We start from the raw sequence: 55172 nt of genomic DNA, 5'->3' as shown, positions 1-55172 counted from the left end.
GGGCAAGGTCGTCCTGGACGAGCAGGACCTGTACGCGACCGGGATCGACCCGGTGGCGGTCCGCCGGGTGGTCGGCATGGTGTTCCAGCGGCCGAACCCGTTCCCGACCATGTCGATCTTCGACAACGTCGCGTCCGGGCTGAAGCTGAACGGGGTCAAGGACCGCAAGAAGCTCACCGAGGTGGTCGAGCGGTCGCTGAAGGGCGCCAACCTCTGGAACGAGGTGAAGGACCGCCTCGACAAGCCCGGCGCGGGCCTGTCCGGCGGTCAGCAGCAGCGGCTGTGCATCGCCCGGGCGATCGCGGTCGAGCCCGAGGTGATCCTGATGGACGAGCCGTGCTCGGCCCTGGACCCGATCTCCACGCTGGCGATCGAGGACCTGATCGAGAAGCTGAAGGACCAGTACACCGTGGTGATCGTCACCCACAACATGCAGCAGGCGGCCCGGGTGTCGGACCAGACCGCGTTCTTCAACCTGGCCGCGACCGGCAAGCCCGGCCGGCTGATCGAGATGGGCCCGACCAAGCAGATCTTCTCGAACCCGAACGAGAAGGCGACCGAGGACTACATCACCGGCCGCTTCGGCTGATCCTCGCCGTACCTCTGCACAGATCGGCCCCCGCGGGATCCCGCGGGGGCCGATCTGCCTTTACACGCAGAGCGTCCGGGCAAAGTTGACCCGGGCAAGCGTGTCGGCGACCTCGCGGGGTGAGCTCACGCCGACGTGAGTGTTGTGGGTGCGGTTGCCGTTCTGCACCGTGACCTGGACGAAGCCTGTGGTCTTGCGCTCCTTGCAGAGCAGGAACAGCAGGCCGAGCAGGCAGGCGAGCGCGAACACGATGGCCAGGATGATCGCCCAGGCCGGGATCTTCTCCTCGGTCCGGGACATGTCCATCGCGGACCAGTTCGTGCCCTGGGTGGGCAGCACGCCCGCCGGGGTGACGATCCGGAACTGCTCGACCGAGATGTCGCCGACCGTCACCAGCACCGGCCCGGTCGGGAACCCCTGCAGAGGCTGGGATTGCGCGGGCTGGTACGGGCCGCCGACCGGTGCCTGGTACGGCCCGGGCGGTGGCCCGGGCTGCGCGGGCGGCGCCGCCTCGAACGTCGGCGTCGGCGGCTCGTACTGAACCGGGAGGTTGCGGGTCGGGTCCGGCGCGGGATCCCCGGGACGGCCGTCGGACGCCGGGGGCTGAGGGGGTTGAGTCACCCGGCCAACTTTAAGTGTTGAAGGGATCCGGAGTGGGCACGTGACCACCGCCCTGTGGAAAAGATAACCTGCGAGGATCCTCGACGTTCTCAGAAGGGACCGCGGTGAGCACTCCGACGCCTCCGGGCGACGACCCGAACGACCCGAACCGGCCGCAGGACACCCCTGGTGAGACCCCTGGAGAGCAGCCCGGCCAGTACGGCGAGCAGGACAGGCCCAGCCAGTACGGCGAAGCACCCGGCCAGCCGGACGACGACCAGCCGGGCCAGTACGGCCAGCAGCCTGGTCAGTACGGTCAACCGGGCGGGTACGGGCAGCAGCAGTCCCCGTATGGACAGCAGCCTGAGTACGGACAGCAGCAGCCTGAGTATGGACAGCAGCAGCCTGGTTACGGGCAGCAGTCCCCCTATGGCCAGCAGCCCGGGCAGCAGCCTGGCTATGGCCAGCAGCAGGGTGGCCAGTACGGCCAGTATGGGCAGTCCCAGCCGGGCCAGTACCCAGGCCAGCCGGGGCAGTACGGTCAGCAGCCGGGCTACGGCCAGCAGCAGCCGGGTCAGTACCCGGGTTCCTACGCCCAGCAGCAGCCCGGCGGCTACGGCCAGTACCCGGGCGGCCAGGGCGGTTACGGCTACGGCAGCGGCGTTCCGCAGAACAACACGCCGCAGACCCTGTCGATCATCGGCATCGTCTGCTGGTTCTGCTGCGGCCCGGCCTCGATCGTCCTCGGACTGATTGCCCAGAGCAAGTTCCGGGAGCAGGGCCGGCCGGACACGCTGGCCAAGGTGGCCTGGATCGGCGGCATCGTCTCGATCGCGGTGTCGATCGTGTCCTACGCCACCGGCCTGGTCAACTACTGAGCGCGACGCTGAACCGCCGCCCGGTCGTGGCGGCGGTTCAGTTCAGGTTGCGCGCGACGCCGTACACGACGAACAGGGCGATCAGGCCCTTGACCACCCAGTCCACGGTGCGTGGGCTCATGGTCAGCCGGGGCAGCCGGACCAGCCGGAGCGACTCCAGCGACCAGGCGAGCAACTGGTAGCCGACGGCAACACCGATCACCGGGCCGAGCACCAGCACCACCGGGTTGAAGTACCAGGCGGCGACCAGATCGCCGCGCAGCAAGGCGGCAGCCATCCTGGTGGCGCCGCAGAACGGGCAGTTCAGGCCCGTGGTTGCGTGCAGAAGGCAAGGAATTCCGATCCGCCCGCCGGACAGCTGGTAGACGGCTGCGAGGCCGAGGCCGCCCACTCCTGTCGCGGCCAGCCCCAGCACCCGCCTGTCCACAGGCTGGACCGGTCCGGTCGGCCGCAGTACGACGTTCAGCGAAAGGCTCACCGGACAACGGTAACTCTCATCTCGTGGGATCCGTCAGGGTGTGTGAGCCGTCGGACCACTAGCCTGCAACTCACTCCTCAACAGCAATTCACCAGAAGGGATCGTCGTGAGCTCTCCGACGCCACCGCCGGGTTACGGCCCGCAGGACGCGCAGCAGCCGGCTCAGTACGGCCAGCCAGGCCAGTACGGGCAGCCTGGGCAGCAGCCGGGCCAGTACGGGCAGCAGCCCGGCTACGGCGCTCAGCAGCCGGGCTACGGCCAGCAGCAGCCTGCTGAGTACGGTCAGCAGGCTGGCCAGTATGGGCAGCAGCAGACGCAGTACGGCCAGCAGCAGCCGGGCCAGTACGGGCAGCAGCCGGGTTATCCGCAGCAGCCGGGCCAGTATGGCCAGCAGCCGGGCTACCCGCAGCAGTACGGCCAGCCGGGCTTCGGCGGCATCCCCGGTAACCTCGCCGCCTGGCCGAACCGGGTCGGCGGCGCGCTGATCGACGGCCTGATCGTCGGTGTGCCCTACGGCATCGGCAGCGCGTTCTCGGCCAACGAGAACCTGGCCGTCGTCGCGATCATCTTCTACCTGATCGGCATCGGCCTGGCGATCTGGAACGTCGTGATCCGCCAGGGCAGCACCGGCCAGACCGTCGGCAAGCAGGTCCTGGGCCTGAAACTGGTCGGCGCGGACACCGGCCAGCCGGTCGGCGCGGGCAAGGCGTTCATTCGCCAACTGACCCACATCCTGGACAGCGCCGCCTGCTACATCGGCTACCTGTGGCCGCTGTGGGACGAGAAGAGGCAGACCTTCGCGGACAAGATCAACAACACCTACGTCATCAAGCTCTGATGTAGTACTCCGCAACGCCGGACGCCGTGGCCGCTTGTGGCCGCGGCGTCCGTCGTTCCGGGCCGATCCGCGATACTCGTCCCTGCGGATCCGGACGCGCCCCAGAAAGGACCCCCAGGTGAGCACCCCTCCGTACCAGCCTCCGCAGGGCTACAACCCCTACGGACCAGGCGCGGCCTACGGCTACGGCTATGCACCACCCGGGCAGCTCGCCGGCTGGCCGATCCGGGTCGGCGCGTCGCTGATCGACTCGCTGATCCAGTTCATCCCCACGATCACCGGGGTCATCGCGGCGCTGGTCATCGACGGTGACCAGGAGGAACTGGGCGCCGGCGGCGGGATCGCGATGCTGAGCGGGTTCTTCGTCGCATTCCTGGTCTGGGTCGCGAACCGGGTCGTCCAGCAGGGCCGCACCGGCCAGTCGTTGGGCAAGAAGGTCACCGGGCTGAAGGTCGTGCACGCCCAGACCGGCCAACTGATCGGTATCGGCTCGACTTTCGGCCGCGAGTTCTGCGCGGTGCTGTTCAACAACATCTGTACTCTCAACGTGCTCTGGCCGCTGTGGGACGAGAAGCAGCAGACCTGGCACGACAAGGTCGTCAACGACGTGGTCATCCGCCGCTGACGCTGGAAGAGATGGACTCGATGAGTACACCGCAGGACCGCACGCCGTACGGACAGCAGCCGCAGTACGGCCAGCCCCAATACGGCCAGCCCCAATACGGCCAGCCCCAGTACGGGCAGCAGTACGGGCACCCGCAGCAGCCGGGTTACAACCCCTACGTCCAGCAGCCGCAGTACGGCTACGGGTACGGCGTACCGCAGGCACCACTTGCCGACTGGGCCCCACGCGCCGGCGCCTACCTCATCGACGGCATGATCAGCGGCGTCCCGATCGCGATCGGGTACGGCGTCTTCATCGCCGACATCGCGATGCGCTCCGACGACCTGTCGTCGTCCAATGACGCACCGGGCGCGTTCGCGATCATCCTCTTCCTGCTCGGCATCGCCGCCAGCATCGGCCTCGGGCTGTGGAATCGGGTCTTCCGCCAGGGCAAGACCGGGCAGAGCGTCGGCAAGAGCGCGCTGCACCTGCGCCTGGTCGACGCCCAGTCGTTCCAGCCGGTCGGCGCCGGCAAGGCGTTCCTGCGCGAGTTCCTGAGCGGGCTCTTCAACAACGCCTGCTTCCTGAATCTGCTCTGGCCGCTGTGGGACGACCAGAAGCAGACCTGGCACGACAAGGTGATGTCCACCTACGTGATCAGGTCGGACTAGCGCGACAGCAGGAAGGCGGCGCAGGTGACCGACCACAGGACGCTGGTGAAGGTGCCGATGATGAAGCGCTCGGCCACTGCCTGCGGTGTGACCGAGGCGGGCTGATCGGGGCTGCGGAGCTCGGGGTAGCGGGCCAGCCCCTTGATGGCCAGCACGATCGCGAGTCCCTCCGGCCAGCCTGCCACCAGGGCTGCGTAGATGGCGCCGCGCTCGAGTGAACCGATCAGCGCGCCGCCACGCAGTACCTCACCGGCCTTCTGCGTCGACTGGGCTCTCGTGTTGCCCCGGTCGACCAGAGCCAGCACAGAGGTCGTCAGCGGCCCGCCACCGGTGACTGCGAGCCCGCCGGCCAGCAGGAGCAGCACGTTCCACCAGCGCTCGCGCCAACCGTCCACGCCGTCGCCTGCGAGCAGCAGGAGGCCGACGGCGATCAGACAGGCCAGCATCACCCCGCTGAGCACGATCTGCACCGTAGAGCCGGCCTTGGGCACCCACGCCAGTACGGCGAGGACCAGGGCGGCTGCGGTCAACGACAGGATGAGTGCCGTCACGCAGCGGCCCCTGGTCCCAGCAGCTCGGCTGCCAGCTTCCGTCCGCGTTGCTCCTCGGCGAAGCCGGCCGCCTGGGCCCGTTGCGTCACCGCCGACTGGCTGATCCCCAGCTTCACGCCGATCTCCCGCCTGGTGAGTCCCTCGGCCAGCAGGTCGGCCACTGCCCAGCCGCGTTCGCTACGCCGCCGCAGCACCGACGCCATCAGCCACAGCACTGTCTCCACCTGCTCCGCGACGCGGGAGTCGGAGCCGACCACGTTGACATGGTGCGGGCTCGACTTCGCCCGGTTCACCGCCTCCCGCGCGTTCACGAACGCCTCGCCGCTGCCTGCCCGCGTGCTGCGGGGCAAGGGCTGGGCGACGTCGCCGACGCCGAGACCGACGTACCAGGTGTCGGAACGCAGCAGCTCGACGACCACGTCGATGGTCGGGCGCGCCTCCGAGAGCACCCCTTGCACCTCGTCGCCGGCCGTCCGCTCGAACTTCCGGAGCAAACCGGTCCGCCGCGGCCGCCGGTTCAGCGTGTTCAGTAGCTCGGGTACGAGATCGGTCATGCTTCGGCTGCCCCGCTGATCTACCGTGAGAACGAAGACCACCGCCACACCTCCTTCCCAACGCATTAAGGCTACAGTCTTATTCACGTAGAGTGAAGGAAAAAACCTGAATCGGTTCACCCAATCACTCCCAGTGACCGCCCCGCAGGCCCGCCGATCTCCCCAATTCTCCGCTGGATCCGGCCTGCTCGGCATCTCGACTCGCCCCGCGACTTCACGCGGAGTCAGCACGATACGAACCGCCAGGCCATCACAACCGGACCCTCTGAGACGACTCCAGCGGGCGCCGGCCGAATGGCCGGCGATTGTGATGGCCTGGCGGTCCGGTACTCAGTCCGCCAGCGGCAGGTACAGCTTCTTGTCGTGCGACTTGAACGTCTCCGACATCTCGGCGAAGCCGGCCTCGATCGCCTCGGTCGAGGTCAGGCCCTTCTCCTCGGCGTACGCGCGGATGTCCGCGGTGATCCGCATCGAGCAGAACTTCGGCCCGCACATCGAGCAGAAGTGCGCGGTCTTGGCCGGCTCGGCGGGCAGCGTCTGGTCGTGGTACGACCGGGCGGTGTCCGGGTCCAGCGAGAGGTTGAACTGGTCCTCCCAGCGGAACTCGAACCTTGCCTTGGACAACGTGTCGTCCCAGTCCTGCGCGCCCGGGTGCCCCTTGGCCAGATCGGCTGCGTGCGCGGCGATCTTGTAGGTGATCACGCCGGTCTTCACGTCGTCGCGGTCCGGCAGGCCGAGGTGCTCCTTCGGCGTAACGTAGCAGAGCATCGCCGTACCGAGCCAGCCGATCTGGGCCGCGCCGATCGCCGAGGTGATGTGGTCGTAGGCCGGCGCCACATCAGTTGCCAACGGCCCCAAAGTGTAGAACGGCGCCTCGCCGCACAGCTCCTCCTCGAGCCGGACGTTCTCAGCGATCTTGTGCATCGGCACGTGTCCGGGACCTTCGATCATCACCTGGACGTCGTGCTCCCAGGCGATCTTGGTCAGCTCGCCGAGAGTCCGCAGCTCGGCGAACTGGGCCGCGTCGTTGGCGTCCGCGATCGACCCCGGCCGGAGCCCGTCGCCGAGTGAGAACGTCACGTCGTACGCACGGAGAATCTCGCAGAGCTCGGCGAAATGCGTGTACAGGAAGGACTCCTGGTGGTGCGCCAGGCACCACGCGGCCATGATCGAGCCGCCGCGCGACACGATCCCGGTGATCCGCTGCGCGGTCAGCGGGACGTACCGCAGCAGGACGCCGGCGTGCACGGTCATGTAGTCGACACCCTGCTCGCACTGCTCGATCACTGTGTCGCGGTAGACCTCCCACGACAGCGCGGCGGGGTCACCCTTCACCTTCTCCAGCGCCTGGTAGAGCGGGACCGTCCCGATCGGCACCGGCGAGTTGCGCAGGATCCACTCGCGCGTCTCGTGGATGTTCTTGCCGGTGGACAGGTCCATCACGGTGTCCGCGCCCCACCGGGTCGCCCAGACCAGCTTCTCGACCTCTTCCTCGATCGAGCTGGTCACGGCCGAGTTGCCGATGTTCGCGTTCACCTTCACCAGGAACTTCTTGCCGATGATCATCGGCTCGGACTCCGGGTGCCGCCGGTTCGCCGGGATCACCGCCCGGCCGCGCGCCACCTCGTTCCGGACGAACTCCGGGTCGACGCCCTCCCGGACGGCGATGTACTTCATCTCCTCGGTGATGGTTCCGGCCCGGGCGTGCCCGAGCTGCGTCAACGGCTCGCGGCCGGCGATCCAGTCCCGCCGGAGCGCGGGCAGACCGGCCTGTACGTCGATCCGCGCGGACGAGTCGGTGTACGGACCGGACGTGTCGTACAGGTCGAAGTGCTCGCCGTTGGTGAGGTGGACGCGGCGGGCCGGAACGTTCAGCTCGCCGCGGTAGATCTTCTCCGAGCCCGAGATCGGGCCGGTGGTGACAGTGGGTCGGACGTTATTGCCGATGGTTGTCACGTTGCTGCTCCCTACGCCGGAATTACCCGGACAGGTTCGGCGGTCGGCGGCGCCGGGTCTCACCCAGCCGCCCTCTCAGCCCACTTCGGTGCGAGCTCCCGCGATCTAAAGTTGTCGCGGTCCACCCTAACGAACAACTGCATACGGGATTCCGTGGGGCGCGTCACGTCCGCCGGTTGACCGGAGCCGGTAGCGTTCGGGAATGCGCGACCTCGTGTACCCGCCGGTGATCGGCTTCGCGAAGACGGCGTTCAAGGTGCTGGACCTGAAGTTCCAGCTGACCGGGACGGAGAACGTGCCGCGGACCGGCGGCGCGGTGATCGCGATGAACCACATCTCGTACGTCGACTTCGTGCTCGGCGGGTTCGGCGCGCTGCCGAGCAAGCGGCTGGTGCGGTTCATGGCCAAGGAGGTGCTGTTCCGCAGCCGGGTCTCCGGATCGCTGATGCGCGGGATGCACCACATCCCGGTGGACCGCGCGGCCGGTACGGCGTCGTACCGGCAGGCGATCGAGTACCTGAACGCCGGCGAGGTGGTCGGCGTGTTCCCGGAGGCGACGATCAGCCGGTCGTTCGAGCTGAAGGAGTTCAAGTCCGGCACGGTCCGGATGGCCGCCGAGGCCGCCGTACCGGTGCTGCCGATGATCCTGTGGGGGACGCAGCGGATACTGACCAAGGACCATCCGCGCGACTTCTCCCGGCACCGGACGATCGCGATCACCGTCGGCGAGCCGATCACGGTCACCGCGGACGACGACCCGGCCGAGGCGACCGCGCACCTGCGCTCGACCATGGCCGGCATGCTCGACCGCACCATCCGGGCCTACCCCGAGCGGCCCGCCGGCGCCTGGTGGCTGCCGGCCTCGTACGGCGGGAGCGCGCCGACGCCCGAGGAGGCCGAGCGGCTGGACCGGGAGGAGCTGGCCCGCCGGGCGGCCCGGAAGAAGTAGTCGGCTACCGGACAGGACCTTGACCCCGGTACGGCGTGGGGGTACTAAGAGCACTTGTTGGAAGTAGCAGGTACCTGGGGGGTCCCTGTGTCTCGGCCGCGTGGTGGCGCGCGTGGCCGTCGTACTCAGGTGGGCGGGGGAAGCGTTGGTGAAGTCACCCGAAGAGCTGCATCTCTTCGAGCCGGGGATACTGACCGTGGCTCCGCACGTCGCGGAGGAGATCCCCGATGTCGGCGCGTTCTTCCTCGACTGGGCGGTCCGGGGCCTGACCTCGGGGCAGGCCCGCGAGGTGGAGTCCGCGATCAACGGGCGGCGCTGCCAGAACGGCTGGTTCCCGCTGGAGAGCCTGGACACCATCGGCAGCCGCGGCTTCTGGCGTGGCCCGCTGACCTACCTGGCCCGGATGACCGCCGACGACGGCGCGATCGTGCAGGACTGGGCCGCGAGCGGGCTGGACGGCGAGAACCGGAGCAAGCTCGAGGCGACCGCGGACCACCTGCTCTTCCAGCAGGGCCATGCAGCCGCGGCCACCTGGGTGGTGGCGGTGCGGCCGCAGGCCTACCTCGACCTGGCCGAGCTCGGCGACCGCCTGGCCGCCACCTGGGAGCTCAACCTCGGCGCCATCCGCCCCAAAGACGTGGCCAAGGCCGTACGCCGCTGGAACCGCTGACCGGGGTCACTCCAGGATGAAGTGGGCCAAGCCGTAGCAGAGCGCGGCGACCGCACCGGCGGCGGGGATGGTCAGGACCCAGGCGGTGACGATGCCGCGCGCGACGCCCCAGCGGACTGCGGACAGGCGCTTGGTGGCGCCGGCGCCCATCACCGCGGAGGTGATCGTGTGCGTGGTGGAGACCGGCGCATGCAGGCCGATCGCCATCACGTACAGGACGGTCGCGGCGACCGCCTCGGAGGCGAAACCGCGGGCCGGGTCCAGGTGGATGATCCGGCGGCCCAGCGTCCGCATGATCCGCCAGCCGCCGGAGTACGTCCCGAGCGAGATAGCGGTCGCGGCGGCCAGTTTGACCCACAGCGGGATCCCGTCGCCCTCCTGGACGTACCCGGTGGTGAGCAGGGCCAGGAAGATCACGCCCATCGTCTTCTGCGCGTCCTGCAGACCATGGCCGAGCGCCATCGCGGCGGCGGACAGCGACTGGGACAGCCGGAAGCCCCGGGTCACCTTGCCCGGGTGGGCCCGCCGGAACACCCAGAGGATCGTGAGCATCAGGACGAACGCGCCGAGGAAGCCGACTGTCGGCGACAGCACCATCGGGATGACGACCTTGTCCAGGATGCCGGACCACAGCACCGTGCTGGCCGAGGCGAGCCCGGCGCCGACCAGGCCGCCGATCAGAGCGTGCGACGAGGAGCTGGGCAGGCCGAAGTACCACGTGATCAGGTTCCAGGTGATCGCGCCGACCAAGGCGCTGAGCACAACCACCAGCCCGTGCTCACCGGACGGCACACTGATGATGCCCTTGCCGACCGTCTCGGCGACCTCGGTGCCGAGCAGAGCCCCTACGAAGTTCATCACCGCGGCCATCGCCAGCGCCACCCGCGGGGTCAGCGCGCGGGTCGAGACCGAGGTTGCGATCGCGTTCGCCGCGTCGTGGAAGCCGTTGGTGTAGTCGAACACGAGCGCGATGACGACCACCGCGACGACGAGCGCGAGCTCCACGCTCAGCTCTCCTTGACGGCGATCTGCTCGACCGTGTTCGCGACGTGCTCGAAGGCGTCGATCGCGGCCTCCAGCAGGTCGACCACGGTCTTCACCTTCATCACCGTCAGGGCCTCGTACTCGCCGCTGAACAGCTTGGCGATCAGCCGCCGGTGCACGGCGTCACCGGTGTTCTCCAGCCGGTTGATCTCGATCCAGTACTCGGCCAGGTCCTTCATGGTGCGCAGCCGCGGCATCGTCTCGGCGGTCAGCTGGGCGGCCCGCTGCAGCACCTCGATCTGCTCGGCGATCTCCTCCGGCAGCTTCTCCAGGGCGAACAGGTGGACGGCGTCCACCGCCTCCTCCATGTAGTCCATGACGTCGTCGAGGTCGGAGGCCAGCCGGTAGATGTCCTCGCGGTCGAACGGCGTGACGAACGTCGAGTTCACCCGCCGGATGATCGAGTGCGTGGTCTCGTCCGCCGCGTGCTCGGCGTCCTTCATCTGGGCGGCGATCTGGTGGCTCGACGAGAGCCCGGTTCCCGCCGTACTGCCGAGCAACTCGGCCAGGATCCGTGATCCGTCCACGAGGTGGTTGGCGGACTCGGTGAAAAGGTCGTAGAACGTCGGGTCGTTCGGACGCAGACGTAACGGCACTTCAAGCTCCGGGTGAACGAGGGACAAACCGTGAACATGCTAGGGGGAACGGACCGTTGACGCGGCATCCGCCTGGCCAACGTACCGCGTCGCGGTGAACTCGGCTGCCTGGACACCACCGGCGAGTAACCGATCGGTCTCAGCGCGTGAGCACGGCGTAGAGGTCGAAAAGCCCCACCACGAGCACCAGACCGGCTGCCGCCCGGAGCACCCGTTGGTGGCCGAGGGCATGCACCGGCGCGCCCTTCGTACGGCGGTAGACGGCGCTCACCGCGGCCCAGCAGGCCAGCGACAGGACCAGTACGACGACGCCGAGGCCGGTGCGGACGTCCGACGTACCGTGGCCGGAGGCAAGCAAGAGGATCCCGTTCGCAATCAGGCCGAGCGCAGTCCGCCGCCAGGCGAGCAGGGTCCGCTCCGGCTGCAGCCCGGGATCGCGGTTCATTCCCGCCACAGGCTGAAGACCAGGCCGATCAGGCCGACCACGATGATCGTTGCCCCCAGCACCACTGGGAGCCTGGTCACCGGGAGCCGGCCGCCGTTGCGCATGGCGGTCAGGTTCTGCTGCCAGCGGCGGAAGGCGCCGGCCGTGGTGACGATGCCTGCAGTGACCAGAACCACACCGATGATGCGGGCCGGCCAGCGATCCGGGCCGAGGTCGAGGAACTGCACTGCGGACAGCCCGCCCGCGTAGCAGGCCAGCGACGTCCGCAAGTACGCCAGGTACGTGCGTTCGTTCGCCAGCGTGAAGCGGTAGTCCGGTTCCTGCTCCTCTGTCATCCGCAGCTCACCAGGCCGTGGCTCTCCTTGAGTGTCAGCACACGCCTCACGCTACTCGTCAGCTGCGCGGCGAAGGCCTTGTCCTGCTCGGCCTTGGAGACCAGAGCGTTCACCATCGTGGCGGTCAGCCCGGCCGTGGCGTTGATGACGATGTCCCCGCCGGCCGCGACGAATCGGGTCGCCCGTTGACCCGCCGGCACCGACGCCACCTCGGCAGCCGCCCCGACGTCGTCGGTGATCACCACACCGGCCCACTTCAGGTCACCGCGCACCATTCCCCGGATGACCGTCGGCGAGAACACCGCGCGGTTCCTCGGGTCGATCTTGGTGTAGGTGGCTGTGGCGATCATCACCATGTCGGCGCCGGCCTCGAGCCCGTCGGCGAACGGCTGCAGGTTCGCGTCACCGCGGACGGTGACATTGTCGACCACTCCGGACGAGAAGTCGGTGTTGCCGCGCACGCGCCCGAGTCCCGGGAAGTGCTTGACCGACGTCATCACGCCGGCCTGCTGCATGCCGCGGACGAATGCCTGCACCGGCGGCCCGACCTCCTCCGGCGTGTTGCCGTACTCACGGTCCAGCTCGCCGATCGGAGCGTTACTGTCCTTCTGCGAGCTTGGTACGACGTCGGCCACCGGCGCGAGGTCTACGTTGACCCCTGCCTGCTTGAGCTGGTTCCCCCACCCCTCGGCCTCAGCGGTGAGCTTGGAGCTGGACCAGCCGCCTTGCACAGTCGCTGAGGGGATGCGGTCGAAGCCGGAGCCCTTCAGCCGCTGGATCTGACCGCCTTCCTGGTCGGCGGCGATCAGTGGGCGGATGCCCTTGACCGTGGCGGCTGAGTTGACGGTGGCCATTGCCGTACGCGTGTGGGAGAGGCTGCCGCCGCTGCCGAGCAGCAGGATGCCGCCGGGCTTCTGCTTCTGCACGATGGGCCGCTGGGACGACGTCATGCCGTTCGCGCTGATGCCGGTCATGATCAGCTGGGCCGCCTGCTCCCTCAGCGTGAGCGCCTGCAGCTTCTGGTCTACACAGCTGACCGGAGTCGGCGTCGGCGTTGGCGTAGGGGTTGGTGTCGGCGTTGGGGTGGGGGTCGGGGTTGGCTCGCGGGTGATCGGCACTGACGATGACGGCACTGTGCTGGGGCCGGCGGTGGGTTCGTCGGTGTCGCTGCAGCCGGTCAGCAGGAGCGCCGTCAGCAGGACGGCTACTGCAGTGCGCTGCATGTCAGCGGCGCTCCCAGGCGGCGCGGTCGACCGTGTCACCCGAGTGCCTGGCCAACGTCGCGCAGATGTCGTAGAGGTGCTCGACCTGATCGTCGTCCAGCGCGTCGAAGATCGCCTTGCGGACCTCCTCGACATGACCGGGCGCGGTCTCGACCAGCTTCTGCCGTCCGAGGTCGGTCATGATCGCGACCTGGCCACGGCGGTCCGACTCGATGCCCTCCCGCCGTACCCAACCGGCCTGCTCGAGCCGGTTGACCGCGTGCGAGAGGCGGCTGCGCGATCCCTGCGTGGCCACGGCGAGCTCGCTCATCCGCAGCCGGCCGTCAGGCGCCTCGGACAGCCGGACCAGGATCTCGTAGTAGGTGTGCGGTATCCCTGCGTCGCGTTGCAGCTGCTGCTCGATCCGGGTGTTCACCACACGCTGCGCCGCGATGAACGCGCGCCACGCGTGCTGCTCTTTCTCGTTCAGCCACCGGGGTTCCGCCATCCCCGCAGCGTAGCGTTCCACCTGATCAGGAGTACGGCGAGCGCGCACACCAGCATGCCGATCACGGCAAGTGGTCCGATGGTCTCGCCAAACATCAGGAAGGCGAACACCATCGTGGTCGGCGGCACCAGGTAGAGCAGGCTGCTGATGCGGGTCGCACCGGACAGCCTGAGGTTGACCAGGTAGAGCCCCCAGCCACCACCTGTTGCCAGCAGCACCAGCCAGACCACGGCACCGTAGAACCCTGGTTCGTGCGGGACCGTCAGCTGGTCGGTCGACGCAGCCAGTGCGATGAAGAACACACCGGCGACGACGCTCTGCAGGCAGAGCGCGTCGAGTGAGCTCGTGCTGGGCTTGCGACGGCGATCGAGGCAGGTGCCGATGACAAGGCCGAGCAGGCCACCGAACGGCAGCAGGAACAGCAACGGCGAGCCGTGCAAGTCGTCTGCCACGACCAGACCGACTCCGACGACACCGATGACGAGACCGATCCACTGACGCCGGCTGACCGGCTCCCCGAGCAGCGGTCCGGCGACTGTGGCGATCAGCAGCGGCTGCAGTGAGCCGATGAGCGCGGTCACTCCGGCCGAGATGCCGTGGTCGATGCCGGTGAAGATCAGGCCGAGGTACACACACTGCGTGAGGAAGGCCATCCACACCTGGGTGGCCAGGTCCGCACGACTGATCGTCGGTCGCCGTACGGCCAGGATTGCCGCTCCGACCGCGCCTGCGACCAGGAACCGCCAGGCGAGCAGGTCGAAGGCGTTCGTGTACTCGGTGCCCCAGCGCGCGCCGATGAAGCCGCAGCTCCAGAGCACGACGAAGCCTGCGCCCGCGATCAACGGGAGGTAGCGCGTCCGCCGTACCGGGAGCGTCACAGTGGTCATGATCGGGAGAGTAACCACACCGGTCGGTATACTGTCAGTATGCTCGATCAGCAGGTGAGACTGCTCGTGGACCGCCGCGTGCCGGAGGCCACCCGGCTGACGCCGGCCGGCGAGCGGATCCTGGTCGCGGCGTCGACCTTGTTCTACGAGCAGGGCATCCGGGCGGTCGGCGTCGACACGATCGCGTTGGCGGCCGACGTGACGAAGAAGACGCTGTACGACCGGTTCGGCTCGAAGGACCGGTTGATTGCGGCGTACCTGGAGCGACGCGACCGGGTGTGGCACGAATTCCTGGATGAGCAACTCGCAGTCCGGCGTCCAGCGACGCCGGAAGACGTGATCCTGGCGCTGTTCGCGGCGCTGACGGACTGGGTCGCGGGCGCGCGGAACGGATGTGGCTTCATCAACGCCAGCGTCGAGCTCGCGTCCCCCGACCATCCGGCAATGCCGGTCATCGTCGGGCAGAAGCAGTGGATGCGGGCCGAGTTCGAGGCCCAGGCGACGCTGGCCGGTCTCGCCGACCCCTCCGAGCTCGCGGACCGTCTCCTGATCCTCCACGAGGGCGCGCTCGTCACCTACCGGGTGGCTGCGATGTCGCACGCGCCAGAGGTGGCTCAGCGGGCTGCCGCGGACTTGCTGGCCGGCTGGCCCAGGGCTTAGGTGCTGCTTCGCCTGGTGATGGTGAGTCCGACCAGGCGGGACACGACCATGGCGACGTACCCGAGCCCTGCGAGCTGCTCGAGCATGACGACCGACCTCCCCCAGGCTGTAACCGGGACGACGTCGCTGAGGCCGGTGCTGGACAGTGTGGTGAAGCTGAGGAACAGCAACTCCATCCAGGTCCGGTCGCTGGCGGGGTCGACCGCCGCGATGAAGCTGCCTGGCACCAGCACCTGCACGAAGGTGTAGACGTACGCGAACCCCCAAGCCACCAAGGTGAAGGTCGCACCGGTCGCGTAGAGCTCGTCGGTGCTGACCTCGTGGTCGGCCAGCATGTACCGCAGCAGGCTGTAGGCGGCGTAGAAGTAGAAGGCCGCGTGCAGTACGGCGGAGATGGCCACGACGGGCTGCGTGGGGTTGAAGGCGTCGACCAGCGAGAGGACCACGGCCGGAATGCCCAGGCCGATGCTGACCCAGGTCAGGCCGGGGGTGGAGCGAACCGAGAAGATCGCGAGCACCAGCACGAAGATGCCGAGGATCTCGAACGCGACGCGGCCGCCGCGGGAGCCCTCCATGGCCGGGTAGACCAGGACACCCAGCAACTGCACGAGCAGCAGGACCGCCGAAGGATGTCGTCGCGCGCTGGCGAACCAGGTCATTTGGTGTCGCCTTCAGCTGCCCGCTCTGCGTCTTCTTCGCGGGAGGCGATGATCGCGGCCCGGCGGGCGAGGCGGTGGCTGCGGCGGATCTCGGCCTCGCGCAGCCGGCGGCGGTCCTCGTCGGTCTCCGGCATGACCTGCGGGACCTCGCGGGGCTTCCCGTCCGCGTCGACCGCGACGAACACCAGGTAGGCCGACGCCACGTGCACCTCCGGCCCGACGGAGTCCCACCGGTCGGCCGTGATCCGTACGCCGACCTCCATCGAGCTGCGTCCGGTCCAGTTGACCTGGCCGCTGAAGTGGACCACGTCGCCGACCCGGACCGGCACCAGGAACGTCATCTCGTCCATCGACGCGGTCACCGCGGCCCCACCGGAGTGCCGCGCCGCGACCACGCCGGCGACCGAGTCGACCAGCGTCATGATCACGCCGCCGTGCACGGTGCCCAGCAGGTTGGTCTCGTTCTGGGCGGTGATGTGCGACAGCGACAACCGGGTCACCGAGGTAGGCCGCGACGACGGCGTGCTGGTCATCCTGCTCGTCTCCTCCGGGATCCGACGGGTGTTGCCGCAGACTATCCCGGGCGGTTGTCCACAGGTTCGGAAAGACCGGCCGGAACGGGTGCCATTCCTCGTACTTTCTCTGCCGAGGAGGTGGCCACGATGACCATCGACAGCTCCACCGAACGTGCCCAAGGCAACCACTCCGACCGGCCCCACCCGGTCCTGATCCCGCTCACCCGCGGCCAGGCCGCGCGGTTCGTGCGGCTCGGCCTGACCGCCGCAGCCCACCTCGGCCTCGACCTGACCTACGAGGGCGGCGCGGCTCTCGTCCCGGTCGCACCGACCGCGGACAGCCCGGTGCTCGGCCTGAGCAACCTGGCCCGCCGGGTGTCCAAACACGCCGAGAATCGCTGGCCGGAGTTGATCGAGGACCATTTCACCCAGGTGCTGCACCGCCTGCGCCACGGTCCGCCTCGGCCGCCCGACGATCCAGAGCGGGAGCTGATCCAGCGGCTCGTTCCGCGCCGCTCGCTCCCCGGCGAGTGGGGCGCGGACCGGGTGGACTACCTGCCCGGCCTGCTGTCCGTGCCCGCCACTGCCCAGGACGGCGTCGTGACGATGTACCTCGACCCGGGCGACTTCGGGCTGACCTGGTCGGATGCCGAACGTATTGGCCTGGCCAACCTGCGTCGTCTCGAGGACCACGTCGAGTACGTCGAGCACGACGGCATCACCATCGCGCTGGTCACCGGCAGCATCTTCTCCGCGTCCCGGGCCCTGGTCCTCGACACCGTCCTGCGCGAGTCCCTCCACCTCGAGCTTCCGGAGTACGGCGTGCTCGCCGCCGTCCCCGCCCGCGACCTGCTCCTGATCCACGTGATCCGCGACCTGTCCGTCATTCCGGCCCTGGGCCTGATGCTCAACCTCGCGGCCCGCTCCTACACCAACGATCCGGGGCCACTGTCCCCCGACGTCCACCTGGTCACGCCCACCCTCGAGTGGCATCCCGCCACCACGTCGTCCCCCGACCGCACCCCGCTCCGCCTGTCGCCTCAACTCGACGCCCTCGCCAAGGTGGTCGCCCGCAAAGAGCCCCCACCCGCTGCTAGGCCGGTGGTGTGAAGTGACCAGGCCAGTCGGAGTGGCGGATTCGGGTGATGTCGCGGATCTCGCCGAGGGTCGACCATTCGTCCTTGCCCAGGCGGGCCAACGGGCGCAGCAGCCGGACCTCCGGGTGTCCGTCGACCATCACCGCGGCGTCGACCGCGAGGTGGCGGACCCGGCCGATCACGACGGTCGAGTCGCCCAGTTCGAGGGTGGTGTGGAGGGTGCATTCGATGGCCACCGGGGACTCCGCAACCCGGGGCACGGCGACGGTGCGGGACGGTTCGGTGGTCAGCCCGACGGCTTCGAACTCGGAGATCTCCGCCGGGAAGTTCGTCCCGGTCGCGTTGATCTGCTCGAACAGCGGTTCTGCCGCGAAGTTCACCACGAACTCGCCGGTCGACTCGACGTTGTTCAGGCTGTCCTTCCGCCCGACCGAGGTGAACTGCACCATCGGCGGCTGCACACACGCCACGGTGAAGAACGAATGCGGCGCGAGGTTCAGCACGCCGTCGGCGGACCGGCTCGACACCCACGCGATCGGCCGGGGCACCACCACGGAGTTCAGCACCGCGTAGAACTCCCGCCGCCCGAGCGCTTCCGGATCCAGATCGACACGCACGCCCGCAGTACATCAAATGCGGAGGACGCATCGCGCCCGGGCACGAGGATCGTGGGACGGACCACGCGACGACGAAGGGGGCATGGCCCGGTCAATCACCCGCACCGGACGATGACGCAGGGGCCTGAGACTCCGACGATGGCCACCTGGCCAGTGCCGTACGTCGTGCTCCACACGTGTGGCGTGCCTCGGTGCCGTGATCGGAACAGGGACATGACGGAGCGACGCGAGGTCTACGAAACGCTCGATCTGGCGCTGCGCGTCGGCGAGGTCCTCCTGTCGTCCGGGGCCGGGGCAGCCGACGTGGCGGCGGCCATGCTGGAGGTGACCCGGGCGTGCGGGGTGCGCGACGTGACCGCGGACGTGACGTTCGTGGACCTGACCCTCCGGCACCAGCCGACCAGCCACGCGCCCGCCGCCATTCAGGTTCGCCGGGTGACCTGGCGCCCGCTCGACTATGCGAAGCTGATCGAGGTCGACGAGACGGTGAGCAGCCTCGTCGCCGGAGATATCACCCGGTCCGAGGCTCGTGACCGGTTTTCCCGGATCGTTTCCACCGGCCACCGCCGGCGCCGCTGGGCGGTGACCCTCGCCTGGGGCCTGATGGGAAGTGGCATCGCGCTCACGCTGGGCGGCAGCCCGCTCGTGTGCCTGCTCGCCTTTGTGGCGGCCTGCGCGATCGACGGAACCCAACTGCTCTTGCCCCTGCACCGCATCCCGGCCTTCTACCAGCATGCGGCGGGAGGCTTCGTGGCCACACTCATCGCGGTCACCGCCTCGGCCACGGAGCTCGACGTGGACCCGTCCCGCGTGGTCACCACAGGGATCGTCATGCTCCTGGCGGGAGTCGGCATCATGGGTGCCACCCAGGACGCCCTGAACGGCTTCCCGGTCACCGCCAGTGCCCGGTTGATCGACGCCGTGCTGAACACCGCGGGCATCATCGCCGGGGTGGGGGCCGGGCTCACCGTCGGCGACCTCCTCGGGGTGGGCCTGACAGCCTTCACTCCCGGCGCGGCCGGCCTGGCGGAGGTCGGGGTCACCGTGTTCGGCGCCGCCCTGGCCGCTGCGGCCTTCGCGTTCGCGTCGTACGCACCGCTGCGCGCCGTGGTGGCGGTGGCACTGGTCGCGGCGCTCGGGCAGGGGGTCCTGCTGGCCGTCGACAGCTCTGACGTCGGCCGAACCTGGGGTTCGGCGGTCGCTGCCGTCACCATCGGCGCAGTCTGCTATCTCGTCGCAGGTCGTTTCCGGGTCCCGCCGCTTGTCGTGGTGGTCCCCGCAATCGTGCCGCTCCTGCCGGGACTCGACATCTACCGCGGTCTCGCTCTCTTTGCGGAGGGCAAGGACGGCGTGATCGAGTTGGCCGCCGCGCTCGCCACCGCGCTGGCGCTCGCAGCTGGCGTGATCCTCGGTCAGTACCTGGCACGGCCGCTCAAGCGTGAGGCGCGTCGATTGGAGACCCGGCTCGCGGGCCCACGCATGGTCGGCGCGTTCCGGCGTCGTGGTGCCCACAACACGTAGCCTGCACCCACGGCGGGCGACGCACGAACAGGGTCACGAGTTGGAGGCCACAGCGGGGCGGCTCTGTCGTTGCCAGTGGTCGCTGAGAATGACCCCGGCCGCGATCGCCAGGGCGACGGTGGGGACCTGGAGGGCGAAGTCCGCCAGGTTTTCCAGCCCGGTCACTACGTCTCCGCCGAGCAGCGAGGTTGCGCCCCGGACGCCGAGCCCGCCAACCGTGAGGACGAAGAACCCGCCCAGCAGCAGGACGAGGCGCGGGGGGCGTCGGGGGTGTGCGCCCACCAGGTTGGCGCAGGCACCGAGGGCGGCACCGGCCACGAGTGTGCCGATGACCGCACCGGCGAGGTAGGTGACTCCCTGCTGGACGAGGAAGGTGCCGATGACGCCGGGCACCAGCCAGACGAGCACGCCGGGTTCAGCGTTGAACGCGAGTACCAGGCCGAGGGAGAACACCACCCACCCGGCCAGGATGATGACGAAGGGAAGCTCCGGCGCAGGCAGCGTCTCGACGAGCGCGTCTCCTCTGCCGGTGACGCCGGTTGCCGCGACGATGCCGATCACGATCAGGCCCAGGGTGACGAACCCGAACACGAGCCGGATCGACCCCGCGGTGAGCCGGCCGCCCAGAAGCTCTGCGGCGGCTGCGGACAGGGTGTCGCCGGGGACCACGATGAACAGTGCCGGCAGCACCATGAGCGTTACGCCCGTGCGTTGGGCGAGGCCCGACATCACGGTGAGCCCCAGCGTCGTCACGATGAAGGCTCCGAAGAACGGGAGCAGCCCCTCCAGGGGGCGCCCGGCGGTCAGGACGACGAGCAAGCCCATGACCAGGCCCAAGAGGGCGGCCGCGCCCGCCTCGCCCCAGGTCGCCACCACACTCGGGGCGAACCCCGCCGCGAACAGCGCTACCCCGAGCACCCGCGCCCACGCGGGCCAACGGGGCTTCGACTGCGCGATCGCGTCGAGGCGACGGCACGCCTCGTCGGGGTTCATCGGCTGATGCTCTGCCTGGACGAGAAAGCGCTTGAGGGCAGCGACCCGGTCGAGCCGGAAGATACCGGGGGCCGCCCGCACCACCGCCGCCCGGCCGACTTCCCCGGACGACCGCTCGGTCAGAACGATCTGCTCGGGAAGGACGACCAGGTCAACACCGACGCCGTAGGCCGAGGCGACCTTCGCGACTGAGCGCTCCAGCGTCTCGACGCCCTCGGCACTGGACTCCAGGGCGAGCCGGGCGACGCGGAGCACGACGTCGAACGCGGTCACGTCGCCGCCGATCTCAGCTACCCATGGCAGCGTGGCACCGGAGGAACAGAGCCTCGGTCGGTCTGTCGGCTGCGCTCACATGTGGCCGCTGGCACCCCACCCGCCCTGCTCTTGACCTGCACTGCGTCGTTGCCCATGCGCTTCCTTCCCCGTGACCAGGCGGAGCCGGAACCAACGGTAGGCCGGACGCCCCGCAGCAGCCTCACCCACTGCGGACGACCCGCGGCACAAGGATCATGGGGCGGATCACGCGACGACGAGGGAGGTCCAAGTGGGCGTGGACGACGAGTTCCTGGGCCGTGTCACCGAGATAGGCCGGCGGCATGGCGCTTCGCCGGAGCAGGTGACCGAGGTGGCGGGTGGCGTCGCCAACCGCGGATTCGTGCTCGGCGACGCATTGTTCCTCCGAGTCGCGCGACCGGGATTCGAGGACGACCTGCAGAAGGAGGCCGGCGTCGTCCCCGTCGCGCGGTCGGCCGGCGTCCTGACTCCGGCGATCGTCGAGTACGACGACAGCCGAGGGCTGATCGATGCGCCGTACGTCGTGATGGAACGCGTGCACGGGATCGAGCCGACCGAGGTGCCGGCCGGCCTGGCGGAGCAACTGGCCGTGCTGCACGGCATCGAGGAGACCGACCTTCCCGGCGTACCGCAGGACGACAGTCGCGATCCGTGGCAGACGGTCGACGATCTGGCGGAACGCGGCTACCTCGACCTCGAGACGGCGAACTGGCTGAGCGACTGGTTCACCCGGCTGGCCGACCGGTTCGACCGGAACCAGCCGAAGGTGCTGATCCACGGAGATGTTGCCGCGCACAACCTTCTCGCCGGGCCGGACCGCGAGCTCCGGGCCCTGATCGACTGGGGCGACGCGGCCTGGGCACCCCGCGCCATGGACTTCGCCAAACTCCCCCTCGAGCAGGTCGCCGCCATCCTCCCCGACTACATCCGCCGGACCTGCACCTCCGGCACCGGACGCCCGGCCGCGCGGGAGGACGAGGTAGCCGCGGCTACCCTCTGGTTCCACCTGCACTGGGGCCTCGGCAAACTGACGGCGAACCCCTGGCCCGGCCAGCGCCACTGGACCGCACCCCCGGCGAGCCGCATCCTGGCCCTTCTGAGGTTCGTCACCACCAACCCGCCTGCGCCCTGGTCGGCCCTGACCTGACCCAGCCTGATCAAGAAGGCCGGGTTCTGGGTGTCAGTGATCGGGTTTCTGCTGTAAAACAAGGGAGTTTGAACTTGTCGTGACATGAGGCAGACTGAGGTCTCGTGACTGATTACGTAGCCGCTCAGGACCGGTACGACGACCAGATGGCCTACCGGCGGACGGGGCGCAGCGGGTTGATGCTGCCGGCGATCTCGCTCGGGTTGTGGCACAACTTCGGCGACGACAAGCCGTTCGCCACGCAGCGCGACATCCTGCGCCGGGCGTTCGACCTCGGCGTCACGCACTTCGACCTGGCCAACAACTACGGTCCGCCGTACGGCTCCGCGGAGACGAACTTCGGGACGCACTTCGCCCGCGACTTCGCCAAGTACCGCGACGAGCTGATCCTGTCGACCAAGGCCGGCTACGACATGTGGCCGGGTCCCTACGGCCAGGGCGGCGGGTCGCGGAAGTACCTGCTCGCCTCGCTGGACCAGTCGCTGAGCCGGATGGGCCTGGACTACGTCGACATCTTCTACTCGCACCGGTTCGACCCGGACACCCCGCTCGAGGAAACGATGGGCGCGCTGGACGCCGCGGTCCGCTCGGGCAAGGCGCTGTACGCCGGGATCTCGTCGTACTCGGCGGACCGGACCCGGGAGGCGGCCCGGATCCTGCAGGAGCTCGGGACCCCGCTGCTGATCCACCAGCCGTCGTACTCGATGCTGAACCGCTGGATCGAGGAGGACCTGCTGGACACCGTCGGTGAGCTCGGGGTCGGCGTGATCGCGTTCTCGCCGCTGGCGCAGGGTGTGCTCACCGACCGCTACCTGGACGGCGTCCCGTCGGACTCCCGCGCCGCGCAGGGCAAGTCGCTGAACCCGGACTCGCTCACCGAGGACACGCTGAAGCACGTCCGCGCGCTGAACGAGATCGCCAAGGAGCGCGGCCAGTCCGTCGCCCAGCTCGCCCTCGCCTGGACGCTGCGCGACGACCGCGTCACCAGCGCCCTGATCGGCGCCTCCAGCGTGGCCCAGCTCGAGAACAACCTGGCCGCGGTGAACAACCTCAAGTTCACCCCCGAGGAGCTCGAGGCCATCGACGCCGACGCCGTCGAAGCCGGCATCAACCTCTGGAAGAAGAGCTCCGACGCCTGACGCCCCTGCATTACCCGCGAGACCCCGCCCGGGTTCGACCGACAAGGTCGAACCCGGGCGTTTCAGTTACCAGGGATCCAGCTGGGTGCCTGCAAGATGGCTACTTGGAGGTGGTCTTGTGGGTGAGGGGTTGTCGGGACGGCTCTTGGCAGTGGTCGAGGCGTTGCCGCTGCGGGTGGGGATGCGCGTGCTGGAGGTTGGGTGTGGGCCAGGCGCTGCGGCGCGGGAGGTGGCTCGGCGAGTGGCCGGCGGCGCGGGTGGGTCGGCCGGGTCGGGTGGGTTTGTGCTGGGGGTTGATCGGTCGGGGAACGCGGTTCGGTTGGCCGAGGCGGGGTCGGGGGAGCTGATTGCCGCTGGAGTGTTGGGGTTTCGGCAGGTGGCGGTCGAGGAGTTGGAGTTGGGCCCGGGTGAGGCGGGGTTCGACCTGGTGTTCGCGGTGCGGGTGGGGGCGCTGGACGGGCGGCACCCAGAGTTGGAGCAGGAGGCCCGGCGGCGGATCGCAGCGGTGTTGAGGCCGGGTGGGCGGTTCTTCGTCGACGGTGGCGACCCGCTACGGGAGGTCCAGCTTTGACGGGTGGCGGGCCAGGGGTGTCACCTGGATCCGCATGTACGGGAACAGCGGCAGGCTGGACAGCACCGAGTGCAAGGTGTCGTTGGAGTCGACGTCGAACACGCTGAAATTCGCGTACTCGCCCACGATCCGCCACAACTGCGGCCACACACCGGCGCGCTGCAGCTCCAGCGCCCGCTCCTTCTCCCGCGCGACCAAGTCGGCCCGCACCTCCGGATCGAGATCCGGCGGCAGCGAGACGTCCATCCGGACATGGAAGAGCATGCTCAGTCCTCCCGACTCAGCCCGGTACGGCGAAGCGCCGCAACCGCATCCAGGTCGAGCTCGACACCGAGCCCCGGCCCGTCCGGCAGGTGCAACGCGCCGTCCGCGTAGCGCAACGGCGTACGAAGGATCTCCTCGGCGAACAGCTTCGGGCCGAAGAGCTCGCTGCCCCACGTGACCCCCGGCGCCGCGCATGCCAGCTGCAACGAGGCGGCCGTCCCGATCCCGGTCTCGATCGAGGTGCCACCGTGACACGGAATCCCCGCCGCGGCAGCGATCGCGACGATGTCCCGGGCCCGCCGCAGTCCGCCGACCTTCGTCGTCTTCATCGACCACACGTCGGCCGCGCGCAGCTGCACCAGCCGGAGCGCGTCGACCGGCGTACGCAGGCTCTCGTCCGCCATCACCGGGATCGGCAGCAGCGCGTTGAGCTCGGCCAGCGCCTCCACCTGCTCCCCCGGCACCGGCTGCTCGATGAGCTCGACACCGGCCGCCGCAAGGCGCGGCAGATAGGTCCGGGAAGTGCTCAGATCCCACCGAGCATTGAGATCCACCCGGACGCCGGCCGACCCGCCCAGCTTCTCGGCGATCGCACAGATCCGGCGGGTGTCGGCCTCCGGGTCGAGAGCACCCATCTTGAGCTTGAAGGTCTTGTGCTCACCGGACTCCAGTTTGCCCAGCGCCTCCTCGACCACCACCTCCTCGGGCTCGGCGCCGAGCGCCCAGGTCACGTCGATGCTCGTCCGGGCGAGGCCGCCCAGCAACGTGTGGACCGGGACACCCAACGTCCGCGCCCACGCGTCGTGCAGGGCGACCTCGACCGCGGTCTTCGCGTACAGGTTGGCGTTGACGTGGTCCGCGATGTCCCGCCACACCGCCTCGATCCGGTCGACGCGGGCGCCGGGCAGCAGCGGGGCGACGTACGTGTCGAGGGTGACCTTCATCGACTCGACCGACTCGCCGCCCCACCAGGGCCCGCCGGGCACCACGCCTTCACCGACGCCGACCACGCCGCCGCGGGTGTGGACGAACGCGAGCAGGACCGGTTGCGCCGTCATCGTGACCCGGGCGAACTTGTGCGGGCGCCGCAGCGGCACGTCGATGATGACGGTCTCGAGCCGCTCGACGACCAGGTCGTCCTCGGACACGGAGGTCTCGGAGCTGGACACAATGGTGCCTTTCACAACGAAGTAGCAGAGAACGACGAAGTAGCAGGGAACGTGGCGGGGATCAGACCGGCTCGAGCTCGAAGTCGTACGTCGCCCGCCGGGTGCCGGCGCCGTCGTCGACCGGGTCGAGGATCAGCTCGGGCTTGGTCGCCTCGGCGACGTCGGAGTCCAGCCACTCACCACCGGCGAAGTACAGCTGCGTCGTGATCGTCCGGTGCCCGTCCGCCCGCACCATCAGGTGCAGGTGCGCCGGACGCCACGGATGCCACCCGGCGGCCTCGATCAGCTTGCCGGTCGGCCCGTCGGTCGGGATCTGGTACGGCGCCGGCTGCACGGTCCGGATCGCGAAGCGGCCATCGCCGTCGGTCACCACCGTGCCCCGAAGGTTCCCGTCCGGAAGGTGCGGCGCGAACCCCGAGTAGTAGCCGTCGGCGTCCGCGTGCCAGATGTCCACCTCGGCGCCGGCCAGCGGCGTCCCGTCGAGGTCCCGGACCTGACCGCTCAGCACGAGCGGCTCGCCCTTCTCGTCCGGCCGACGCGGAAGCTCGCAGGACGCGTCGAGCCGCACCTGGTCGGGCAGGTAGTACGGGCCCTCGATCGTTCCGAGCGTCCCGCGCTGCGACGTGGCCGCGACCTCCTCGACCACGTGCTCCACGAACACGTCCATGAACAGCGGCCACTCACCGACCTCACCGACCTCCATCAGCCACGCCTTCGCGGCCTGGAACTCCGGATAGGTGACGTTGTGCTCGCGGATCGCCGCATGCACGCCCTGGAGTACGGCGGTCACCACCGCACTCACGCGCTCGGGCGACGACCCGGCGTCGGCCAGCGCCTTCGCCTTGAAGTTCGAGCTCGCACTCGCGCCGGAGCCGGCGGCGGTCGGGGAATCCTGCACAGTAGTCATGATGCGCTCCTTCAGCGATTCAGGATCCGGCTGACGTCGGTGGGGTTGATCAGGTCGGGGACGGTCCAGCCGTCCAGGTCGTACTCGGCGAGCATCGTCTCGGCGAAGCCCTTCATCGCGGCGGTCTCGCCCTGGGCCTCGGCGGCGAACAGGATCTCGGCCTTCACGTTCTCGTGGTTGCCGGAGTAGTTGCGCTCGTACAGCTCGTGCCGGCCGCCGAACTCGGTGCCGACCGCGTCCCACAGCGCCTTCATCAGCTTGGTCCGCTCGACCGCGTCGTACCCGTTGGAACCGCGGACGAAGCGGTCCAGGTACGGGCGCACCTCGGGGGTCTTGAAGTCGACCGCGTTGGAGTTCAGGTAGATCAGCCCGGACGCCACGTCCTGCTGGATGATCTCCTTCACCCGCGGGTAGCCGCTGATCATGAACTGCCGGTAGACCAGGCCGTAGTCCAGCTTCGGCAGCACGGTCCCGTTCGGGCCCGGGTCCGGGTTCATCGTCATCGCGTCGGCCAGCGCGCGGAACAGGTTCCGCCAGCCGATCACCTCGCCGACCCGGGTCTGCACCCCGCGGAAGTCCTTGCTCCCGGTGCATTCCAGTGCCTTGAGCAACAAACCGGCGATGAAGTCCAGCTTCACCGAGAGCCGGACGCAGCCGTGGAAGGTGAACCGCGGGATGAACCCGGACTGCGGGAAGAACCCGTTGATCTTGTCGACGTCGCCGTACAGGAAGATGTTCTCCCACGGCACCAGCACCTTGTCGAAGACGAAGATGGTGTCGTTCTCGTCCATCCGGCTGGACAGCGGGTAGTCGAACGGGCTGCCCATCACGTCGGCCTGCATGGTGTACGACGGCCGGCAGATGAGCTTCACACCAGGAGCGCTCATCGGCACCGTGCAGATCAGCGCGTACTCCTTCTTCTTGATCGGCAGGCCGTAGTGCGCGATGAAGTTGTAGTTGGTGATCGCCGAGCCGGTCGCCACCACCTTCGCGCCGGACACGATCACGCCGGCGTCGGTCTCCTTCTCGACCCGCATGAAGATGTCGCCGGCCTCGTCCGGCGGCAGGTTGCGGTCCACCGGCGGGTTGATGATCGCGTGGTTCCAGTACAGGACCTTCTCCTGCGACTCCTTGTACCAGCGCTTCGCGTTCTCCTCGTACGGCGCGTAGAAGTCGGTGTTCCCGCCGAGAGTGCCGAGGAAGCTGGCCTTGTAGTCGGGGCTGCGGCCCATCCATCCCCAGGTCTGGCGGGCCCAGTGCTCGATCGCAACCCGGTCCTTCTGCAGGTCGGCGGAGCTGTGCGGGGTCCGGAAGAACGGGTGCGTGTAGCCGCCGTTGCCGGTGTCGGTCGGGACGGTGATCTCGTCCTTGGTGGCCGGGTCGTGCAGGGCGTCGTACAGCCGGGCGGTCATCCGGGTGGGGTTGCGGAACGCCGGGTGCTCGGTGACGTCCTTGACCCGTTCGCCGTAGATCCAGATCTCCCGGTCGTCGCGGATCGAGTCGAGGTACTCGGCGCCGGTCATCGGGCGCGTCGTCGGGGCAGTTTCCTGCTCGACCGAAGCAGCCGTGGTCGTGGTCATGGAAGGTCCTTTCAGGCGTGGGCCGCCGCGGCGAGCGGCGTGAAGACGGCGCTGGCGTCGAACCAGCCGCGGTCGGGGCAGTCGAGGGAGCCGGACCAGTGGGACTCGACCGGTCCGAGGTAGCGGAACCGGCCGCCGTGGAACAGCAGCGGGTCCCGGGTGGTGATGGCGACCGCGGCGACCTCACCGATCACGATGAGGTGGTCGCCGCCGTCGTACGTCCGCCACGGCCGGCACGAGATCGTCGTGGCCGCGCCCTCGAGCAGCGGAGCGAGCGGACCGTCGACCCAGCCGGGCGTGCGGTCGGCGGGCCGCCCGGCGAAGTGCCAGGCGACGTCGAGCTGGTCGTCGGCGAGCACGTTGATCGCGAACGGCTTGCCGGCCAGGTACTGGCAGGCCTTCGAGGACCGGGTCAGCGTGACCTGGGCCAGGGCCGGCTCGAGCGAGACTGCGGTGAAGGCGTTCACGGTGGCGCCGTGCGGACCGCCGTCGTCGCTGACGCAGGTCACCACGGTCACGCCGGTGGCGAACTGGCCGAAGGCGTTGCGGAGCTCTCGTGAGTCCATCGTGCGTCACCTCCTTGTACGCTGTGCGTACAATCTGTACGCGGTGCGTACGGCTCACCATGACGTCGGCGGCACTCGACTGTCAAGAGCTCAACTACAAAAGAAGGAGGCTGCGAGAATGACCGCCATGAGCGAGGAGCGTGACTTCATCCGCAGCATCGAGCGCGGGTTCGCCGTCCTGCTCGCGTTCGACGCCGACCACCCGACGCCGACCCTGGCCGAGCTCGCCACCGCGACCGGGCTCTCCCGTCCGGCGGTCCGCCGGATCCTGCTCACCCTGCAACGACTCGGGTACGTCGCCGCGCAAGGCAGCCGGTGGTCGCTGACCCCACGCGTGCTCACCATCGGACAGCACTACGCCGCCACCCACGGCTTCGTGGAGACCGCGCAACCCCACCTGCTCCGACTCGCCGAGGCGACCCAGGAATCCGCGTCGCTGGCACAGCTCGACGGGACCGAGGTCGTGTACGTCGCCCGTGTCCAGGTGCGCCGGATCATGAGTGTCGCCGTGGACGTCGGCAGCCGCGTTCCGGCGTACGCGACCTCGATGGGCCGGATCCTCACCGCGTGGGCGGACTCCGCGGTCGTCGACGCAGTCATTGCGGCCGGCCTGCCGCGGCTCGCACAGCGGACGATCACGGATCCCACGGTCTACCGCGACTCACTCCACAAGGTCCGCACGCAGGGCTTCGCGGTGGTCGAGTCCGAGCTCGAGGACGGCCTGCTGTCGGCGGCAGTCCCGGTCCGCGATCCGCGCGGCGGCGTCCTCGCCGCGCTCGCCTACTCCACGACGTCCGGGCGGATGACAGCCGAGAAGGTGGTGGCCACCGTCGTACCCCTGATGCTGGAGACCGCCGCGGCGATCACCGACGACCTCAAGCTGGTCGGGAACCCGCGTCCGGTGATCCCGGCCCGCGATGGCTTCTTCTGACCAGAGCCGTCAGTACGTCGAGCGCACGCAGCAAATGTGGAGCGTCGTCATCGGCGCGCGTCCCGACCACCAACTCGACCTGAGCGCGACCGGTCAACGGCCGATACGCGGCCCCCGGCACCCTGAGCTCCGCGACCGGCGCGGGCACCAGCGCCACACCTAGTCCGGCCGCCACGAACGTCACGAGCGTCGACGTCTCGGCAACCTCGTGCCGAACCCGAGGCTCGAACCCCGCCTCCCGGCACAACGCCAGCACGGTCCCCTGTAGCGCGGACCGGCCACCACCCGCATGCATCACGAAGTCCTCGTCCGCCAAGTCCCGCAAGCGCACTCGCTTCCGCGACACCAACGGATGCCCATCCGGTACGGCGACGATCAGCCGCTCGGCCCGTAGCGTCTCCAACCGCAGTCCCGCCTCGTCGACGGGCCGGCGCAGCAAGGCCAGATCGATCTGCCCCGCATGCAGAGCGGCAACCTGAGCCGGCGCCAGCATCTCCCCCTGGACAGCCACCTCGACACCGGGCAGCTCCTCGTGCAGCTTGCGCACCAGCGGTGGCAGCAGGCTGTACGTCGCCGAGCCCACGCACCCGATCACGAGCCGACCCTGCGATCCGGCCGCGACGCGCTGCGCCTCGAGACCCGCAACCGCGACCGCTGACAGGATCTCCCGCGCCCGCACGAGGTACGCCTCCCCCGCCGCGGTGAGCTCGACCCGCCGAGTGGTCCGCCGGAGCAGCCGCAAACCGAGCTCGCCCTCCAACTGACGGATCTGCTGCGACAACGGCGGCTGGGCCATGTGCAGCCGTGCCGCCGCCCGGCCGAAGTGCCGTTCCTCGGCGACGGCGACGAAGTACCGCAGGTGCCGCAGTTCCACCGATTCATACTCGCAGAGTCTTGATCGAGCCGAAATGGATACTTCTTCCTCTCGGTCCGGACTCCTACTGTCGGGGGATGAGCGCTGTCCCGGTCGACCACGTCGTCAGCGGGCGGGCCGACGGGCCGGTCGTCGTGCTGTCCAACTCCCTCGGCGCCACCTGGGCGATGTGGGACGCCAACCTGGCCGAGTGGGAGCAGCACTTCACCGTCGTCCGGTACGACACCCGCGGCCACGGCCGCTCCCCCGCGCCGCCCGGGCCGTACACGATCGACGACCTTACGGACGACGTCCTCGCCCTGCTCGACCACCTCGGCCTCGACCTGGTCCACTTCGTCGGTCTCTCGCTCGGCGGCATGACCGGTATGCGGTTGGCCGCCCGCGCCCCGGAACGGATCGACCGCCTCGTGCTGCTCTGCACCGGCCCACGTCTCGAGCCCGCGCACCTGTGGACCGACCGCGCCGCCACCGTCCGAGCCGAAGGTGCACAGGCGGTTGCCGAGACCGTCGTACGACGCTGGTTCACCACCGAGCGCCACGAGGAGCTCCGGGCCGAGGCGGAGAAGATGGTCGGATCGACGTCGAGAGAAGGCTATGCGGCCTGCTGCGAAATGATCGCGACGATGGATCTCCGGCCCGATCTGCCGTCCATCTCGGCGCCCACGCTGGCGATCGCCGGCGCCGACGATCCGGCCACTCCACCGCATCATCTGGAGCACATCGCGACCACGGTCCAGCGCGGCCGACTGCTCGTCGTACCGCGGGCCGCGCACCTCGCCAGCGCCGAGCGCGCCGACGTGATCACGCCGGCCGTCACCGACCACCTGCGGCGGTTGCACTCTGCGGTGGATGGGCACACGCTGGATTGAAGACCCCCTGGAGGTGGTTGTCATGACCGCTTCGACGCTCGAACTGGCCCTGACCTACGAACACGCCCGGATTCGTGAGCTGGCCGGTCCGGCTCAGCATCCGGCCGCCGCGCACCCGGAGCGCAGGCATCAGACCGACTGGTTCTACGCCATCGCAGCCCAGCACCTCGCCGCGGCCGAGGACGTCCTCCTCCCGCACGTCCGCCGCCTGCCCGACGGCGACGACCTGGTCACCAGGTACGTCGGCAACGCCAAGGAGCTGGAGCGGTCGCTGCGATTCCTGAAGGGACGCCAGTACGGCGACAGCCGCATGCAGGACCTGTCGTCGGACGAGGTGTGGCATTCGATCGACCGGCTGCTCGCCCAGCACGAGCTCATGGAGACCGCGTACAGCCAGCGGCTCAGCGAGCAGATGGACGACACCGAGGTCAACACGCTGACCGAGGAGCTGCTGGAAGCCGAAGAGGTGGCTCCGACCCGGGCACACCCGTACTCGCCACACACCGGTATGGCCGGGCGCCTCGCGCATCGCATGTGGCGGATGGCCGACACCGCGTGGGACAGCGCCGAGGGCCGCGTCGTACCGACGAAGTACCACGTGCACCCGAAGCGCGACTCGGCGCTGTCGCACTACCTCTACGGCACGCCGCTGCCGGAGACCGAGGAAGACGCCAAGTAGGCCGCGTCAGACACGGCCTGGGAAGTGACCAGGCCCGGCGTCCTCCGGATGCCTCCGGAGGGCCGGGCCCGGCCTGCCTGCTCTCACTGCGCCTGGTTGTGAGAGCCGGCTCGGTCCCGCCTTCGCTGCGCCTGGTTGGCGAGGGTGGGACCTGACGTCCTCCCCCGCTGCGCCTGGTGTGCGGGGGAGGACGGTCCGGTTACTTCAACCCGTCGATCGCCTTCTTCGCGCCCGGGTGCACCGGCACCGGGTCGGTCTGGTCGGCGTTCGCGATCTCGATGCCCTTGGCCGCCGCGTTCACCGCGACCAGGGCCTGCTTGTTCTCGTAGACGACCTTGGTGAGCTGCTCGGCCAGGTCGTCCTTCATGTTCTTGCGGACCAGCAGCACGTTCGGCACGACGATGGTCGGGACGTCGGCCGGCTGCTTGTACGTCGCCGCCGGGATCGGCGCCTGGCTGTAGACCGGGCCGTACTTCTCCTGCATCTTCGGCAGCAGGTCGACGATCGGGATCAGCTTCACGTTCTTGCCCATGCTCGTGGTCAGGTCGGTGATGCCGCCGGTCGGCAGGCCGCCGGACCAGACCAGTGCGTCGATCGAGCCGGACTTCATCGCGTCCACCGACTCCGGCAGGCCGAGCCGCTGCGCGGTGACGTCCTTGGCCGGGTCGAGACCGGCCGCCTCGAGCAGCCGGCGGGCGATCACCTCGGTGCCCGAGTTCGGTGAGCCGGTCGAGACCCGCTTGCCCTTGAGGTCGGCGATCGAGTTGATGTTGGCCGACGTCCGCACCGCGACCTGGGTGTAGTTGTTGTAGAGCCGGGTCAGGGCGACGACGTCCTGCGGCTGCTGGAAGCTGTTCTCGCCCTTCACTGCGTCGGCGGCGGTGTCGCCGAGCGAGAACGCGATGTCGTAGTTCCCCGCGACCAGGCCCTGCACGTTCTGCACCGAGGCGCCGGTCTCGCTCGCCGTCGCGCGGTAGCCGGAGACCTTCTGCGAGATCAGCGACGCCAGCGCGCCGCCGAGCTGGTAGTAGACGCCGGTGGTGTTGCCGGTGGCAATGGTCAGCCGCCCGCCGTCGGCCGAGCCGGATCCGGACGGTTCCCGCTGGCCGCCACAGGCGACCAGGGAGACGGATGCGGCGAGCGCCACCAGGGCGGCAGGGAGGCGACGGATTCTCATGAAGCGACGGATCCTTCCGTTGGTCCGGCCCCTGACCGGGGCGGCGGGGTGGGGTCAGCGTTTGTACCGCGTGAGCGCCGGATCAGGTTGATGGCGACGGCAACAAGTAGCAAACAGATTCCGGCCGTGATGGTTACGGGCGCGAGGTAAAGCAGCAGTACGGCGGCCGGCACGCAGACGGCCCGCTCGAGCCAGCCGGTCTGCACGACGATCCAGCCGCCGGTCACCACCGCGAGCGCCGCGACGGCCAGCATCGAGACCGCCAACGTCCACAGCATGCCGCCGAAGGCGCCCTGGCCGAGCAGGTGCGCGCCGTTGTCGGTGAGCACGAACGCGAACGGCACCAGGAACGCGGGCAGCGTGTACTTCCACGCCTGCCACATCGTCGGCATCACCTTGCCGCCGGTGATCGCGGACGTCGCCACCGCAGCCAGCGCGGTCGGCGGCGACACTTCCGACAGCACGGCGTAGTAGAAGATGAACATGTAGGCCTCGGGCTGTGTCACCCCGAGCTGCACCAGCGCCGGCGCGATGATCACCGCGGCGATGATGAACGACGCCGTCACCGGCACCGCGAGGCCGAGGATCAGGACGGCGAACGCGGACAGCACCACGGTCAGGATCAGCACCACGGTGTGGTTGTCGGTCAGCCCGCGGGCCGCGCCGACGATGATCTCGGCCAGGTTCAACCCGAGCCCGGTCTGCGTGGTGACCGCGACGATCACGCCGGCGGTCGCACAGGTCGCCGCCACCGGCAGCACCGAACGGGTGCCCTGGGCAAGCGCCTTGAAGAAGGGCTTGGCAGTCAGTCGGTGCTCACGGTCCAGGAACGACAGCGCGAACTGGACGACCACTGCGTAGACCACAGCCTTGAACGGCGGCACGTCGACCGCCATGAAGCCGATGATCACGAACAACGAGAGGAAGTGGTACCCGAACCGCAGCAGCAGCCGCAGGGCCGAGTCCTGCGACGTCTCCGCCGACCTGGTTCCGTGCCGGCGGGCGTCGATCTCGATCGCGAGCAGGATGCCCAGGTAGTACAGGATGGTCGGGATGACGGCGTACCCGAGGACGGTCAGGTAGGACACCTGCAGGAACTCGGCGATGATGAACGCCGCCGCTCCGAGGGTCGGCGGCGACAGGATCGCGCCGATGCCCGAGGCCGCGAGCATCCCGCCTGCCGGTTCGGCCGGGTAGCCGGCCCGCCGCAGGATCGGCCACGACACCGTGCCGAGCGAGACCGCGGTCGCCGTACCCGAACCCGAGACGCTGCCCAGCAGGAAGCCGGCCAGCGTGACCGTGCGGCCGGGCGCCGTACGGCTGCGCTTGAAAGCGGCGAACGACAGGTCGATGAAAAACTTGCCGGCACCGGAGTAGTCCAGTACGGCGCCGTAGATCGTGAACAGCACGATGTAGCTGGCAGCTACGGCCAACGGCGTCCCGTAGAACCCGGCCGTGCCCATGGTGAACTGCGCGATGATCGCGTCGAAGTTGAAGCCCTGGTGCGCGAGCGACCACGTGTAGGGCAGGTAGCCGCCGTAGTAGGCGTAGGCGATGAACAGCAGGCTGAAGGCCGGCAGGACCCATCCAGTGGTACGACGGCATGCCTCGAGCAGAAGTAGTAGCAGCAGTGCGCCGACCACCACGTCCAGAGCCGTCGGCGCCTGCCGGCGTTCCAGGTAACCGTCGAAGTCGAGCAGTGGGTAGACACAGACCGCGAACGCGAGCCCGGCCAGGATCCAGTCGGTGATCCCGGGGTCGTCGTGCGGCCGGCTCTTGAACGGGTTGAGGAACGGAGGGACCTTCCAGCCCCGGTAACAGAGCAGCGTGATCGGCAGAACGGCTGCGAGAAAGATCACCAGGTAAAACTGGGTGCCTTGTGGTAGAGGGAAGAACACCTGCAGCAACACGCCGACGCTGACGATTGCGCACCAGACCGAAATCCCCAGGTTCAGGGCAGGCCGAAGCCGCCGAGCGGGGCGTTCCTGCTCGTACTCGGCGAGTTCTTCGTCGGAGGGCGCGGCCGAGCCGCCCCCCGTACCGATACCGACAGTCATCCACCGGTTCCTTCCTGTGCCCGGAAGGCTAATGTTGCCGAACACTGCGTGGAGTCGCGTGATTACGTCTTTACCAAGATCTGACACACATGAGCGTCTCCTGGCCTACGATCACCGCATGAGTGGCGCGGTCAGGATCTTGTTGGTCGAGGACGATCTCGATATCGCGAATGCCCTGATACCCGCGTTGCGGCGCTACGGCCTGATGGTGACGCACGTCCGGACGGCCGCGGACGCCCTCGCGGCGGACCCCGGCGACCTGGTCCTGCTGGACCTCGGCCTGCCGGACGGGGACGGTATCAACGTGTGCCGGCAGATCCGCACGGTGTCGGACGTGCCGGTGATCGCGGTGACCGCGCGCGGCGAGGCGGCCGACCGGGTCCGCGGGTTGCGCAGCGGCGCCGACGACTACGTGGTGAAACCGTTCGCCATATCCGAGCTGCTGGCCCGGATCGATGCTGTACTTCGTCGTACCGGCCTCTTGCAGCCCCGCCCCCGGGTGACCGTCGGCGACCTGACCGTGGACATCGAGGCCCGGACCGTCCAGGTCGCGGACAAGCCCATCGCCCTGACCCGCAAGGAGTTCGACGTGCTAGCTGTGCTGGCCGCCCACCACGGCCGGGTGGTCCCGCGCGAACAGGTCGCCCTGTACGCGTGGCAGTCCGTCTTCGAGGCCTCGTCGCGCACCATGGACGTGCACGTCGCCAGCCTGCGCGCCAAGCTCGGCCGGCCCGAGCTGGTCCAGACCATCCGCGGTGTCGGTTACCGCCTGGGTTCGGACTGACCGTTGCGCCGTCGCCTGCTGCAGTCGCTCGTGCCGATGGTGGTCGTCCTCGCCATCGTCGCCGCCGTACCGCTGGCCAACTACATCGCCACCAGTACGTCGCGGACGTTGTTCCTGTCCCGCAGCAACGACGCGGACTGGTTCGCCACGATGGCGGAGTCGCCGCTGCAGTCCGGTGACATCGCCAACCTGCGTGAGCTGGCCGTCCGCTACCACGAGCTCTACAACACCCCGGTGTTCGTCGTGGACGTCGACCGCAAGGTGGTGGCCACGTCCCGCTCTGGTGTGAACGTGGACGAGCCGGACCTCAAGATCGCCCTCGACAGCACGCTGGCCGGCCGGCTGCCCGCCGAGCCGCCCGCGCTGTTCCCGTGGCGCACCGGCGAGATGGTGGTCGCCCGCCCGGTCGTCAACAACGGCCGCGTGCTCGGCGCCGCCGTACTGCGGGTGCCGACCGAGAAGGCCCGCGACCAGGTGGAGCGCGGCCTGCTGCTGCTCCTCGGCGGACTGCTGATCAGCATCGGCGCGATCGTCATCGGCATCGTCCGGCCGATCACCCGCTGGGTGCTGCGGCCGCTGAACGACCTGGACAACGCGACCCACCAGATCACCCGCGGCGCCCTCGACACCCGGGTGTCCACCGACGGCCGCGCCCCCGAGCTCCGCCGGCTCGGCGACAGCTTCAACTCGATGGCGCTCAGCCTGCACCAGGCCCGCCAGCGCGAGCGCGAGTTCGTCGCCGACGCGTCGCACCAGCTCCGGACGCCGCTCACCTCGGCCCGGATCCACATCGAGGGCCTGTCCCGGCTGTCGCCGACGGCGCGGTTCGCGCTCAGCGACATCGACCGGCTCGGCCGGATCGTCCAGCGGCTGTCCCGGCTGGCCGGCTCGGACCGCCCCGGGGCCGATGCCGACGGCAACAGCGAGGAGCCGCTGGACCTGGCCCAAGCGGTCAAGGAGCGGCTCGTCGGCTGGAAGGCCGTGTACGCCGCCGACGACCTGGAGCTGATCATCGGCGAGATGGTGCCGGGTGGTGTCGCCCCGGAGCTCGAGGTCGACGACATCCTCGACGTACTGCTCGACAACGCCTCCAAGTACGGCGCTCCGCCGGTCGAGGTGTCGGTGACCCGGGACGGCACCGAGGTGGTCATGTCGGTCCGCGACCACGGCCTCGGGCTCGGGTCACGCGACCTGAAGAAGGTTGGCGAGCGGTTCTGGCGCAGCGCGCACCACCGGGAGATGCCGGGGACCGGCCTGGGACTGGCGATCGTCCGGTCCGAGGCGGCCCGGGTCGGCGGCCGCGTGGTCGCCCGCCCCCCGATCGGCGGCGGCCTAGTCATCGAGGTCCGAGTCCCCCTGATCGACGACTACGACGCCTGACAACCCGACAGCCTGACACCCCGACAGCTCCAGGGGAGGATATCCCCTGGAGTTGGGGGTTCTCCCCTCGTGGACGGCCGGAGAACCCCCACGCCCAGCGGATATCCCCTCGAACGGGGCAGGTGGGGAGCGGGTCAGGTGGGGAGGGGCAGGTGGGGAGCGGGTCAGATGTGGTTGGCGCGGTACCAGCGTTCGGCGGCTGGGTGGAGGGGGATGGGCATGGTGGCGATCGCGGAGCGCGGGTCGAGTGAACCGGCCTCCGGGTGGGCGCCCATCAGGTCGTTCTGCCGGCGGAACATCGTGTTGACCGTCCACCAGGCCCACGAGTCGGACAGGTTCGGCCGGGCGATCAGGTAGTTCGGCACCGCCAGCGTCGGCACCGAGCTGGCCAGGCCGTACACCGACGGCGGGATCGAGGACACGATGTAGCCGCCGAACCGCTTGAGCGAGATCTCCTCGGCGACCACGCCGATGTCGACCAGCCGGAAGCCGACCGACTTCTGCAGCAACGCGATCGGCCCGGTCGGCAGGCCGCCGCTCCAGATCAGGGCGTCGATCCCCGGGCCCTTGCCCATCCGGTCGGCCTTCTCCTTCAGCGACTTGACGGCCTCCTCGAGCGAGAGGTTGGTCGTCTTGACCTTGCGGAGCTTGGCCGTGTCCAGGATCAGGTCCGCCACCACCTTGGTCCCGGAGTTCATCGGGCCGACGTTGACGGTCAGGCCGCTCAGGTCCTTCAGGTGGACGGCGTTCGACGCGGTCGGCACCACGACGTGCACGTAGTTGTCGTAGGTCCGGGCCAGCGCGCTGAACTTGAGCCCGCCGGAGCTGAACAGTCCGGTTCCCTCGTACGCGTTCAGCGCGGTGTCGGAGGTGGTGAAGCCCATGTCGACCTTCATGCCGGCCACCTTCTGCAGGTTGTCGACCGACCCGCCGGAGGACTCCGTCCGCATCTCCATGCCGGTCACCTCGCTGACCAGCCGCGCGAGACCGCTGCCGAAGACGTCGTACACCCCGCCCTTGTTGCCGGTCGCAAGCGTGGCCGGCCCGGCCGGGGCGGGCTCGTCGGAGCGGCCGCGGGAGCAGCCTGGGACGAGCAGCGCGGCCGCGGCGGCGGCGCCGAGTCCGAACATGCTGCGGCGAGTCATTCCGCTCGGTGTGAGGAGGCCGTTCCCGGGAGGGGTCAGGAGGCGGGGGCGATCCATGCAGGACAACCTAGACGGCAACAGGTTCGAACCGGTAGCCGCCGCCGCAGACTGCAATCCGGCCGCTACCAGGAGTGCAACGATGAACTGCGTCTGGACGGGCCCGGGGTGGGTGTGACAGCGTTGTCATCGCAGCGGCCGCGTGGTCGCAGGACTAGGCACGGCAGATACCCCCGGAGGATGATTTCGTGCACGACGACCGTCAACTCATCGAGGAGCGGCTCCAGCGCGCCCTGCGGGAGCGCATCCGCCCCGCGATCTACGGCGCGGCGGTCCCGCTGGACATCCAGGTGTGGCACGCCCCGGGTGAGCCGGTGCCGGCCGCCGAGGCGATCGCGGCGACCTACGAGCCGGCCGCGCTCGGCCTGCCCTGGGGTCCCGCCTGGGGGACCGCGTGGTTCAAGTTCAGCGGCCAGGTGCCGGCCGAGTGGGCCGGCCGTGAGATCGAGGCCGTCGTCGACCTCGGCTTCAGCGGCGGCCCCGGGTTCTCCGCGGAGGGCCTGATCCACACGACGTCCGGGGTGCCGCTCAAGGGCCTGCACCCGCGGCAGACCTACGCCCCGCTGTCGATCCTCGGCCCCGACGGTACGGCGGCCTCGCCCGGCGACCGGATCGAGTTCTACGTCGAGGCGGCCGCCAACCCCGAGGTGCTGGGGTCGAACGCGTTCGCGCCCACCGACGTCGGCAGCAAGCCGGAGCCGGGCGGCACGCCGATCTACCGGCTGGCCCGCGCCGACCTGGCCGTCTTCAACGCCGAGGTATGGGACCTGATCCTCGACCTCGAGGCGCTGGACGGTCTGCAGAAGGAACTGTCGCCGCAGGAGCCGCGTCGCCGCGAGATCCTGCGCGCCCTCAGCCGCGCACTGGACGCGCTGGACTACGAGAACGTCGCAGGCACTGCGGCCGACGCTCGCGCCCAGCTGACCGACGTACTGAGCCGCCCGGCGCACGCCAGCGCGCACCAGCTGTCCGCGGTCGGGCACGCGCACATCGACTCGGCCTGGCTCTGGCCGCTGCGCGAGACCCGCCGCAAGGTGGCCCGGACCGTCTCCAACGTCGCCACCCTGGCGCAGGAGTACCCGGAGCTCGTCTTCGCGTTCTCGCAGGCCCAGCAGCACGCCTGGGTGAAGGACAACTACCCGGAGGTGTGGGAGCGGCTGAAGAAGGCCGTTGCCGACGGCACCATCGTCCCGGTGGGCGGCATGTGGGTCGAGTCCGACACCAACCTGCCCGGCGGCGAGGCGCTGGCCCGGCAGTTCGTGCACGGCAAGAGGTTCTTCCTGGACGAGTACGGGATCGACACCCAGGAGGTCTGGCTGCCGGACTCGTTCGGCTACACCGCGGCGCTGCCGCAGCTGGTGAAGCTGTCCGGCTCGAAGTGGTTCCTGACCCAGAAGATCTCCTGGAACAAGGAGAACAGGTTCCCGCACCACACCTTCTGGTGGGAGGGCCTGGACGGCACCCGGGTGTTCACCCACTTCCCGCCGATCGACACCTACAACTCCGACCTGTCCGGCCGCGAGCTCGCGCACGCGCAGCGCAACTTCGCCGAGAACGGCGCGGCGACCCACTCGCTGGTGCCGTTCGGGTACGGCGACGGCGGTGGCGGCCCAACCCGCGAGTTCGTCGCAACCGCGCGCCGGGTGGCCAACCTGGAGTCCTCGCCGCGGGTCACGATCGAGTCCCCGACCGAGTTCTTCACCGCTGCCGAGGAGGAGTACCACGACCACGCGCCGGTCTGGTCGGGTGAGCTCTACCTGGAGATCCACCGGGCGACGTACACCTCGCAGGCCAAGACCAAGCAGGGCAACCGGCGCAGCGAGCACCTGCTCCGCGAGGCCGAGCTGTGGTCCGCCGCGGCTGTCGTCGCGGGCAAGCTGGACACGTACCCGTACGAGGACCTGGACCGGATCTGGAAGGCCGTGCTGCTGAACCAGTTCCACGACATCCTGCCGGGCTCGTCGATCTCCTGGGTGCACCGCGAGGCCGAGGCGACGTACGCGAAGCTGGCGGCGGAGCTCGAGGCGATCATCGCGACGGCGCAGCAGGCGCTGGCCGGCTCCGGCGACGCGCAGATCGTCTTCAACGCGGCGCCGCACAGCCGCAACGGCATCGCCGGTCTGGGCGCCGGTGTCACAGCCGGCGAAGGCCAGTCCGTCTCGGTCGAGAACGGCGTACTGGACAACGGGCTGATCCGGGTCACCATCGACGAGCGCGGCCTGATCACCTCCCTGTACGACGTGGAGGCCGCGCGTGAGGTGATCGCTCCGGGCACCACCGGCAACCTGCTGCAGCTGCACGTGGACACCCCGAACCACTGGGACGCGTGGGACGTCGACTCGTTCTACAAGAACAACGTCCGCGACGTGACCGAGGTGGACAGCGTCGACTTCAGCACGGTCTCCGGTGTCGCGACGGTCGTCGTGAAGCGGTCCTTCAACCGGTCGTCGGTCACCCAGACGCTGCGGCTGCGGCCGGGCGCCAAGCGGGTCGACATCGAGACCACGATCGACTGGCACGAGGCGGAGAAGTTCCTCAAGGCGGCGTACCCGGTCGACGTGCACGCCGACCGGTCGGCGTCGGAGACCCAGTTCGGCCACATCTTCCGGCCGACCCACCAGAACACCTCGTGGGACGCGGCGAAGTTCGAGATCGCGGCGCACCGCTGGGTGCACGTCGGCGAGCCCGGGTACGGCGTTGCCGTGGTCAACGACTCGACGTACGGCCACGACGTCAACCGGACCGCCCGCGAGGACGGCGGCACCACCACCACGATCCGCACGTCGCTGATCCGGGCGCCGCGGTTCCCCGACCCGCAGACCGACCAGGGTGTGCACACCGTCAACCACGCGCTGGTGGTCGGCGCCGGCATCCCGGAGGCGATCGAGGAGGGCTACCGGATCAACCTGCCGGAGCGGGTCGTCACCGGCGCCGACGGGGTCGCCCCGATCGTTGCCGTCGACAACCCGAACGTCATCGTCGAGGCGCTGAAGCTGGCCGACGACGAGTCCGGTGACGTGGTGGTCCGCCTCTACGAGTCGACCGGCGGACGCTCCCGCGCCACTATCACCCCGTCCTTCGCGGCCGCGTCGGCAGCCGAGGTCGACCTCCTCGAACGCCACCTCGCCGACCGCGAGCTCACCGACGGTGGCGTCACCTTCGAACTCCGCCCCTTCCAGATCCTCACCCTCCGCTTCAAGCGTTCCTGACCCCCCACCCCGACGAGGGCCCGCCCGGCAAAGCCGAGCGGGCCTTCGCCCTTCTCACCCAGCGGCTGCGGCGACGATGGTGCCGAAGGCGGCCATTCCCCGGGCGCTCGGGGGGAAACGCGCGCAACCGGCGGCAGACGGCGGCCGACCTGCACGTCCACGCCAACACCGTCGACTACCGGCTGCGCCAGGTCGGCCCTGGATCCGGTGCGGGACGACCAGCTACCTCGGCTGGTGGCCGCCCTTGTCGCATTCGACGCCCAGACATAGGCAACAGTTCACCCAGCTGACGTAGGTTGGAGAGACCCCGGCTTGGAGGTGGCATGGCCTCGACACCCTTGCTCGGCTCCCGGACGCTCGACCGGCAGACGGCGCGCACGCTGCCGCCGGGTCCGCGGTTGCCCACGCTGGCTCAGACCGTGCTGTTCGCGAGTCACCGCAAGACGTTCTTCCCGCGGATGCGCGAACGGTACGGCGACGTGTTCACGATCCGGCTGGTGCCGTCCAGCCGCGTGGTCGTCGTACTGAGCAGGCCGGAGCACATCCGGGAGGTGTTCGGCAGTCCGCCGTCGGTGATGCACGCGGGTGAGGGCAACACGGTGCTGGAGCCGATCATGGGCGCGCACTCGCTGCTGCTGCTGGACGACGAGGACCACGTCCGGATGCGGCGGCAGCTGATGCCGGCGTTCTCCGGGCAGGCGCTGCGTGGGTACGCCGGCATGGTGCACGAGCTCGCCCGCGCGGAGGTCGACACCTGGCCGGTCGGCAAGCCGTTCAAGGTGCACCAGCGGATGCGGGAGCTCACGCTCGAGGTGATCCTGCAGGTCGTGTTCGGCGTGACGGACTCGGACAAGCTGAACCGGCTCCGGCCGCTGCTGGACAAGATCGTCTCGGTGTCGCCGGTGATCATGCTCGGCGGGTTCTACCCGGCGCTGCTCCGGGTGCCGCCGTGGCGGACGTACCTGACCGTGCAGCAGCAGGTCGACGAGATCCTGTACGACGAGATCGCCCGGCGGCGCGGGAATCTTGCCGGGCGCAACGACGTACTGTCACGGCTGCTTGCTGCGGGCAACTGGTCGGACGTGGAGCTGCGGGACCAGCTGGTCACGCTGCTGCTGGCCGGGCACGAGACGACCGCGACGGCGCTGGCGTGGGCGTTCCACGAGCTGGCGCGGCGGCCGGAGGACCTGGCGTTCGGGCAGCGGGCCGCGGACGCGGGGGCCGACGACGAGCTGGAGGCGATCGCCAAGGAGGCGATGCGGCTGCATCCGGTCGTCTACCAGGTCGGCCGGCGGCTCACCGAGACCGCTGACGTGGCCGGCTACCGGCTGCCGCGCGGGACCACGATCATGGCGGCGATCGGGCTGGTGCACCGCGACGGCGAGCACTTCCCGGTGCCGGAGGACTTCCGCCCGCAACGCTTCCTCGACGACGACCCGCCGGCCCCCGGCACCTGGATCCCCTTCGGCGGCGGCGCCCGCCGCTGCATCGGCGCCGGCTTCTCCCTGATGGAAGCCACCGAAATCCTCCGCGCAGCCCTGACCACCCACAGCTTCACCGCCCCCCACCCCGCGCCCGAACCAGCCAAGCCCAAGAACGTCACCCTGGTCCCGGCCCGAGGAGCCGAGGTGACCGTCACCCGCCGCTGACCCCGCTGCCGCGCGAGCCGGGCACACCAACACCACCCGGCCGAGCGGAGCGAGAGCGGTTCAGTCTTCCTGGTCGGTGACGTCGCCCAGGTCGACGTCCTGGTAGCTGGGGAGGTCGGACTCGTCGTCGTCGGTGAGCTCGAAGTTCTCTTCGTCGTCCACCACGTGGACGGCGGCTTCCTCGGCCGAGGCGGCGGCGCCGGCGAAGCCGACGTCTTCGGCGACCAGCTCGTCCTCGTCGTCGCTGTGGGCGCCCTCGTCGGGGGCGACCAGGCGGCCGGACCGCTCGACGCCGACCTCGGGGCCGCCGACGTCCTCGCCGTCCTCGGCGTACGGGTCGACGTCCGGCTCCTCCTGCGCGATCCGCTGGTCCAGCGACTCGCCCTGCAGCGCCTCGTCGGCCGTCGTGCCGAACCCTTCGCCCGCGGACCACTTCTCCGGCGGCGAGTAGCCCTCGTCGAGCAGATCCTCCACACCCCGGTCGTTCAGGGTGTCCTCCGCCTGCAGCTGGTCCTCGTCGTCCACGCTGTAGCTGCCGTAGTCCTCGCGGTTATTCTCACTCATGCCCACAACCCTGTCCGTCCAGAGCGGGTGAATCAAGCCGGAGGGCGGTTGCCTGGACAATGGGGTCCGTGGATCCGGTCCGGCTGACACTCGAGCAGTTGCGGGAGCTGCGTGACGACATCGCGCCGCGGGCCGCCCGCCGCTCGCGGGCCTCGGTCCGCCGCCGGGTGGACCGCTGGTGGGACCGGCTGTTCTTCATCTCCCAGTGCGCGCTCGCCGCCGGCGTCGCCTGGGCGCTGGCCCGGTACGTCCTCGGCCACCCGACCCCGTTCTTCGCGCCGGTCGCGGCGATGGTGTGTCTCGGGTTCAGCTTCGGCCAGCGGTTGCGCCGGGTGGCCGAGGTGATGGTCGGCGTGGCGGTCGGGGTCGGGGTCGGCGACCTGATCGTCCGCTTCTTCGGCACCGGCGTACCGCAGATCATCTTCGTGGTCGCGCTGGCGATGAGCGTCGCCGTACTCCTCGGCGCCGGCACGCTGATGACCACGCAGGCCGGTGTCCAGGCGGCGATCGTCACCACCCTGCTCCCGAACCCCGGCGCCGGGTTCAGCCGCTGGCTCGACGCGGTCCTCGGCGGCCTGGTCGCCCTCGCCGCCGCGACGATCGCCCCGGCCACCGCGATCAGACGCCCTAGGCAACAAGCGTCCGGAGTGCTGAACGAGCTGGCCGAGATCCTGACCGAGACCGCCGAGGGCCTCGAGCACAAGGACGAGGCGGCCGTCACCGACGCGCTCCGCCGGGCGCGCAACAGCGAGTCCCTGCTGGACAACCTGCGCAGCGCGGCCGACGAGGGCGTCGCGGTGGTCCGGCTGTCGCCGTTCCGCCGCCGGCACCGCGGCCGGGTCCAGGAGATCGCCGACCTCGTCGTACCGCTGGACCGCGCGATCCGCAACATCAGGGTCCTGGTACGGCGCTGCGCCGTGTCGGTCTGGCGCGACGAGCAGATGCCGGCCGAGTACCCGGTGCTGCTCGAGCGGCTCGCCGACGGCACCCGCCTGATCGGCGAGTCCCTGTTCGAGCCGCACGCCGACGTCGCCGCGCACCGCGTCCTGGGCGAGCTCGGCCGCCGTACGGCGGAGCTGCCGCTGCCCGCCGGCCTGTCCGCAGTCGTCGTCCTCGGGCAGATCCGCTCCACCGTCGTCGACCTGCTCGAGCTGACCGGCACGACGTACGACGAGGCCCGCGCCCTGGTCCCGCTCCGCCCCGATGGACTGGATGAGAAGTAGGTCACATCAAAAGTCGGGCCGAATTCCCGTCATAACCGATGACCGCGTGCGTCTCACCGGCATGACGATCCACCGACTGATGTCCACGATGGCCAACGAGCAGGTCCGCCGGCTCGAGGACCTGCTGGCCGTCGAGATGACCCAGACCGCTGACGACCGGAGCGACGCCGCCGCCGAGCAGTAACGGCGCGTACCGGACGAACGGATCCAGGCGGCGCACCCGGACGGTCTTGCCCACCGAGCTAGACCGCACGGATGTCGCACAACGCAAGAGGCGCCCCGTGCGAGGCGCCGCCGGATCTGTGGTGCACCGCCACAGAGGTGCACCGAGAACCACCCGCCGGCTGTCCTGACGCCGCTTGCGCGAGGCTCAGGCCAGGCCGGTGGGTGGTTTTTTTGTTGCCCTAAGCCACCGTCACCTCGGTGGTGACCGAGTTGGCGATGAAGCACTCCAGGTGCGCCCGGTGGTGCATCCGCTCGATCGCCTCGGCGTCCGGCTCCGCGCCGCCCCAGACGATCTTCGGGTGCAGGGTCACCTGGGTGATCGCCAGCCGGCCGGCCTCGTTCTTCGCCATCACGCCGACCGCGTGGTCGTCGTACGCGTCCACGACCAGTCGCTTGCGGGCCGCGATCGCCAGGAAGGTCAGCATGTGGCACGACGACAGCGCCGCCACGAACGCCTCCTCCGGGTCGACCGGGCCCGGGTTGCCCAGGTACGTCGGGTTGGCCGACGCCGGCACCGTGATCCCGCCGTCGAAGCGCCACTCGTGGTCGCGGTTGTAGGTGTCGTAGGTGAACTCGTGCTCACCACGGCTCCAACTGAGATCGACCACGTGCTCCGACATGCTCAGGTCACCTCTCCGCGACGTTCCCGCGGCACCACTGCGGCGCCGACACCGGATTGCATCGTACCGGGGTGTCCCCCGGCAGCTTCGCGACGAAGTCGCTGTCGTAGCGGGCCGCCATCCCGGCGACCGGGAAGTCGGTGGTGACCACCTGGGCGCCGCTGGCCAGCGCGATCCCGACCCGGCTGAAGTCCTTCTCGCGGATCGTCGCCATCGGCTCGTCGGACCGGGTCCGGATCAGGTAGCCCTTCGACACCAGCCGCTGGATCTCGGCCTGGTTGGCGCCACGCGGGTCGTTCACCTGCGTGATCGCGGCGTCCGGCTGGCCCTCGGGACCGCGGGTGAAGACCGCCCGGCCCTCCAGGTTCGGCTTGCCGGCCCGGTACAGGTCCCGGATCGTGCCGGCGCCGCCGTTGTCGAAGTAGAACAGCACCTGGCCGCGGACCGAGTCGACCTTCGGCCAGCCCTTCGTCAGCACGGACTGCTCCAGCGTCAGGCCCGGCTTGCGTACGTCGTCCGGCGTCAGGATCTCCTTCGCACCGAAGACCGACCGGATCTCGGCGTCGATCTTGTCCAGGTTCGCCGCGTCCCACGGCGGGGACTGCACACCGCCGGCCGCGACCACCTTCGGGTCGGACTGCTTGAGTTCGAGGCTGATCGTGATCGGCGCGTGGTCCGGGTTCTGGTCCGACCAGGCCTTCACCTGCTGCAGGCAGACGACCAGCGACTTGCAGGTGCCGTTGTAGTCGAAGTCCGGGATGTGCATGACCTTGATGCCGGGCTGGGCCATCACCGGGTCGGTCAGCGGTCCCTGCCCGGTCAGCTTGCGGATCAGCGGGTACGTGTACAGCCCGCCCTCCGGGGAGTCCGGGACCAGGTCGAGCTCGAGGGTCCGGATGTTCTGGTCCTCCAGTTGCGCCGGGATGGCTGCGTGCGAGTACCAGAGGTCGACCGAGCCCGGGTTCTGGGCCTGCTGGACCTTCTGCTCGGCCGGGCTGAGCTCGCGGTGGTACGAGTTGTGCGAGCCGATCATCTGCAGCTGGTTCAACCGCAGGCCCGAGCCGTTCTCCTGCTGCTGCGACTGCGGGCCGGCCGGTGCGGACTGCGAGGTCGTAAGCGCCGTACCGGCGAGTCCGGTCGCGGCGATCGCGGCGGAGGCCAGGCCGGCGACCACCGTTCTGCTGATACGCATGACGGGAATTCCCCTCCTGTGGGCGGACACCAGGTTGTCGGCCGTCGGTGCCGAGGCCGATCTGTCGGCAATCTGTCACATCCGGGTGGCAACGTTGTCCCCCCGGAAGATGGAGAATGAGCGACATGGTGACATCGGGGGCGTATCCACTGCGCCGGACGCCGACCCAGGACCGGGCCAGCCGGCAGGTCGAGCGGATCCTGGACGCGGCCTGCGCCGAAGTGGTCGAACGCGGGTACGACGCCGCGTCGACGAGCGGGATCGCGAAGCGGGCCGAGATCGCGGTCGGCAGCGTGTACCGGTACTTCCCGGACAAGCGGAGCCTGATCCAGGCGATCGAGCGCCGGAACCAGGCGCGCTACTCCGAGGCGGTGCGGGAGCGGCTCGGGTCGGTGACGACCTGGCGGGAGTCGGTGGACGTCACGCTGGACACGTTCCGGGAGATGCACCGGACGGATCCCGGGTTCCGGGCGGTGGTGCTGAGTGGGCTAGGTGACCCGGACCTGGAGACCCAGCCCGGCGAGTACGACGACCAGCACGCCGGCGAGTTCGCCGAGCTCCTCACCGCCCGCTTCGGCGCCCGGGACACCCACGAGTTCCGTCTGGCCGTCACCTTGAGCATCACCATGGGCGAAGCCCTGGCCCACCTCGCCGACCGCCTGGATCCCTCCGAAGCCGACTACGTCCTGTCCCAAGGCCGCCCGGTCCTCTACAACCTGCTCGCACCCCACCTCCCCGCCTAGGTCCTGTCTGCTGATGCCGCGCAGTAGGCGGGGGATCAGCAGACAGGGCCTGGAAGCGAAAAAGCCCTCGCCGGAGGCGAGGGGTGGGCGGAGCAAGCCGTGGGAGGGCGACTTGCTTGAAGTCGCTCTCTAGGGCTGTGGAACCGGGTCCGAGCTCCGCGGCCCCAGCTGCGGCCAGTGGCTGACCCGGCCGGCGATGCGGGCCCGGCGCGGGCTCCGGACGTCGTAGCTGACGATGACCCGGTCGCCCTTGGTGTAAGTAATCCTGCTGCCCACCGGGAGCTTGCGGGAGACCTCGAACGGTCCCTCACCCCGGCGGGTGCAGTACTCGACAGTGACCTCGGTGTAGACCGTCGGTTCGCCGCCGTCCAGCTGACCGCGGACCGGGCCACGCACCCGGATCACCTGACCGGCCGTCTTCTCTTCCGTGCCCGAGGGGATCTCGTCCCGCCGGAGCCCGGCGAGCACGTCCAGCACGATGCATGCCGTGACCAGCAGCACCAGGCCGAACCCACCGAGCACAACGATCGTCAACATGGCACTCACCCCCGACGCGCCGCCCGCGAGCGACGCGGTCGTCGTTGGTCGATGTCTCTGGGAGACACCTTGCGCGGCCCTTGCCGCACAACGGTGAGACGACGCCTGGAGGCACTCGGTTCCCACGTCCTGACAAAGTTTTCGAGAAGTCAGTGACCCCCCATTCCGAACTGATACTGAGAGGGCACCGGCCGCCGCGTGCCGAGCGCTTCCTCGGTCTCCACCCACAGGTCCGCGAGCGGGTTCGCGCCCTCACGAACGGTCGGCAACTGGATGCCGTCGGCCAGCAACGCGGCGGCCGTCTGCGGGTCGCCGGACAGCAGCGCGTACCGGATCCGCAGCAGCCGGATCCGCGGGTCATCCGCAGCCTGGACGCGCGCGAGCGTCCGGCCGGCCCGCGGTACGTCGGTTTCGAGCGCAGCAGCGACCGCCTCGACCTGCAACTCGACCAAGTCCGGCAGCAGCTCGGCCGCCCGCTCGTAGTACGAGAGCTCCCCGGTGACGAAGCCAAGGTTCCGCAGTGCCCACGGGTTGTCCCCCGACCGCCGCCACGCCTCCACCGCACCATCGACGTCTCCGGCGTAATGGCGCGCGACACCGCGGTGGTACCAGACGAGCCAGTTGTCCTCAGCCTTCTCCAGCTGTTCCCGCCAGCTCACCAGCGTTCCATCAGGTACGGCGTCCGCCGCCGGCAACCGCCCGTCGAGCAAGGGCAACCACGCGCGTTCCCTCGACGTCATGGTGTCCTCGTCGAACGGCGTACCTGCCGAGACCGTCCACCCCGTCCGGGTCAGCTCCAGCGCACCCCAGCCCGAGCCGACAGCGAGTCTCTCGACCGGAGCCGCGTCCACCACCGTCAACCAGGTGCGCTCGCGCTCCGCCAGCTGATCCAGGACAGGACGCAGCGCTTCAGTCCCCGCGGTCCGGGCGGTCGTCCAGTCCTCGGCGTGCGCGGCCCCCGGGTCCACCGACAGCCGGCCGTAGGCCTCGAGCCAGTGCCAGTTCGTTGCGGCCGGCAACTTCAGGTGCTCCATCTGAGTCCGGGCAAGGCCGGCCTGGATCTCCGCGTAGCCGTGACCCTGAAGACCCGGCGCCAACCACTCCTGCCATCGCCGTCCGCCCGTGCCTTCACCCCAGACGAAGAGCTTCCGGCCCTGCAGTCGATCGGTCGACGCCTGAACCAGACCGTTGCCCGCACCGTTCACCGACGCGATCCACTGCCGTTCGTCCGCCAGTGGTTCGAAGAAGAAGTCGACCGCCCGGCTGTGCTGCATCGGGTAGGTGAGGTCGGTCCCCTCATACAGAGGTACGTCGATGAGGTCGAGTCGTTTGCCATAGCCGAACCGCCAGGCCTGGTCGGCCGGCACCAGGACGCGGGTGTCCGGCGACTGCTCGACGGCGATGTTCGACCACCAGTAGGCCGGGACGTCGGCGTCGGACGGGTTCTGCAGGCGGACGCCGACGTACAGGAAGGTGGAGTCGGCCGGGAGCCAGAAGTCGAGTTGGGTGACGAGGTTCCTGGTCCGTTCCAGCTCCCAGAGACGCAGTACCGGCGTACCGTCCGGGCCTTCGATGCGGGCGGCATGCATCGGGGCGCAGGTGCCGGTCCAGTGGCCGGTGCTGCCGACGTTCCACTCGACGCCACCGGCCCACCACGCGTTGCGCAGCGCGAGGTTCGCGGGCTGGAACACGGGATTGCGGTAGAGCAGTTCGTCGCCGCTCGCCTTGTCGACGAGTGAGTAGAGCCGGCCGCCGACGCTGGGCAGCACAGTCGCCCGGACGTGGTCGTTCTCCAGCACCAGCGCCGGAAAGGCGCGGTCTTCCAGCGAACGGTCGTACCCGCCCTGGTTCAAGCAGGGCAGCGGGCTGTGCAGGCGGCCGTACTGGATGTTCTCGCGCAGGTCGGCCGGGAGCTCGGCGAGGTTCTGGACCTGGTGGAGCTCTTGCTGGCTGCGCAGCGGCGCGAGCGGGTTCTCCGGTCCGAGGGAGGCGGCGGGCAGGACGAGATCTTGCGCGGAAAGGGTCGTCACAGCTCTCATCCTCACAATTCCGCACAAGCTCGTCCATCCGTGCCTACGGTCCGCTATACATGGACACCATGGACGCGGATGTGATCGTCGTCGGGGCGGGTCTGGCCGGGCTGGCCGCGACTGCCGAACTGGCCGACGCGGGGCGGAAAGTGCTGCTGCTGGACCAGGAGCCGGAGGCCTCACTGGGTGGGCAGGCGTTCTGGTCGTTCGGCGGGTTGCTGTTCGTCGACTCCCCCGAGCAGCGCCGGATGGGCATCAAGGACTCGCGCGATCTCGCGCTGCAGGACTGGCTCGGGTCGGCCGGGTTCGACCGGCTGGACGACGAGGACCGCTGGGCCCGGCAGTGGGCCGAGGCGTACGTCGACTTCGCGGCCGGCGAGAAGCGTCCGTGGCTGCACGCCCAGGGTGTGCGGTTCTTCCCGGTGGTCGGCTGGGCCGAGCGCGGCGGCTACAACGCGGACGGCCACGGCAACTCGGTCCCGCGGTTCCACATCACCTGGGGCACCGGGCCGGGCCTGGTCGCGCCGTTCGAGCGGCGGGTCCGGGAGGCGGTCGCGAAAGGCCTGGTGGAGTTCCGGTTCCGGCACCGGGTCGACGAGCTGACCGTCACCGGCGGGGTCGTCGACGGGGTCGCGGGCAAGGTCCTGGAGCCGAGCGACGTCGCCCGCGGGGTGGCCAGCTCGCGCACCGAGGTCGGCGACTTCAGCCTCACCGCGCAGGCGGTGATCGTGACGTCCGGCGGGATCGGCGGCAACCACGACCTGGTCCGGTCGCAGTGGCCGAAGCGGATGGGCGAGCCGCCGAAGCGGATGATCTCCGGGGTCCCGGCGCACGTGGACGGCCGGATGCTGGCGATCACCGAGCGGGCCGGCGGCCGGTACGTGAACCGGGACCGGATGTGGCACTACACCGAGGGCATCCAGAACTGGGACCCGATCTGGCCGATGCACGGGATCCGGATCCTGCCCGGACCGTCGTCGCTGTGGTTCGATGCCACCGGCAAGCGACTGCCGGTGCCGCTGTTCCCCGGCTTCGACACCCTGGGCACGCTCGAGCACATCATGCGGACCGGGTACGACTACACCTGGTTCGTGCTCACGCAGAAGATCATCGAGAAGGAGTTCGCGCTCTCCGGCCAGGAGCAGAACCCGGACCTGACCGGCAAGGACATCCGCGGCGTGCTCGGCCGGGCCCGCGGCGGGGCGACCGCACCGGTGCAGGCCTTCATGGACAAGGGCGCCGACTTCATCGTCCGGAGCAACCTGCCTGACCTGGTCCGCGCGATGAACGATCTGACCGGTGACAAGCTGATCGACCTGGACGACCTGGAGCGCCAGATCGTCGCCCGGGACCGGGAGCTCACCAACACCTTCACCAAGGACCTGCAGATCACCGCGCTGCGCGGGGCCCGGAACTACCGCGGCGACAAGCTGATCCGGGTCGCGTCACCACACCGGATCCTCGACCCGAAGGCCGGCCCGCTGATCGCCGTACGGCTGAACATCCTGACCCGGAAGTCGCTCGGCGGCCTGCAGACGGACCTCGACTCGCGAGTGCTGCGGCCCGATGGCGAGCCGCTGCCGGGTGTCTACGCGGCCGGCGAGGTGGCCGGCTTCGGCGGTGGCGGCATCCACGGCTACCGCTCCCTGGAGGGCACGTTCGTCGGCGGTTGCCTCTTCACCGGTCGTACGGCGGGACGCGCAGCAGCCAAGGCTGTGTCGTAGGACAACACTGGTGAGCCGGCGCATGTGTGCCGCGACCCCCTGTCTGGTCGCGGCACCGGCTTCTAGCGTGACGCCATGCGCCGCCTCGCGTTCTTCTCAGCCACCGTCCTGCTGTTGTCCGGTCTGACTGTGCCGGCCGACGCCCATCGACCGGTCCGGGTCCCGGGTGCCGAGTATCAGCAACTCGCGCGCCTCGACGACCTGACCACGACCGGCACCGTGGCGTCCGGCCACACCAACCCGGCCGACTACGCCGGGCTTACGCACTCCGGTCTCCCGACCCCCGGGCCCGTGCCCGGCGTCCAGATCGACGGCTACTTCCCGGACTCGTCGCACACCAACGCCAACCACGGCTGGAACCACGACTCCCAGTTCGTGATCCGGCTGCCCGAGCAGTGGAACGGCGGCCTGGTCGTCTCCGGATCGCCTGGCGTGCGAGCGCAGTACGCGAACGACAAAGCGATCTCGGACTACGTGCTTTCCCTCGGCTACGCCTACGCGGCGACCGACAAGGGCAACACCGGTGCCGCCTTCTACACCGACGGCGTGCGGCCGGGTGACGCGATCGTGGAGTGGAACCTGCGGACGACCCAACTGGCGAGGGCCGCCCGCGCCACCGTCGCGAAGTACTACGGGAAGCCTGCCCGCGAGGTGGTTGCCGCCGGGATCTCCAACGGCGGCTACCTGGTCCGCTGGCAGCTCGAGAACCACCCTGAGCTGTTCACGCGCGGCGTCGACCTCGAAGGCACGCTGTGGACGGCGAACGGGCCCAACCTGTTCACGTTCCTGCCGCCGGCGATCAGGGGCTATGAGCAACAATCGCCGGAGCTGATCGCGAAGGCCGGGTTCGACCCGCGGTCGGACTTCCTGTGGGACTACCACTACTCGGTCTACTGGAAGCTGACCCAGCGCATCTACGCCGCCGAGCTCGACCCGACGTACACCGGCAGCGAAGCCGACTACGACTACGCCGAGCGGCCGCAGGCGCACCAGGCTGTTGCACGGATCGCGCTGACCGGGGAGATCCGCCGGCCGCTCGTCACCATCCACGGGACGTACGACAGCCTGCTGCCGATCACCCAGGACTCGGACGTGTACGCGAACATGGCGCGCCGGACCGGCCTGCACACCTACCAGCGGGTCGAGGCAGGCAACCACGTCGACGGCCTCGTCGACGCCTACCCCGACCGGCTGGTCCCCCTGGTCCCCCTGTTCCAGAAGGCGATCAGAACACCATCGTGAGCAGGTCGGCGAACAGTTCCTGCTCGTCGATCTCCAGCCCGCGGTTGGTGAACCAGGCCGCCATGTTGTGGCAGTCCCGGAGCAGGAAGTCCATCCCCTTCGGGTTGCCGACGATGTCGACCACCTGCGGGAGGTCGATCATCACGATCCGCTCGCTCTGGGCCAGCACGTTGTACGGCGACAGGTCGCCGTGGGCCAACCCCGCCCTGGCCAGCTCGCGCATCCCGTGCCGCAGCTGCTCGAAGTACTGACCGAGCAGGTCCTTCGGCGGCCGGACCTGGGCGAGCCGTGGCGCGGCCCCGCCCTCGCCGTCGTCGATGAACTCCATCAGCAACTCGGTGCCGTCCACCTGCACCGGGTACGGCACCGGCACGCCGGCCTTCCACAGCCGGCACAGCGCGTCCCACTCGGCGTACGCCCAGTGCCCCGCGGCGACGCTGCGACCGTGTGCGGTCTTCTTCGCCATCGCGCGGCTGTCCCGGCTGTTCCGGGTCCGGCGTCCCTCGACGTACGACGTACTGCGGTGGAACGACCGGTGTTCCTCGGTGCGGTAGCGCTTGGCGGCCAGCAGCGAGGACCGGGCCGGGTTGTCGCCGATGGCTTCGACGGCCCGCTCGACCAGGAAGACGTCGGCTTCCTTGCCGGTTTTGAGGACGCCGAGCTCGGTGTCGATCGCGGCCTGTTCCGTCACCACCCAGTCCGGGCGGGGATCAGGTCCGCGAGAACCGCGCTCGACGTCCAGCCAGGTGGACCAGCGCTGATCCGGGCCGAGTTTCTCGTCGACCGCGTGGAACTGGAAGACGAAGGCGTCGGCCGGATCGGGTTGGGACTCGTCGCCGGTGAGTTCGGCCCAGCGGGAGTCGAGGTCTGAAAGGTCAGAGAATTCTGAGTCGGTGCGAAAGACGTCGGAAGACATCCGGGGTGCTCCTGAACGGTGAGGTGGGACTGACGCGGACATGCCGCAGCACAGTGATGGCCATCCGTCAGCCCTCCTTAGGTCCAGGCAGCGCTCGTCGCTACACGGGTCGACTCAGGATGCCGGGCGGTCGCCCGGCCGCGCAAGCTATTTAAACTGCGACCGGCTGGTCGGCCGCAGCCGCAGCTCCTGGACCGGCTTGACCGACCGCCGCTCCAGCTCCGGCAGCACCTTCTGCTGCCACGTCGGCGACCCCGCGAGCTGCCGGCGATGCTCGTCGTACGCCGCGTCGTCGGCGAACCGGGCGAACCACGCCAGCACCACCTCGTCGCGCAGCGGCAACGCGGGAAAGTTGTTCTCGGCAACCAAGGTCTCGAGCACCGCGACCGGCTCGGCGCCGGTCTCCACCAGCACCGGGGCGACGTGGTCGGCGAAGAACTCGACGAACCCGTCGTCCGGCGAACTGCGGTGGTACACCGCCCCGGCGATCACGGATCCGGGCACCTCCGTCGTACCGACAGGCGCGCGGGGTGCGTCGAGCCGCGGGTAGCCGTCGCGCAGCTCCACCGGCTGCAGCAGCAGCGCGTTGTCGGAGTCGACCATCGTCACGTTCGCGGCGCCGGAGTGCGCACGCCAGATCGGCCCGGTGTAGAACGCCGTCAACGCCTCCGCACGCGACGGCAGATCCGCGAAGCCGCGGATCCACACGAACCGGTCCGGTTCGTCCAGGTCGCGGAACTGGCCCACGATGTGCATGCCGGTCGCTTCCTGCCCCTCGACCAGGTGCTCGTCGAACACCTCGATCAACGCATCGCGCCGGCCCGGGTGCAGCGTGTACTGGCGCAGGTCGACCACCGCGCAGCACTCCTCCATCTGGCTCCTCCTCATCAGTCGGCCACGGTCAGTCAAGCAGGGATACCTGACGACGCATGTCAGTGATTCACCGTTTGCGCGGTGGGCACTGGAGGTGCAGCACGGGGAGTTCAGCCGCCGGGTGCCCGCCCGGCCTTAGAGATTGGAAGGACCATGGGTCTCATCCTGTGGATCATCGCGGCGATCCTCGTCATTGCCGGGATCGTCTCTCTTGTCCGCGGCCAGCTGCTGTGGGGCGCCGCCCTGATCGTGATCGGCCTGCTGGTCGGTCCTGGTGGCGTCAGCATCTTCACCTGACCACCAAACAACCCCTCGAACCGTCGTCGCCCCACCCCCCACCCGCCGGGGGCGACGCCCCGGTCTACCGCAAAAGCGCAGCGCCAGGGCCAGGCCCGCGACGCCCCCCCCCAACAACTCG

At 69.5% G+C, this 55172-nt stretch carries 59 protein-coding genes and 1 riboswitch (1 of these 60 running past the window's edge); of the genes, 27 read left to right on the top strand and 32 right to left on the bottom strand.

Translation table 11 applies throughout. The annotated features are described in order from the left end of the window. Positions 1 to 589 carry the 3' portion of a phosphate ABC transporter ATP-binding protein PstB gene (pstB, locus tag AB0H36_RS04230; protein ID WP_360516224.1) on the top strand. 188 nt of this gene lie to the left of the window's left edge, so the window shows 589 of its 777 coding nt (coding positions 189-777); its start codon lies off the left edge, out of view; its stop codon occupies positions 587 to 589. A gap of 60 nt (positions 590 to 649) precedes the next feature. Here the strand turns inward: pstB and AB0H36_RS04225 are convergent, their stop codons facing one another. After that, a complete protein-coding gene (locus tag AB0H36_RS04225; protein WP_360516221.1) occupies positions 650 to 1210 on the bottom strand; it encodes a hypothetical protein in 561 nt (186 codons plus the stop codon). A 104-nt stretch (positions 1211 to 1314) separates the two neighbouring features. On the opposite strand from AB0H36_RS04225, the gene AB0H36_RS04220 reads away from it, so the two are divergent. Beyond that, entirely contained in the window at positions 1315 to 2067 is a 753-nt protein-coding gene (locus tag AB0H36_RS04220; protein WP_360516218.1) for a DUF4190 domain-containing protein, read from the top strand. A gap of 37 nt (positions 2068 to 2104) precedes the next feature. On the opposite strand, the gene AB0H36_RS04215 is transcribed toward AB0H36_RS04220, so the two are convergent. Then, a complete protein-coding gene (locus AB0H36_RS04215; protein ID WP_360516215.1) occupies positions 2105 to 2545 on the bottom strand; it encodes a DUF2752 domain-containing protein in 441 nt (146 codons plus the stop codon). Positions 2546 to 2651: 106 nt separating this feature from the next. On the opposite strand from AB0H36_RS04215, the gene AB0H36_RS04210 reads away from it, so the two are divergent. From AB0H36_RS04210 to AB0H36_RS04200, 3 genes are all read left to right on the top strand, one after another. Further along, a complete protein-coding gene (locus AB0H36_RS04210; protein ID WP_360516212.1) occupies positions 2652 to 3383 on the top strand; it encodes an RDD family protein in 732 nt (243 codons plus the stop codon). Positions 3384 to 3501: 118 nt separating this feature from the next. Further along, positions 3502 to 4008: an RDD family protein gene (locus tag AB0H36_RS04205; RefSeq protein ID WP_360516209.1), complete on the top strand. Its 507-nt coding sequence runs from the start codon at positions 3502 to 3504 to the stop codon at positions 4006 to 4008. Positions 4009 to 4028: 20 nt separating this feature from the next. Further along, complete coding sequence (locus tag AB0H36_RS04200) at positions 4029 to 4658, top strand: RDD family protein (protein ID WP_360516206.1); 630 nt, start codon at positions 4029 to 4031, stop codon at positions 4656 to 4658. Here AB0H36_RS04200 and AB0H36_RS04195 read toward each other — a convergent pair. The 3 genes from AB0H36_RS04195 to thiC all read right to left on the bottom strand — a co-directional run bounded on the left by AB0H36_RS04195 (position 4655) and on the right by thiC (position 7719). After that, the gene (locus AB0H36_RS04195; protein ID WP_360516203.1) at positions 4655 to 5209 is read right to left on the bottom strand and encodes a hypothetical protein; all 555 of its coding nucleotides are present in this window, start codon (positions 5207 to 5209) and stop codon (positions 4655 to 4657) included. The genes AB0H36_RS04200 and AB0H36_RS04195 overlap by 4 nt on opposite strands. After that, positions 5206 to 5763, bottom strand: a complete 558-nt coding sequence (locus AB0H36_RS04190) for a transposase (RefSeq protein WP_360516200.1) — start codon at positions 5761 to 5763, stop codon at positions 5206 to 5208. The genes AB0H36_RS04195 and AB0H36_RS04190 overlap by 4 nt, the downstream gene beginning before the upstream one ends. A 330-nt stretch (positions 5764 to 6093) precedes the next feature. Beyond that, positions 6094 to 7719, bottom strand: a complete 1626-nt coding sequence (gene thiC / locus AB0H36_RS04185; RefSeq protein WP_360516197.1) for a phosphomethylpyrimidine synthase ThiC — start codon at positions 7717 to 7719, stop codon at positions 6094 to 6096. Continuing rightward, positions 7710 to 7831, bottom strand: a riboswitch (TPP riboswitch). It overlaps the preceding gene by 10 nt. A 90-nt stretch (positions 7832 to 7921) precedes the next feature. On the opposite strand from thiC, the gene AB0H36_RS04180 reads away from it, so the two are divergent. Both AB0H36_RS04180 and AB0H36_RS04175 read left to right on the top strand, forming a co-directional pair. After that, on the top strand, positions 7922 to 8668 hold the full coding sequence (locus tag AB0H36_RS04180; protein ID WP_360516194.1) for a lysophospholipid acyltransferase family protein: 747 nt from the start codon (positions 7922 to 7924) through the stop codon (positions 8666 to 8668). Positions 8669 to 8816: 148 nt separating this feature from the next. Beyond that, entirely contained in the window at positions 8817 to 9338 is a 522-nt protein-coding gene (locus AB0H36_RS04175) for a hypothetical protein (RefSeq protein ID WP_360516191.1), read from the top strand. A 6-nt stretch (positions 9339 to 9344) separates the two neighbouring features. On the opposite strand, the gene AB0H36_RS04170 is transcribed toward AB0H36_RS04175, so the two are convergent. The 7 genes from AB0H36_RS04170 to AB0H36_RS04140 form a co-directional block, all read right to left on the bottom strand. Then, a complete protein-coding gene (locus tag AB0H36_RS04170) occupies positions 9345 to 10343 on the bottom strand; it encodes an inorganic phosphate transporter (protein ID WP_360516188.1) in 999 nt (332 codons plus the stop codon). Between the two features lie 2 nt (positions 10344 to 10345). Further along, complete coding sequence (locus tag AB0H36_RS04165) at positions 10346 to 10978, bottom strand: DUF47 family protein (RefSeq protein WP_360516185.1); 633 nt, start codon at positions 10976 to 10978, stop codon at positions 10346 to 10348. A 139-nt stretch (positions 10979 to 11117) separates the two neighbouring features. Further along, positions 11118 to 11423, bottom strand: coding sequence for a DUF202 domain-containing protein (locus tag AB0H36_RS04160; RefSeq protein WP_360516182.1), 306 nt, complete (start codon positions 11421 to 11423; stop codon positions 11118 to 11120). Then, positions 11420 to 11758, bottom strand: a complete 339-nt coding sequence (locus AB0H36_RS04155) for a DUF202 domain-containing protein (RefSeq protein ID WP_360516179.1) — start codon at positions 11756 to 11758, stop codon at positions 11420 to 11422. The genes AB0H36_RS04160 and AB0H36_RS04155 overlap by 4 nt, the downstream gene beginning before the upstream one ends. After that, positions 11755 to 12981, bottom strand: coding sequence for a glycoside hydrolase family 3 N-terminal domain-containing protein (locus AB0H36_RS04150; RefSeq protein ID WP_360516176.1), 1227 nt, complete (start codon positions 12979 to 12981; stop codon positions 11755 to 11757). Before AB0H36_RS04150 ends, AB0H36_RS04155 begins: the two co-directional genes overlap by 4 nt. Before the next feature lies 1 nt (position 12982). Beyond that, complete coding sequence (locus AB0H36_RS04145) at positions 12983 to 13468, bottom strand: MarR family transcriptional regulator (RefSeq protein ID WP_360516173.1); 486 nt, start codon at positions 13466 to 13468, stop codon at positions 12983 to 12985. Next, positions 13447 to 14355, bottom strand: a complete 909-nt coding sequence (locus AB0H36_RS04140) for a DMT family transporter (RefSeq protein ID WP_360516170.1) — start codon at positions 14353 to 14355, stop codon at positions 13447 to 13449. The genes AB0H36_RS04145 and AB0H36_RS04140 overlap by 22 nt, the downstream gene beginning before the upstream one ends. A 39-nt stretch (positions 14356 to 14394) precedes the next feature. Here AB0H36_RS04140 and AB0H36_RS04135 point away from each other — a divergent pair, with 39 nt between their 5' ends. Further along, complete coding sequence (locus AB0H36_RS04135; RefSeq protein WP_360516167.1) at positions 14395 to 15015, top strand: helix-turn-helix domain-containing protein; 621 nt, start codon at positions 14395 to 14397, stop codon at positions 15013 to 15015. Here the strand turns inward: AB0H36_RS04135 and AB0H36_RS04130 are convergent. Beyond that, positions 15012 to 15674, bottom strand: coding sequence for a potassium channel family protein (locus tag AB0H36_RS04130; protein ID WP_360516164.1), 663 nt, complete (start codon positions 15672 to 15674; stop codon positions 15012 to 15014). The genes AB0H36_RS04135 and AB0H36_RS04130 overlap by 4 nt on opposite strands. Continuing rightward, a complete protein-coding gene (locus tag AB0H36_RS04125) occupies positions 15671 to 16207 on the bottom strand; it encodes an acyl-CoA thioesterase (RefSeq protein WP_360516161.1) in 537 nt (178 codons plus the stop codon). Before AB0H36_RS04125 ends, AB0H36_RS04130 begins: the two co-directional genes overlap by 4 nt. Positions 16208 to 16336: 129 nt before the next feature. Between AB0H36_RS04125 and AB0H36_RS04120 the strand changes: the two genes are divergently transcribed. Continuing rightward, complete coding sequence (locus AB0H36_RS04120; protein ID WP_360516158.1) at positions 16337 to 17299, top strand: hypothetical protein; 963 nt, start codon at positions 16337 to 16339, stop codon at positions 17297 to 17299. On the opposite strand, the gene AB0H36_RS04115 is transcribed toward AB0H36_RS04120, so the two are convergent. After that, the gene (locus tag AB0H36_RS04115) at positions 17283 to 17903 is read right to left on the bottom strand and encodes a flavin reductase family protein (RefSeq protein WP_360516155.1); all 621 of its coding nucleotides are present in this window, start codon (positions 17901 to 17903) and stop codon (positions 17283 to 17285) included. The genes AB0H36_RS04120 and AB0H36_RS04115 overlap by 17 nt on opposite strands. 213 nt (positions 17904 to 18116) lie before the next feature. Between AB0H36_RS04115 and AB0H36_RS04110 the strand changes: the two genes are divergently transcribed. Further along, on the top strand, positions 18117 to 19424 hold the full coding sequence (locus tag AB0H36_RS04110) for a threonine/serine exporter family protein (RefSeq protein WP_360516152.1): 1308 nt from the start codon (positions 18117 to 18119) through the stop codon (positions 19422 to 19424). Positions 19425 to 19457: 33 nt separating this feature from the next. Here the strand turns inward: AB0H36_RS04110 and AB0H36_RS04105 are convergent, their stop codons facing one another. Further along, on the bottom strand, positions 19458 to 20690 hold the full coding sequence (locus AB0H36_RS04105; protein ID WP_360516149.1) for a threonine/serine exporter family protein: 1233 nt from the start codon (positions 20688 to 20690) through the stop codon (positions 19458 to 19460). Between the two features lie 271 nt (positions 20691 to 20961). Here AB0H36_RS04105 and AB0H36_RS04100 point away from each other — a divergent pair, with 271 nt between their 5' ends. From AB0H36_RS04100 to AB0H36_RS04090, 3 genes are all read left to right on the top strand, one after another. Beyond that, a complete protein-coding gene (locus AB0H36_RS04100; protein ID WP_360516146.1) occupies positions 20962 to 21858 on the top strand; it encodes an aminoglycoside phosphotransferase family protein in 897 nt (298 codons plus the stop codon). 104 nt (positions 21859 to 21962) lie between these two features. Further along, positions 21963 to 22997, top strand: coding sequence for an L-glyceraldehyde 3-phosphate reductase (mgrA, locus tag AB0H36_RS04095; protein ID WP_360516143.1), 1035 nt, complete (start codon positions 21963 to 21965; stop codon positions 22995 to 22997). A gap of 118 nt (positions 22998 to 23115) precedes the next feature. Next, the gene (locus AB0H36_RS04090; protein WP_360516140.1) at positions 23116 to 23568 is read left to right on the top strand and encodes a methyltransferase domain-containing protein; all 453 of its coding nucleotides are present in this window, start codon (positions 23116 to 23118) and stop codon (positions 23566 to 23568) included. Here the strand turns inward: AB0H36_RS04090 and catC are convergent. The 5 genes from catC to AB0H36_RS04065 all read right to left on the bottom strand — a co-directional run bounded on the left by catC (position 23548) and on the right by AB0H36_RS04065 (position 28054). Next, the gene (gene catC / locus AB0H36_RS04085) at positions 23548 to 23832 is read right to left on the bottom strand and encodes a muconolactone Delta-isomerase (RefSeq protein WP_360516137.1); all 285 of its coding nucleotides are present in this window, start codon (positions 23830 to 23832) and stop codon (positions 23548 to 23550) included. The two genes, AB0H36_RS04090 and catC, sit on opposite strands and share 21 nt — an antisense overlap. 2 nt (positions 23833 to 23834) lie before the next feature. Further along, positions 23835 to 25001: a muconate/chloromuconate family cycloisomerase gene (locus AB0H36_RS04080; RefSeq protein ID WP_360516134.1), complete on the bottom strand. Its 1167-nt coding sequence runs from the start codon at positions 24999 to 25001 to the stop codon at positions 23835 to 23837. A 61-nt stretch (positions 25002 to 25062) separates the two neighbouring features. Then, positions 25063 to 25908 (bottom strand): catechol 1,2-dioxygenase, encoded by an 846-nt coding sequence (catA, locus tag AB0H36_RS04075; protein WP_360516131.1) that lies wholly within the window; start codon positions 25906 to 25908, stop codon positions 25063 to 25065. A gap of 11 nt (positions 25909 to 25919) precedes the next feature. Continuing rightward, complete coding sequence (locus AB0H36_RS04070; protein ID WP_360516128.1) at positions 25920 to 27488, bottom strand: 4-hydroxyphenylacetate 3-hydroxylase N-terminal domain-containing protein; 1569 nt, start codon at positions 27486 to 27488, stop codon at positions 25920 to 25922. 11 nt (positions 27489 to 27499) lie between these two features. After that, complete coding sequence (locus AB0H36_RS04065; protein WP_360516125.1) at positions 27500 to 28054, bottom strand: flavin reductase family protein; 555 nt, start codon at positions 28052 to 28054, stop codon at positions 27500 to 27502. Positions 28055 to 28181: 127 nt separating this feature from the next. Here AB0H36_RS04065 and AB0H36_RS04060 point away from each other — a divergent pair, with 127 nt between their 5' ends. Then, entirely contained in the window at positions 28182 to 28985 is an 804-nt protein-coding gene (locus tag AB0H36_RS04060; RefSeq protein WP_360516122.1) for an IclR family transcriptional regulator C-terminal domain-containing protein, read from the top strand. On the opposite strand, the gene AB0H36_RS04055 is transcribed toward AB0H36_RS04060, so the two are convergent. Continuing rightward, positions 28930 to 29859: a LysR substrate-binding domain-containing protein gene (locus AB0H36_RS04055; RefSeq protein WP_360516119.1), complete on the bottom strand. Its 930-nt coding sequence runs from the start codon at positions 29857 to 29859 to the stop codon at positions 28930 to 28932. The genes AB0H36_RS04060 and AB0H36_RS04055 overlap by 56 nt on opposite strands. Positions 29860 to 29936: 77 nt before the next feature. Here AB0H36_RS04055 and pcaD point away from each other — a divergent pair, with 77 nt between their 5' ends. Together pcaD and AB0H36_RS04045 are read left to right on the top strand one after the other, a co-directional pair. Beyond that, on the top strand, positions 29937 to 30728 hold the full coding sequence (gene pcaD, locus AB0H36_RS04050; RefSeq protein WP_360516116.1) for a 3-oxoadipate enol-lactonase: 792 nt from the start codon (positions 29937 to 29939) through the stop codon (positions 30726 to 30728). 22 nt (positions 30729 to 30750) lie between these two features. Next, complete coding sequence (locus AB0H36_RS04045; protein ID WP_360516113.1) at positions 30751 to 31407, top strand: hypothetical protein; 657 nt, start codon at positions 30751 to 30753, stop codon at positions 31405 to 31407. Positions 31408 to 31606: 199 nt separating this feature from the next. On the opposite strand, the gene AB0H36_RS04040 is transcribed toward AB0H36_RS04045, so the two are convergent. Together AB0H36_RS04040 and AB0H36_RS04035 are read right to left on the bottom strand one after the other, a co-directional pair. Next, on the bottom strand, positions 31607 to 32584 hold the full coding sequence (locus tag AB0H36_RS04040; protein ID WP_360516110.1) for a TAXI family TRAP transporter solute-binding subunit: 978 nt from the start codon (positions 32582 to 32584) through the stop codon (positions 31607 to 31609). After that, a complete protein-coding gene (locus AB0H36_RS04035; RefSeq protein ID WP_360516107.1) occupies positions 32581 to 34641 on the bottom strand; it encodes a TRAP transporter fused permease subunit in 2061 nt (686 codons plus the stop codon). The genes AB0H36_RS04040 and AB0H36_RS04035 overlap by 4 nt, the downstream gene beginning before the upstream one ends. A 118-nt stretch (positions 34642 to 34759) precedes the next feature. Between AB0H36_RS04035 and AB0H36_RS04030 the strand changes: the two genes are divergently transcribed. Beyond that, a complete protein-coding gene (locus AB0H36_RS04030) occupies positions 34760 to 35425 on the top strand; it encodes a response regulator transcription factor (protein ID WP_360473910.1) in 666 nt (221 codons plus the stop codon). 3 nt (positions 35426 to 35428) lie between these two features. After that, positions 35429 to 36805 (top strand): HAMP domain-containing sensor histidine kinase, encoded by a 1377-nt coding sequence (locus AB0H36_RS04025; RefSeq protein WP_360516104.1) that lies wholly within the window; start codon positions 35429 to 35431, stop codon positions 36803 to 36805. A 164-nt stretch (positions 36806 to 36969) separates the two neighbouring features. On the opposite strand, the gene AB0H36_RS04020 is transcribed toward AB0H36_RS04025, so the two are convergent. Beyond that, the gene (locus AB0H36_RS04020) at positions 36970 to 37950 is read right to left on the bottom strand and encodes a TAXI family TRAP transporter solute-binding subunit (protein WP_360516101.1); all 981 of its coding nucleotides are present in this window, start codon (positions 37948 to 37950) and stop codon (positions 36970 to 36972) included. 245 nt (positions 37951 to 38195) lie between these two features. On the opposite strand from AB0H36_RS04020, the gene AB0H36_RS04015 reads away from it, so the two are divergent. From AB0H36_RS04015 to AB0H36_RS04005, 3 genes are read left to right on the top strand one after another with little or no spacing between them, the layout of a single operon-like run. Beyond that, the gene (locus AB0H36_RS04015; RefSeq protein ID WP_360516098.1) at positions 38196 to 41216 is read left to right on the top strand and encodes a glycoside hydrolase family 38 C-terminal domain-containing protein; all 3021 of its coding nucleotides are present in this window, start codon (positions 38196 to 38198) and stop codon (positions 41214 to 41216) included. Further along, positions 41213 to 41506, top strand: coding sequence for a helix-turn-helix domain-containing protein (locus AB0H36_RS04010; protein WP_360516825.1), 294 nt, complete (start codon positions 41213 to 41215; stop codon positions 41504 to 41506). The genes AB0H36_RS04015 and AB0H36_RS04010 overlap by 4 nt, the downstream gene beginning before the upstream one ends. Positions 41507 to 41539: 33 nt before the next feature. Continuing rightward, the gene (locus AB0H36_RS04005) at positions 41540 to 42865 is read left to right on the top strand and encodes a cytochrome P450 (protein ID WP_360516095.1); all 1326 of its coding nucleotides are present in this window, start codon (positions 41540 to 41542) and stop codon (positions 42863 to 42865) included. Between the two features lie 60 nt (positions 42866 to 42925). Here the strand turns inward: AB0H36_RS04005 and AB0H36_RS04000 are convergent, their stop codons facing one another. Beyond that, complete coding sequence (locus AB0H36_RS04000; RefSeq protein ID WP_360516092.1) at positions 42926 to 43429, bottom strand: DUF5709 domain-containing protein; 504 nt, start codon at positions 43427 to 43429, stop codon at positions 42926 to 42928. A gap of 68 nt (positions 43430 to 43497) precedes the next feature. On the opposite strand from AB0H36_RS04000, the gene AB0H36_RS03995 reads away from it, so the two are divergent. Together AB0H36_RS03995 and AB0H36_RS03990 are read left to right on the top strand one after the other, a co-directional pair. After that, a complete protein-coding gene (locus AB0H36_RS03995; RefSeq protein WP_360516089.1) occupies positions 43498 to 44652 on the top strand; it encodes an FUSC family protein in 1155 nt (384 codons plus the stop codon). A gap of 61 nt (positions 44653 to 44713) precedes the next feature. Further along, positions 44714 to 44836, top strand: coding sequence for a hypothetical protein (locus AB0H36_RS03990; RefSeq protein WP_360516086.1), 123 nt, complete (start codon positions 44714 to 44716; stop codon positions 44834 to 44836). A 220-nt stretch (positions 44837 to 45056) separates the two neighbouring features. On the opposite strand, the gene AB0H36_RS03985 is transcribed toward AB0H36_RS03990, so the two are convergent. Then, positions 45057 to 45497, bottom strand: coding sequence for an OsmC family protein (locus AB0H36_RS03985; RefSeq protein WP_360516083.1), 441 nt, complete (start codon positions 45495 to 45497; stop codon positions 45057 to 45059). A 7-nt stretch (positions 45498 to 45504) separates the two neighbouring features. Continuing rightward, a complete protein-coding gene (locus tag AB0H36_RS03980; protein WP_360516080.1) occupies positions 45505 to 46689 on the bottom strand; it encodes a phosphatidylinositol-specific phospholipase C1-like protein in 1185 nt (394 codons plus the stop codon). A gap of 125 nt (positions 46690 to 46814) precedes the next feature. On the opposite strand from AB0H36_RS03980, the gene AB0H36_RS03975 reads away from it, so the two are divergent. After that, positions 46815 to 47432, top strand: a complete 618-nt coding sequence (locus AB0H36_RS03975; protein ID WP_360516077.1) for a TetR/AcrR family transcriptional regulator — start codon at positions 46815 to 46817, stop codon at positions 47430 to 47432. Between the two features lie 129 nt (positions 47433 to 47561). Here the strand turns inward: AB0H36_RS03975 and AB0H36_RS03970 are convergent, their stop codons facing one another. Further along, a complete protein-coding gene (locus AB0H36_RS03970; RefSeq protein WP_360516074.1) occupies positions 47562 to 47969 on the bottom strand; it encodes a DUF3592 domain-containing protein in 408 nt (135 codons plus the stop codon). A 149-nt stretch (positions 47970 to 48118) separates the two neighbouring features. Then, entirely contained in the window at positions 48119 to 49999 is a 1881-nt protein-coding gene (locus tag AB0H36_RS03965; protein WP_360516071.1) for a DUF5107 domain-containing protein, read from the bottom strand. Between the two features lie 59 nt (positions 50000 to 50058). On the opposite strand from AB0H36_RS03965, the gene AB0H36_RS03960 reads away from it, so the two are divergent. Both AB0H36_RS03960 and AB0H36_RS03955 read left to right on the top strand, forming a co-directional pair. Next, positions 50059 to 51723, top strand: a complete 1665-nt coding sequence (locus AB0H36_RS03960; protein ID WP_360516068.1) for an FAD-binding dehydrogenase — start codon at positions 50059 to 50061, stop codon at positions 51721 to 51723. Positions 51724 to 51798: 75 nt separating this feature from the next. Further along, the gene (locus tag AB0H36_RS03955) at positions 51799 to 52965 is read left to right on the top strand and encodes a prolyl oligopeptidase family serine peptidase (RefSeq protein ID WP_360516065.1); all 1167 of its coding nucleotides are present in this window, start codon (positions 51799 to 51801) and stop codon (positions 52963 to 52965) included. On the opposite strand, the gene AB0H36_RS03950 is transcribed toward AB0H36_RS03955, so the two are convergent. Then, positions 52949 to 53881, bottom strand: a complete 933-nt coding sequence (locus AB0H36_RS03950; protein WP_360516062.1) for an RIO1 family regulatory kinase/ATPase — start codon at positions 53879 to 53881, stop codon at positions 52949 to 52951. The two genes, AB0H36_RS03955 and AB0H36_RS03950, sit on opposite strands and share 17 nt — an antisense overlap. A gap of 147 nt (positions 53882 to 54028) precedes the next feature. After that, complete coding sequence (locus AB0H36_RS03945) at positions 54029 to 54754, bottom strand: NIPSNAP family protein (protein ID WP_360516059.1); 726 nt, start codon at positions 54752 to 54754, stop codon at positions 54029 to 54031. A 153-nt stretch (positions 54755 to 54907) separates the two neighbouring features. On the opposite strand from AB0H36_RS03945, the gene AB0H36_RS03940 reads away from it, so the two are divergent. After that, positions 54908 to 55051, top strand: a complete 144-nt coding sequence (locus tag AB0H36_RS03940; protein ID WP_165949278.1) for a GPGG-motif small membrane protein — start codon at positions 54908 to 54910, stop codon at positions 55049 to 55051. Positions 55052 to 55172: the final 121 nt, after the last annotated feature.

This window comes from Kribbella sp. NPDC050820 (assembly GCF_040653975.1).
Taxonomy (GTDB): domain Bacteria; phylum Actinomycetota; class Actinomycetes; order Propionibacteriales; family Kribbellaceae; genus Kribbella.
This window is presented reverse-complemented; position numbering and strand designations above follow the sequence as displayed.

What these genes read in the sequence shown, in the direction of transcription:
- AB0H36_RS04200 (WP_360516206.1), top strand. Translation starts at nt 4,029, where the DNA reads ATGAGTACACCGCAGGACCGCACGCCGTACGGACAGCAGCCGCAGTAC.
- AB0H36_RS04190 (WP_360516200.1), bottom strand. Translation starts at nt 5,763, where the DNA reads ATGACCGATCTCGTACCCGAGCTACTGAACACGCTGAACCGGCGGCCG.
- AB0H36_RS04180 (WP_360516194.1), top strand. Translation starts at nt 7,922, where the DNA reads ATGCGCGACCTCGTGTACCCGCCGGTGATCGGCTTCGCGAAGACGGCG.
- AB0H36_RS04160 (WP_360516182.1), bottom strand. Translation starts at nt 11,423, where the DNA reads ATGAACCGCGATCCCGGGCTGCAGCCGGAGCGGACCCTGCTCGCCTGG.
- AB0H36_RS04155 (WP_360516179.1), bottom strand. Translation starts at nt 11,758, where the DNA reads ATGACAGAGGAGCAGGAACCGGACTACCGCTTCACGCTGGCGAACGAA.
- AB0H36_RS04150 (WP_360516176.1), bottom strand. Translation starts at nt 12,981, where the DNA reads ATGCAGCGCACTGCAGTAGCCGTCCTGCTGACGGCGCTCCTGCTGACC.
- AB0H36_RS04145 (WP_360516173.1), bottom strand. Translation starts at nt 13,468, where the DNA reads ATGGCGGAACCCCGGTGGCTGAACGAGAAAGAGCAGCACGCGTGGCGC.
- AB0H36_RS04140 (WP_360516170.1), bottom strand. Translation starts at nt 14,355, where the DNA reads ATGACCACTGTGACGCTCCCGGTACGGCGGACGCGCTACCTCCCGTTG.
- AB0H36_RS04135 (WP_360516167.1), top strand. Translation starts at nt 14,395, where the DNA reads ATGCTCGATCAGCAGGTGAGACTGCTCGTGGACCGCCGCGTGCCGGAG.
- AB0H36_RS04130 (WP_360516164.1), bottom strand. Translation starts at nt 15,674, where the DNA reads ATGACCTGGTTCGCCAGCGCGCGACGACATCCTTCGGCGGTCCTGCTG.
- AB0H36_RS04125 (WP_360516161.1), bottom strand. Translation starts at nt 16,207, where the DNA reads ATGACCAGCACGCCGTCGTCGCGGCCTACCTCGGTGACCCGGTTGTCG.
- AB0H36_RS04120 (WP_360516158.1), top strand. Translation starts at nt 16,337, where the DNA reads ATGACCATCGACAGCTCCACCGAACGTGCCCAAGGCAACCACTCCGAC.
- AB0H36_RS04110 (WP_360516152.1), top strand. Translation starts at nt 18,117, where the DNA reads ATGACGGAGCGACGCGAGGTCTACGAAACGCTCGATCTGGCGCTGCGC.
- catC (WP_360516137.1), bottom strand. Translation starts at nt 23,832, where the DNA reads ATGCTCTTCCATGTCCGGATGGACGTCTCGCTGCCGCCGGATCTCGAT.
- catA (WP_360516131.1), bottom strand. Translation starts at nt 25,908, where the DNA reads ATGACTACTGTGCAGGATTCCCCGACCGCCGCCGGCTCCGGCGCGAGT.
- AB0H36_RS04070 (WP_360516128.1), bottom strand. Translation starts at nt 27,488, where the DNA reads ATGACCACGACCACGGCTGCTTCGGTCGAGCAGGAAACTGCCCCGACG.
- AB0H36_RS04065 (WP_360516125.1), bottom strand. Translation starts at nt 28,054, where the DNA reads ATGGACTCACGAGAGCTCCGCAACGCCTTCGGCCAGTTCGCCACCGGC.
- AB0H36_RS04060 (WP_360516122.1), top strand. Translation starts at nt 28,182, where the DNA reads ATGAGCGAGGAGCGTGACTTCATCCGCAGCATCGAGCGCGGGTTCGCC.
- pcaD (WP_360516116.1), top strand. Translation starts at nt 29,937, where the DNA reads ATGAGCGCTGTCCCGGTCGACCACGTCGTCAGCGGGCGGGCCGACGGG.
- AB0H36_RS04045 (WP_360516113.1), top strand. Translation starts at nt 30,751, where the DNA reads ATGACCGCTTCGACGCTCGAACTGGCCCTGACCTACGAACACGCCCGG.
- AB0H36_RS04040 (WP_360516110.1), bottom strand. Translation starts at nt 32,584, where the DNA reads ATGAGAATCCGTCGCCTCCCTGCCGCCCTGGTGGCGCTCGCCGCATCC.
- AB0H36_RS04035 (WP_360516107.1), bottom strand. Translation starts at nt 34,641, where the DNA reads ATGACTGTCGGTATCGGTACGGGGGGCGGCTCGGCCGCGCCCTCCGAC.
- AB0H36_RS04030 (WP_360473910.1), top strand. Translation starts at nt 34,760, where the DNA reads ATGAGTGGCGCGGTCAGGATCTTGTTGGTCGAGGACGATCTCGATATC.
- AB0H36_RS04020 (WP_360516101.1), bottom strand. Translation starts at nt 37,950, where the DNA reads ATGACTCGCCGCAGCATGTTCGGACTCGGCGCCGCCGCCGCGGCCGCG.
- AB0H36_RS04005 (WP_360516095.1), top strand. Translation starts at nt 41,540, where the DNA reads ATGGCCTCGACACCCTTGCTCGGCTCCCGGACGCTCGACCGGCAGACG.
- AB0H36_RS04000 (WP_360516092.1), bottom strand. Translation starts at nt 43,429, where the DNA reads ATGAGTGAGAATAACCGCGAGGACTACGGCAGCTACAGCGTGGACGAC.
- AB0H36_RS03990 (WP_360516086.1), top strand. Translation starts at nt 44,714, where the DNA reads ATGACGATCCACCGACTGATGTCCACGATGGCCAACGAGCAGGTCCGC.
- AB0H36_RS03985 (WP_360516083.1), bottom strand. Translation starts at nt 45,497, where the DNA reads ATGTCGGAGCACGTGGTCGATCTCAGTTGGAGCCGTGGTGAGCACGAG.
- AB0H36_RS03980 (WP_360516080.1), bottom strand. Translation starts at nt 46,689, where the DNA reads ATGCGTATCAGCAGAACGGTGGTCGCCGGCCTGGCCTCCGCCGCGATC.
- AB0H36_RS03975 (WP_360516077.1), top strand. Translation starts at nt 46,815, where the DNA reads ATGGTGACATCGGGGGCGTATCCACTGCGCCGGACGCCGACCCAGGAC.
- AB0H36_RS03970 (WP_360516074.1), bottom strand. Translation starts at nt 47,969, where the DNA reads ATGTTGACGATCGTTGTGCTCGGTGGGTTCGGCCTGGTGCTGCTGGTC.
- AB0H36_RS03960 (WP_360516068.1), top strand. Translation starts at nt 50,059, where the DNA reads ATGGACACCATGGACGCGGATGTGATCGTCGTCGGGGCGGGTCTGGCC.
- AB0H36_RS03955 (WP_360516065.1), top strand. Translation starts at nt 51,799, where the DNA reads ATGCGCCGCCTCGCGTTCTTCTCAGCCACCGTCCTGCTGTTGTCCGGT.
- AB0H36_RS03950 (WP_360516062.1), bottom strand. Translation starts at nt 53,881, where the DNA reads ATGTCTTCCGACGTCTTTCGCACCGACTCAGAATTCTCTGACCTTTCA.
- AB0H36_RS03945 (WP_360516059.1), bottom strand. Translation starts at nt 54,754, where the DNA reads ATGGAGGAGTGCTGCGCGGTGGTCGACCTGCGCCAGTACACGCTGCAC.
- AB0H36_RS03940 (WP_165949278.1), top strand. Translation starts at nt 54,908, where the DNA reads ATGGGTCTCATCCTGTGGATCATCGCGGCGATCCTCGTCATTGCCGGG.